The organism is Nostoc sp., from assembly GCF_036919575.1.
In the GTDB taxonomy this organism is placed as follows: domain Bacteria; phylum Cyanobacteriota; class Cyanobacteriia; order Cyanobacteriales; family Nostocaceae; genus Nostoc.
This window is the reverse complement of the sequence record NZ_JBALBY010000117.1, coordinates 54,600-111,320: the sequence shown is the minus strand read 5'-3', so window position 1 is coordinate 111,320 and position 56,721 is coordinate 54,600. Positions and strand designations below refer to the sequence as shown.

The window sequence follows — 56,721 nt, the reverse complement described above, 5'->3', positions numbered from 1 at the left end:
GTAATTAGTGGTTAGAAAGAAGGTATCAATGAGCAAAATCTTAACGGTTACATTTGATGGTTCTGTTTTGCGACCAGATATACCACTTGATTTAGAGCCAAACAAGCGCTACGTAATTACTATCGTTTCTGAGGATATTAACTCATCTGAAACTAAAGCGGCTGATGTGTGGGATGTATTAGAAGATTTAACGGGAACAGTTGATGCACCCGAAGATTGGGCAAGTCAACATGACCATTACCTGTATGGCCACCAAATAAATGCGATCGCGGTGATTGGCGGTTAGAAGGAACGTATCAATGAGCAAAATCTTAACAGTTACATTTGATGGTTCTGTTTTGCGATGCAAATTCCATATTCCTACTCTAAAAACTCCATCACTTCTTGTAGCACATCGGCTATATGTGGCTTTTCACAAGCAATTACGTTGTCAAAAAGATGTTTATGGTGCGGGAAGCTAGGCAAGTTAGGAAAGTGTGGTGTACTGTCATAACGAAAAATTAGACTATTTTTCTCGTCTTGAAAGTGATAGCGGTAATCTATAGGACTCCTATTTGATTTTTGAAAAAACTCAGTACACCCCGAAAAGGCTTCTTCCCCACTCCCCACTCCCCACTCCCTACTCCCTGCCTACGCAAATAAGTTCAATAATCAAAGCGGATTACTATATATACAGCAGAATTCAGGGGTCAGAATTCAGAAGTAAAATAGCTTTTACACACGGGTTTGAGACTTTGCTTGTGTACCTCACCAACTTGAAATGCGCTGTATATAATCTGATTATCTACAATCACAAAGGCTTCACTGACTGCCAGTAAATATTTGAGAGCGAAACGTATCTTAATGCGGAGATTAGCTCTCTGTGTCGTTAAAATTACTGTACTATATTCCTCAACGTATGTGTTAGAGCAGTTGAGTAAAAGTTGCTCAATTTCATCTAAATAGGCTTGGATAACTTTACGCGACATCTTTGAGTTTGCTCTTTATATCTTGGTGTAGAGCTAGATAATGTTGGTAGTTTCCTGCCCATTCAACAAACACTTCATCGTCAGAAGTTTCGCCTTGACTATATTTGGCAAAAAAATCTTCTGAATTCATTTGGTACTTTATTTCATAGGTATTTAACTGTTTGGTAAGGGCAATTAGCGCATCTAGTGGAGATGTATATTCGATGATTTGTTTACGCATTGATTTCTGCATTCAGTTTCATTAGTTTATACTAAACACTTTTATCACGTTAATTATCTATCAACAATAGCGATCGCCTCTACAATTTTGGGAATACTGAAATTAAGCCCTACTAAAAGAGTAATAAAAATGGCAGAAAATCGCATCAGTGCCAACTTAGCCCCAGCAGACAAAGAAGCAGTCATGCAGGCGATCGCTACAATTAGAGAAAAGTTACCATTTTTGATTGATTTGACCCCTGAAGAGCGGCGAAAAATGCTAAAAATGGGAGATAAAAGTCGAGCTTTTGTAAGCATTGCCTTAGAAGTAGCGACACAAAACCCTAACTTTTTGCCTCGTTCTTTTGATTTAGAAGAGATGCGCCGAGATTTAGGGATATTTGAGGACTTGTATCCAGTGCTTTTGTCTCTAACACAACTGCAAGAACTGGTAGATGATACCTGTATAGCTGCTGCTAGCGAAGCCTATACCGCAGCATTAGCAATTTATAGCTATGCCAAAGCTAGCGGTGATGTCACAGGTTTAGATGCAGTAATTGATGAGATGGGACGCAGGTTTAACCGCCGTTCTAAGAAAAAGCAACCCGAAGTCCCAGTTAGCTAAAGTCTAAAGTAGGGGATTACAGCAGTTATTAATTTGGGAAAATACACATTCTTTGTCGGGGCATAACATTGTTATGCCCTTTTCGCGTTTTGTATCCCAAGATTTTTGTAACCTGCGAAGGCAGGTTTTGTTTGTGTAGCCGCGATTTCTATAGCGCATCTCGTTTATCTAAAATATACTTTGACCTCTCTCCAAACCTCTCCCCTACAAGGGGAGAGGCTTTGAATCTTACTCCCCTTCCCTTGTAGGGAAGGGGCTGGGGGTTAGGTCTATATTAAACTCCACCGAGAAGCGCTAAGTCCCCAAGCTATTTTTGAACCTCAGAAGGTGAACATTGAGCCTCAGAAGGTGAACATTGAGCTTCAGAAGGTCAACGTCGAGCCTCAGAAGGTCAACGTCGAGCCTCAGAAGGTCAACGTCGAGCCTCAGAAGGTCAACGTCGAGCCTCAGAAGGTCAACATCCAGCCTCAGAAGGTCAACATCCAGCCTCAGAAGGTCAACATCCAGCTTCAGAAGGTCAACATCCAGCCTCAGAAGGTCAATATCGAGCTTAAATCAAGGTTATACCTTTTACTTTAATAATGATACAAACACGTTGGTAGGGGCACAGCAATGCTCATTGGTGTCAACTTAAGGTGAAACCCTTGCCAAGACGTGATATTCAATTCTTTGGCTTCTGATCACGATCCGCGTTACCCCACCCTAACCCTCCCCTTATAAAGGGGAGGGAACTGGATTTTTTCCCCCCTTTATAAGGGGGGATTAAGGGGGGTAAAACGCCTGTGCGATAAGCGTTTGGGCTTAAGTTGACACCAATGAGCTTTTTCTGTGCCCCTACGAGAAATCTATATGTATCAGGGTTTGTGTGAAATGGTATTACACGTAAAAATTACCCCTGCTCATTTGACGACGATCTCACTATTTTCGCCCTACTTACTCTTGACTTGAATAGATGCCATCATGCCTTTGTCTTCGTGTTCCAAGATATGGCAGTGGTAAACAAAAGTACCTGCAATACTTGCATCATTCTGAACGCCTCGGAAATCCATTCGCAGTTTCACACTGGGAAACGGGGTATTTGGCTTACCGTTCCACATAGGTACATTGATTGTGTCGCGCATCATCCCGATCTCACTTGCATCGGAACTCTTCAAGACGAGGAAGTGGACTTGGTGGATATGGAAGTTATGGATTACCGAACTTCGGTTTTCTACGATCCAATCCTCAGTTGTTCCCTCCTGAACCGTGATATCGGGAGTCTTGAAGTTTGGATCGTAAACTTTAGGTTTATTTGGCTCTACTGTAATGTAATACTGCTCTGGTTGTACACCAGCAGCTGTTTGAGAGAAGTAGAGCTTGCGCTGCTTTACAGACTGGTTCTGATTTACTCCAGAAAAGCGATCGCCCGATACCTTGCTTAAGTCAACCCTTAACTCAGGATTTGAGGCTGAAGCAGATGATGCCGCTTGCATTTGAATTCTAGCGATCGTTCGTTGTGGGTTATTATAATTTTGGTCCCCTGTGTTATATTTGAGCGTCAAAAACTTGGCATCCTTCACCGACGCTTGCGGACCCCTGATCGTGAACTCTGCTCTTCCGCCTGGGGGTAGCAGAATGTGGTTGACAGATTTAGTCTGGTTCAGCAACTGACTGTCAGCATTGATCGGAACACCATCCATCCCTACTAATTGAAGCGGTTGAGCAATGCTATTGTATTGGACTTGCAAATCAAAGATAGTATCCGCCGCCGTATTAGCCACACGCCAAAACTGTTGTTCATTAGGTTTCATTTGAATGACGGCTGGCGGATCGTAAATCCCCCCACCTTTATACCTAATTGGAACTGAGTTGATGGAAATATCCCTGACTGGTTGCTGAAAGTCAAAATATTTTAATAGCAGCGTATCACGTAACACAAACACCCGTTCTGGAAGTTGAGCAGCTTGCTTGTTATACTTCCCGATGCCTTCAAAAATAATCGCACCTGTTAATCCACTCAGCACTTGGGCTTGACTCTGCATGTGGACATGTGGGTGATACCAATATAGTCCCGGTGGCTCTCCCTGTGGAATACTGACATTGTACAGGAAAGTCTGTTTCGGCTCAACCACCGTCCGCACAACTTCGTCCTGATGGCACTTTGAAGATATACTCAAGCCATGAAAATGCAAGTTGGTTGAATTTGGGGGTGCCATCCCTCCAGGATATTGGCGCTGACAATTTTGGTCTTGTGTTCCTTTTGCTTGACCTGGTAATTGGTTAGTCAATCTCACTACTAAGTTTGCCTTACCTGGACTCAACCTAAGCGTTGGTGCTTGCAAGTTACCATTGGCAACATAGCAGTTTTGCTTAGGGGAAATGTTGACAACCGTAAAATTTGCCGGATTCGTGGCATTAGGATTGCGGATTTCTGGTGGGTTTTTGACAATGCTTCCCGCAGGCGGTTGAGCGCAAACAGAAGATGTGGATGGGGTTTGCGCCCTCACTTGCAATGCATATATCACAACAACAAGAGCAAAAAAAATACTGCCAGCAATCCTTAAGAGTTGCCGCAGTTGTCTTTGCTTGAATCTCCCTGGAAGTGCTGCAACCTTTAACGCTATTTGTCTAATAATTCTGCTCATGAATGATTTGGTTTTTTCCTCAAAGAAGTTAAGTAGCAACTTGCCATGTATGTTTTCCAGGTATGGAATCAACAGCTAAGTAAGTGGGCGAAAAAACTTCCAAGTACATAATGAAATGTAAATTCGGTAGATGCCTTACAAATTAGTTATTTCACCGTTTTTACAAAACCAAATACATATTGGTTTAATCGTACCTACCTACTTATTCCGATTGAAATAAGCTAAAAAAGATTTCCTATTGGTGCAGATTACAGACAAATTTAATCTATAGAAATATGGTTTATAGATGCAAGCTATTCACTATAACTTTATGGAAACTTCAAATGTGACTGGAAAATATAGACATAAAAAAAACATCTGTGACACTCATTAATTACCACTTCGTCTGGATACCAAAAAGACGCAAAAAGAAAGGTATTAACAGGAAACTTTGGATCACAAGCTGCATTGCGCCGCTCTCCTCGCTCAACTCAACTGCATTAAAATATCAAGCGATCGCCTTTACAACTGTGCGCTGATCATGAGATGTTGTAGGCGTAGATGTAGCCCAACCCAGGTCTTACCCTGAGCCTGCGCCGAAGGGCATCGCTAGTCAAATCTCTTGATAAGCTGAAATAAGAGTTTAGAAAAACTAATCCAGTTTTCCGGTAACAACGATGCCAAAACTGACACTGAGCGATGAACAAGTAATTGAATTAGTCAAGCAGCTACCTCCAGAGAGTAAACGAGTAGTATTATTAGCCCTAGCAAAGGAAAGTGAGCAAGAGCGTGATTCTCGTATAGAGTATGCTGAATCTCAATTACGGAGCTTGTGTGCTGAACGTGGTTTAGATTGGGATAGTATGTCAGAAGATCAACGTGAGTCATTTATAGATGACTTAGTGCATGAGGACAGACAGTGCTACTAGTAGTAGTGTTTGATACAAATGTTTTACTCTCTGCTATTGGCTGGAAAGGTAGTCCTTATCACTGTATTGATTTGGCACGCCAAGGCCGAGTAAATGGTTTAATCTGTCCAGAGATACTTGATGAACTGACCGAAAAATTAGAACAGAAGTTGAAATTTACGCCTATTCAAGTAATTGAGACAATAGCTGATTTGCTTAGTTTTCTACGACTAATCACAATTGCTAACACTTTAAATTTTCTCACTACTGACCCAAACGATAACATGGTACTAGAATGCGCCGTTGTTGGGAATGCAACTCACATTGTTACGGGCGACAAGCGGCATTTGTTACCTCTGGGCAGTTATCAAGGTATTGCAATTGTTAGTGCCAGAGATTTTCTGACTTTGGTTATACCTGAATAATCAAGTCAACTTAACACTGAGGTTGAAGACTCTGCATATCCCCTGCACTGCGTTGTTAGGCTGTGGGTAATTGATCGTAAGATTCCGGTTCAATATCTGGTACTTTCGCTAAAACTGCGTCGTATTTTTCTCGACTGCCTCGCTTTGCTAACTCCCCTAGATAAATTTCAGTTGTTAGTGCAGCGATTTTCTCCGCAACTGCTGTCGCCACAAACTGATCGATAGAAATGCCGTCTTGTTTGGCAAGTTCCTGCAAACTTTTGTACAAAGAGTCAGGAAGCTGAACGCTGAGGTTGCTCATGACAATGCTCCAATAGATTGCAAAAAGTCCGCAGGTGTCAATATTTTTATAAGAAGAATTCAGGAGTCAGAATTCAGAATTCAGAATTAAATTCTGTACGAGTGGATGATGAATATTGGTTAAAACCTCGCTCCTGGTGTATCCACGAGGGTCAGCAGACGAAAAGCGCTCCCTCGTTTGGAACGCAGACCAGCAACGATAACATTTGTATCAAGGACAACTTGTGGAACTGTCATAGAGATCCTATTAACTCAAAAAACTGGCTTTAATTAAAGCCAGTTTTTTGAAGCTATTGCAATTTATCGCAATAGCTTACAGCCGAATATTAATGGAACACACTTGAGAAGATATTATTAAACTTTCTCATTACAATGTCAAGATTTCACTACTTACCTCAGCAAAACTTGCCATTAGATATCGCCACTTCCCTTAAATTCTCAGGCTGTGCTGACAAACTCTTGTCACCAAAATGCTGATTCATCAGCGCCGGAATTTGTGAGGCTTGAATTCGGCTATGGCGGGTTTTATCTGGCATTACTAAGTTAGGCCCAGCTTTACAATTTTTCATACAACCAGTGCCCTTGATTGTAACTTGGTCTTCTAAACCGCGATCGCTTAAAGCTGCTTCCAACGCCTGACAAACTGCGTTACCACCGCGTTTCATGCAATCAGACTTTTGACACACCAAAATCGTGGCTTTAGTCTTCGCTGATTTTACCTTGACATTATCAATAGATGGGGGTTCTTGTATTGGGGCGACGGTTTCAACTCTTACCATCTCAGAACGCGCCGCCATTACACGTTCAGCTTTCAGTGTAACTTTGTCTTTTTTTATATCGTATTCTTTATAACCAACAACTTGCAGCCAAGTACCTGGTGGTAAACGCAAGTCAAAAGCAGCCCGTAAATGTTTAGCTAGTTTAATGTAAGATTCACCCTCATTAGTCCCTAGCAGTAAGCCTTTAAGCTTATAGCCATCTTTAATAACAAAACCTATAAACCTGCCTTCAAGACAAAATTCTGATACTTCTGTAGTTTGGGATGCACTCATTTTTTTGACCTCTTTTTAACTAGTACAAGCTATCAAGCGAGAGATTCTTAGCAGTAGCCACAGATTATAACTATTGCTAACGACTATACCAGCAGCGTTCAAGAGTCAAAATCTGGTCTTGACGGGTGACTGTAAATTGCCGTATCACACTCCAAAGTTGAACAGCCGCACTAGGATTGCCAATTTCAACTTTTAATTGCTGGTTAGCCGCACAACTACAGGGAATGTCTAACTCCTTTAGGCGTTGATAGACTTGCCAGCGATCGGCCCAATTCACCTCTACAAGGTGCTTTATTTCAATTTCTGAACTAGATGATTTCAAGAAAATTGCCCTCAAAGTGCAACAAACTTGCAGTAACTACCAAAATTTAACTCCCTGCTTTTTGAAAGTCTTAGGAGTTTAACCTCTTAACACCAGCATACATTAAGTGCAAATGATTGTCATTAATTTTGGAAAAAAGAAAATTTTTGCAGCGATCGCATGAGGGGGATGAGGGGGATGAGGGGGATGAGGGAGATGAGGGAGATGAGGGAGATGGATAACTCCAAACTCCAAACTCCAAACTCCAAACTCCAAACTCCAAACTCCAAACTCCTAACTCCTCACTCCCCACTCCCCACTCCCCACTCCCCACTCCCCACTCCCCACTCCCCACTCTTCACTCTTCACTCTCCTAAAAATTATGCACACTTAAGTTTTTATGTCAACAATAATGATAAATATATGCAAGTTAATCAGCGTCTCATCATTCAGCAAACAATAAACTTGAGACTTTTAGTCAGCAAAAATACAAAATCTTGCGATCGCAAATCGGCTTGCTCTTAATTATTAAAATGTTAATATGTAAATAATAAGCAGTTAAAATCTATAACTGCTAAAGAGCGAGGAGAACAATGTCAGAAACGCAAACTTTGTTACGGAATTTTGGTCATGTATATGACAATCCCGTGTTGCTGGATCACAGTGTCACTGCTCCAGTTACAGAAGGATTCAACGTCTTATTAGCTAGTTTCCAAGCACTGTACTTGCAGTACCAAAAGCATCATTTTGTCGTTGAAGGCTCAGAATTTTATTCTCTGCATGAGTTTTTCAACGAAAGCTACAACCAAGTACAAGACCACGTTCATGAAATTGGGGAACGCTTGGATGGACTAGGTGGTGTGCCAGTAGCGACCTTCAGCAAATTAGCAGAATTAACTGTTTTTGAGCAAGAATCTGAAGGCGTATATTCCTCTCGCAAAATGGTAGAAAACGACCTAGCCGCCGAACAAGCCATTATTGGCGTAATTCGCCGCCAAGCTGCTCAGGCAGAGAGTTTGGGCGATAGAGGCACACGCTATCTATACGAAAAGATTTTGTTGAAGACTGAGGAACGTGCTTATCATTTGTCTCACTTCCTCGCCAAAGACAGCTTAACATTAGCGTTTGTCCAAGCTGCTCAAAGCTAAAACTCTCATAATCTAGATTTGTCTACCTAGACTGAAAGAAAAAGTTGGCAGCACTAACTCTTAAAATATTATAAAAAAATGGCAGAGAATGGTATCCCTATTTCTCTGCCATTTTTAATCTAGGTAAACATATTTATATAATCTTTAATATTGAAAATAATTAGCAATTAGCTAGTTAACAAATATTTATAATTAAGAAATTTAGTTGTGCTGAATAATCAGATAGATATATGCCAAAATAAATCACCATCTGTTGCAAACTGTCATCAGCTTAAATAATAAAGATTCGCAAAATCTTTAGAAATTTGAGCATCACAATTAAATAAAATTAGAAATACCAAATAATCGTTGGGCATTGGGCATTGGGCATGGGGCATTGGTTATTCTCTTTGTCTCCCTCATCTCCCTCATCTCCCTCATCTCGCTCATCTCCCTCATCTCCCTCATCTCCCTCATCTCCCTCATCTCCCTCATCTCCCTCATCCCCTCATCTCCCTCATCTCCCTCATCTCGCTCATCTCCCTCATCTCCCTCATCTCCCTCATCCCCTCTCTGTCATCAAACTTAGAAAACTTAATAATAAAAAGGACGACAGGGGGTAAAGACCCTTAAAATAATCAGGATTTGTATTCTCGTACTCCAACGCAACTACTATGCCCCGCCGTGACGACCTTCGGAAGATTCTCCTGTTAGGCTCTGGTCCAATTGTGATCGGACAAGCCTGTGAGTTTGACTACTCTGGCACTCAAGCCTGCAAAGCGCTGCGAGAAGAAGGCTATGAGGTGGTTTTGGTCAACTCCAACCCTGCAACGATTATGACCGACCCGGAAACAGCCGATCGCACTTACATTGAGCCGTTGACACCGGAATTGGTCGAAAAAGTCATCGAGAAAGAACGCCCTGATGCTCTCCTACCAACGATGGGAGGACAAACCGCCCTCAACCTCGCCGTTGCTTTAGCCAAAAATGGGGTGTTGGAAAAGTACGGCGTTGAGTTAATCGGTGCTAAACTGCCAGCGATCGAAAAAGCTGAAGATCGAAAACTTTTCGGCCAAGCAATGGCCAGGATCGGTATAGCTGTGTGTCCTAGCGACACAGCCGAATCTTTGGAAGAAGCCAAAGCTGTTGCCCGTCAAATTGGTACTTATCCCCTAATTATTCGTCCAGCTTTCACAATGGGTGGAAGTGGCGGCGGTATTGCCTATAACCAAGAAGAATTTGAAGAAATGGCACAGGTTGGTATAGATGCCAGCCCGGTTTCGCAAATTCTCATTGACCAGTCTTTACTCGGCTGGAAAGAATACGAACTCGAAGTGATGCGTGATTTGGCAGATAACGTGGTGATTATCTGCTCCATCGAAAACCTTGACCCTATGGGCATTCACACCGGCGACTCGATTACCGTCGCTCCCGCGCAAACCCTCACTGATAAAGAATATCAAAGGCTGCGGGATATGGCAATTAAAATCATCCGCGAGATCGGTGTGGAAACTGGCGGTTCTAATATTCAATTTGCTGTCAATCCGGTTAATGGGGATGTAGTTGTAATTGAGATGAACCCCCGCGTTTCCCGCAGTTCGGCTTTATCTTCCAAAGCCACGGGTTTCCCGATCGCTAAAATTGCCGCAAAATTGGCTGTAGGCTACACCCTGGATGAAATTCAAAATGACATCACCAAGAAAACTCCGGCATCTTTTGAGCCAACAATTGACTATGTGGTGACAAAAATTCCCCGCTTCGCCTTTGAAAAGTTCCCCGGTTCCGACCCAGTGCTGACAACTCAAATGAAGTCTGTCGGGGAAGCAATGGCAATTGGGCGGACATTCAACGAATCCTTCCAAAAGGCGCTGCGATCGCTCGAAACAGGACGCGCTGGTTGGGGTTGCGACAAAGCTGAGAAATTACCCAGTGGTGAACAAATTCGCGCCCAATTGCGGACACCTAACCCCGATCGCATTTTCGCCGTGCGTCATGCCTTGCAGCAAGGAATGACTATTGAGGAAATCTACGAACTCACTGGTATTGACCGATGGTTTTTGGATAAATTACAACAACTGCTAGATGTCGAGAAATTCCTGAAGCGGACACCTTTACAGCAATTGACAAAAGAGCAACTTTATGAAGTGAAGCGGGACGGATATAGCGATCGCCAGATTGCCTATGCCACCAAAACCACCGAAGATGAAGTTCGCGCCTACCGCAAGTCACTAGGGATTATCCCAGTTTACAAAACCGTAGATACCTGCGCTGCTGAGTTTGAAGCATTTACCCCCTACTACTATTCTACCTACGAAGAAGAAACAGAGGTTTTGCCAACAACCAAGCCAAAAGTATTGATTTTGGGTGGTGGCCCCAACCGCATTGGCCAGGGAATTGAGTTTGATTATTGTTGTTGTCATGCCGCCTATGCCTTGAAGGGAGCGGGGTATGAGACAATTATGGTCAACTCTAACCCAGAGACAGTTTCGACAGATTACGATACCAGCGATCGCCTTTACTTTGAGCCTTTAACAAAAGAAGATGTCCTTAACATCATCGAAACTGAAAATCCCGTCGGGGTGATCATCCAGTTTGGCGGACAAACACCGCTAAAGTTGGCTATCCCGTTACAAGAATTTCTTAACAATGACACATCAGGACTGGTCACTAAAATTTGGGGTACATCACCAGATTCCATCGACATGGCAGAAAACCGGGAGCGGTTTGAAAAGATTCTCCAACAGTTAAATATTGCTCAACCACCTAATGGTATCGCTCGGAGTTACGAAGATGCGCTGATTGTCGCCAAACGCATTGGCTATCCGGTGGTGGTGCGTCCCAGCTATGTGTTAGGGGGACGGGCGATGGAAATCGTTTATTCCGATGCTGAGTTGGAACGCTACATGACCTTTGCGGTGTTAGTGGAACCAGAACATCCGATTTTGATTGATAAATTTTTGGAAAATGCGATCGAAGTGGATGTCGATGCGATCGCCGATCATACAGGAAGGGTAGTGATTGGTGGCATCATGGAACACATCGAACAAGCGGGGATTCACTCAGGAGATTCTGCTTGTTCTTTACCTTCTATTTCTTTATCACCAGCAGTTCTCAATCAAATTCGCACTTGGACGGTACAGCTAGCACAAGCGCTGTCAGTCGTGGGTTTGATGAATATTCAATTTGCCGTTGTGGGTGCAAGCAGCTATTCTCCCCAAGTTTACATTCTAGAAGCCAACCCCCGCGCCTCTCGCACAGTCCCATTTGTATCTAAAGCAACGGGTGTACAGTTAGCAAAACTAGCATCCTTAATTATGTCAGGCAAAACCTTAGAGGAGTTACACTTCACCGAAGAAGTTATCCCCACGCATATTGCCGTCAAAGAAGCTGTATTACCCTTTAATAAATTCCCAGGAACTGATACAATATTAGGCCCAGAAATGCGATCCACTGGTGAGGTGATGGGGATTGACAGCGACTTTGGCCGTGCCTTTGCCAAAGCAGAATTGGGTGCTGGAGAGCGTTTACCGCTAACAGGAACCGTATTTGTATCAATGAGCGATCGCGATAAACCTGCTGCGGGTGCTGTAGTGAAGGAATTTATCGATTTGGGCTTTAAAGTCATGGCTACACTTGGTACACGGCGAGTTCTTCTCGAACACGGGTTAGATATCGAGTTGGTGTTGAAACTCCATGAAGGTCGTCCCCACGTTCTAGATGCAATCAAAAACCAAAAAATCCAACTTATTATCAACACACCTTCAGGGGAAGAAGCCCAGACTGATGCTAGGTTAATCCGTCGCACAGCCTTAGCTTACAAAATTCCGATTATTACTACGATCGCAGGTGCAAAAGCTACAGTCGCCGCCATTCGTTCCTTACAAAATACGACTTTGGACGTAAAAGCCATCCAAGATTACTGCAAGACTGTGAGGGAGTAGGGAGTGGGGAGTGGGGAGTGGTGAGTGCTGAGTGCTGAGTGAGGTATCTCACTTCTTTACTCGGAACTCGGAACTATTTTACCCTATTCCCTACTCCCTACTCCCCATTCCCCATTCGCAAGAAAAATTAAGCAATTGTTATAAGAGAATGGCTACACTTCTGATTGAGATATTTTGACAAATATGAGGAAGCTTACTTTGAGCTAGATAATTTCTGAAATTGACTTCTAGTCAGCCTTAAGAAAAAGGGCGACGTTGCATAAACTGGAACAGCCAGGAAATTTAACGTCGCCATCTAGCCAAAACATTCTCATAAATGTTACAATTATTAATAAGGTTCCAATAGAAAAATGTTTAAGAAGCTACCTTTTATCTAACTGTAGATACTTGTGAAAACTAGGAAATAACTGTAATTTTTAGCAGTTAGTAGCCCAAATTTGATTATTATGAGCAGCCGACGAGTTGATCGGGCGCGTAAGTTGCAAACCAGAGCATGGGTTCCCAGTCAGACTGGGTAGCACCCTAATAAAGCATCTATCCGTTAATGACCCTACCGCCAAACCTATCATTACCAAAGAGTAGCGCCATGAAGACCGCTCAGACAGCCACAGACCTCGTGCGGACTTACCTGCGTGAGATTGGCCGTGTGCCACTCTTAACCCACGAGGAAGAGATTTTCTATGGTAAACAGGTGCAACGTTCCTGTGCTTTGCATCAATCAAGCGAAAGTCTTGCCACCCAGTTAGGTCGTCAACCGACTCTAGAAGAATGGGCCAAAGCGACAAAGCTAGAACCAGCAGAGTTGAACGAAGCGATCGCAGATGGTGAAATTGCCAAGCGCAAGATGGTAGAAGCCAATTTGCGCTTGGTGGTGTCCGTTGCCAAAAAGTACATAAAGCGCAACGTCGATTTACTGGACTTGATCCAAGAAGGTAGTATTGGTATGCAACGGGGCGTAGAAAAGTTTGACCCCACCAAAGGCTACAGGTTTTCTACCTATGCCTATTGGTGGATTCGCCAAGCGATCACTCGTGCAATAGCCGAAAAAGCTCGTACCATTCGGCTACCTATCCACATAACCGAAAAATTAAATAAGATTAAAAAGGCACAGCGCCAATTGTCTCAAAAGTTGGGACGCGCTCCGACAGCAGGTGAGCTAGCTGACGAATTAGAATTGACCCCCAAACAAGTACGAGAGTATCTAGAAAAGGCGCGTTTACCGCTTTCCTTGGATTTGCGGCTGGGTGATAATTACGACACCGAACTTGGAGAAATGCTGGAAGATCCAGGAGCATCTCCCGAAGAGTTTGTCATGCAATCTTCTCTATCTTATGACTTAGATCGCCTGATGGGGGATCTCACGTCACAACAGAGGGAAGTGATCACACTGCGCTTTGGCTTAACTGATGGGCAAGCCCTGACTCTGGCTAGAATTGGTGAAATACTGAACATCAGCCGGGAACGAGTCCGGCAAATTGAGCGGGAAGCCTTAACCAAACTTCGCAAGTCTAAAGCCAGCATGGATGAATATTTGGCAAGTTAGTCATTTGTCATTTGTCATTTGTCATTAGTCTTTTGTCATTAGTCTTTTGTAAATAACAAAGGACTAATGACCAATGGGTGAGAAAATACGCTGACTTTGGTACGGTTACACCTACTTCCACTCTTACGCTAGGTTGTTACATTAGTTGACAGGAAGACCAAATAGCTAGCTAAGTCAAATCCAAAACAGGTATTTAATATTCAAATCACAAGCACCCCAACCAATAGTGGTAGTTAAGGAACTAAAAAATGAATAACCCATCCAATCGTGTCTCAGAATTTTTTAATAGCGAATCAGAAACTAGCGATTTACTGTGGCAGTACGTTAAATCCTTGAGTCCAGAGACAGTTAGCCAGCTATCCAAACCCACGTCTGCCGAAGTCTTTCAGGTGATGGAACGTAATATTACCGGACTGTTGGGAAATCTACCTTCAGAACACTTTGGTGTTACTGTAACTACAAATCGGGAAAATCTGGGTCGGCTTCTCGCCTCTGCGATGATTAGTGGTTATTTCTTGCGTAACGCTGAACAGAGAATGAGTTTTGAAGTCGCCATACAAGGAACTGAAAGCAACAACAGCGAAGTTGACTAGAAATATAAAATTTAGGAAATTCTATATTGTTCGGCTGATATCTAGTCACAGTCACGGCAATATGAATCTAAAGTAAGCCTCTGCGAAATCTTTGCCCCTAATTCCCAATCATGCATCAGGTCAATCTTTTTAAAAAATCCAAAATACTGAGGAATTAAGGTTGAAATCCAAACGCATAGGCGCTTCGCTTTCCCTAAGTGTAGGAACGCGGAGTTTTTAGATTTGGTTATCTGTGAACTCATGTAATTTGGTAATTAGTTCAACTAGAGGCATATTTCTAAATGATTAATAGAGATTGGTGAATAAACTAACAGAGGTAGAGGACATTCACAATAGAGACAAATTCATAAATACAAACTCGGCAGAGTTCAAACTAGTCTGCCGAGTTTTGTTATTAGAAGTTAGTATCCCTCGTCATCCCCTATTAACCGCTCTAGAGTATCTACACATACGTTTTCTTCACTATCTAATGCCTTTGGATCAATTCTTTTCAATTCTTGCTTAACCTCAAAAATCATAATTTACACTTACTTTAGCTATTCAAAATCTACACCATGTTTTACGAAGTCTTGATATTTTCGTGTTCTCTAAGAATTATTAATACCAACCTTTGTACGGATATGAATAGTACATTAATGTACCATTCGCAAAAGTAGTTACTCATGTCCCTTATCTCCCCAATTAACAATGAATGAAACCAGTTCTTTCCCACCCCATAAAATCATTGGTGTTGCAGTAATTTGGAATGACCAAAAGCAAATTTTAATCGATCGCCGTCGGAAAGAAGGAGCGATGGGTGGTTTGTGGGAATTTCCTGGTGGTAAAATTGAGCCTGGTGAAACTATCAGCGAGTGTATTCAACGGGAGATTTCTGAAGAACTGGGAATAGTAATTGAAGTCGGAGAGCATCTGATTACTATTGACCACACTTATACAGACTTGCGCGTTACCCTGACAGTACATCACTGCCGCCATCTTACAGGTGTTCCCCAACCTTTAGAATCCGATGAAATTCGCTGGGTAACTTTAGAAGAACTGGAGCAGTTTACTTTTCCGAAAGCAAATATTCAAATTATTGCTGCCTTAAAAGGGAGTGGGGAGTGGGGAGTGGGGAGTGGGGGAGATGAGGGAGATGAGGGGGATGAGGGGGATGAGGGAGATGGACTTTTCTCCAATGACAAATGACCAATGACAAATGACAAATGACAAATGACCAATGAGAAATGCCCAATACCGTAACAATCTATTAATTGCATCAGGTTGAGTCCCGCAATTTCCTACAATAGGCGCAGGGACTTTGATTTAAGGTGTCAGCAAATAAATGCCTAAAACCGTTACCGATGTAATGAGCCGCGATCCTATTGTCGTCCGGGCGGAAACTCCACTGAAGGAAGCTATCCAAATTCTCGCAGAACGCCACATCAGCGGATTACCTGTTGTGGATGATGTCGGTAAATTGGTGGGCATTATCTCAGAAACCGATTTGATGTGGCAAGAAACTGGTGTTACTCCACCTGCGTACATTATGTTTCTTGATAGCGTTATCTATTTACAAAATCCTGCTACTTATGATCGTGACTTGCATAAAGCACTAGGGCAAACCGTTGGGGAGGTGATGAGTAAAAACCCGATCGCTATTTCCCCTGATAAAACTTTAGCGGAAGCAGCCACAATCATGCACGATCGCAGCGTTCACCGCTTGCCAGTACTTGACAGCACAGGTCAAGTAATTGGTATCCTGACTCGTGGTGATATTATTCGGGCAATGGCTGCTAGTCAAGATTAGTCATTAGTCATTAGTCATTTGTCATTGGTCATTTGTCATTTGTCAAGAGTTTTTAACACTTAACTGTTGACTTTTGTCTGTCTTTTTTATACCTTTGAAAATCAAGGATAACTAAATGAGTATTACTTCGGAGTCTGTTAAGCAATTGCTCAGTTCTGAGGATTTAGGCGATCGCTTACGTGCAGTCAATCAAATCCGCCAGCTGGAACCTGCGATCGGCTTTGAATTGATTCAAACTGCCATTGGCGATCGCAATTCCCGTGTCCGTTACTCGGCGGTGAGTCAAATGGATACACTGGGAACGCAGGATTTACGGTTATCCTTGGATATCTTGCGCGATCGCTTGCTTCATGACTCCGAAGTAGATGTACAAGCAGCAGCAGCAGACTGTTTGGGCGCTCTGAAGTTACGTGAAGCTTTTGAAGATTTGCAACAACTTTACTATACAACCAGTGAATGGCTAATCCAATTCAGTATCATTGCGACATTAGGAGAGTTGGGCGATCCACGAGCCTTTGAACTACTCAAAGAGGCACTCTCATCAGAAAACGAATTAGTCCAAACTGCTGCTATTAGTTCTTTGGGCGACTTGGGAGATTTACAAGCAGTTCCCCTGTTGGCTCCCTATGCTACCAATCCAGATTGGCAAATTCGTTACAGACTTGTACAAGCCTTGGCTCGTTTGGGTAATGCAGAAGCCAAATCTATATTAGAAACTCTGGCTAATGATGAAGTAGATGCGATCGCAAACGAAGCGAAACATTCTTTGCAATCAGTTTAAGTCTATCTAAGGTTAAGAAAATTCACCTTTAATATAGATTTGTCTAATACTAAAAAATTCGACCTGGTTGGTAAATTTTGCATTCCAGCCAGATCGAATAGATAACTTAAAGTTACTTTTAATTGTTAAAAGTAACTTTTTTATATTTAGGATAAGTCTATTGAAGTACACTTTTGCGTCGGCGAGACATAGCCATTACCACACCTACGCACTCTTAGGTGGGAGCATCGATGACCCTGAGAGGAGGGATGGTTTATTCTGACAAATCTTAGATACTTTAGAATTGGCAATTTCTGCTTATAAAAGACTATTTGATATTGAGCGGAGCTGGAGACGTTTCCGTTAGCTCCGTTTATTTGGCTTATTTTGATAAAATCATCTTCAATGAAATTATAAGAGTCATAGTGCCAAACATTCTCTTCAACAAAACATCTGGTAATCCAACAGCTAACTTAGCACCTAACAAACTTCCTACAAAGAAACCAATACAGATAAGAATTACCACCTTCAAATCTACATATCCTTGCTGATAATATGTCAAAGCACCCATCAAACCTATTGGTGGAACTAGCAATGCTAATGTTGTACCTTGAGCTATATGCTGCTCGAAACCGAACAAATAAATAAGAGCTGGAGTTAACAAAGTTCCACCACCAATACCAACTAGTCCACTAGAAGTTCCAGCAACCGAACCTAATAGCAACAAAAGTATAGCCTTGAGCAACATTGTATTTTTCTCCTCTCAGTAATTTCTCGAAAATAATGTCAGTGAAAGCGAAACTTGCGTGATGTATTTATTATCTCCATAAAATCACATAGATTCGGAGTAGGCAATATTTACTTAGTAATCTTTATAGCATCTTCAGCGCATTGATATCTTTCATGAAATTTTAATTCCTTATATATCTTAGCTTCGTATATCTTTGATTTCATAGGGTTTAAATTGTTGGCAATAGCTCTGACTTTAAGAAAGGTCATTTACGTATAAGCAGTACAGGGATTATTTTTAGTACTGAAAGTTACTCAAGCATATTTTAGATAAATTGAGTATATAGTGTATCTATAATTACTGAAAAGTTTCCTCTCGTAGAATAAATGGGAGGAACTTCTGTATTTGTTTACTATGGATAGTCTTTGTGATCAAATTGAATGTTTGTCATAAATAGCTAACTGCTAGCTATTACCGCCCTTCTCAAATGTGTCAGATTTTTCAAATGCTAAGAGCTAAATACTTGTGGCCAAGTTGTCACAACAAAAACTACAACTGCGGCGATCGCTAACAATCCTTGAATCAAATTTCCAACCAAAGACCCGACTACAATTCCGATACCTGCCTTAACCGCCAACCCGAATTCACGTCGGTAAAGGTACTCACCAATAATTGCCCCCAAAAGCGGCCCTAGTAAAATTCCTAACAGTGGCCCCCCAAAAGGCAACGTTGGCAATAATCCCAAAAATCCTACTACTAAACCGACAATTGCGCCAATTTGCCCCCACTTGCTAGCACCAGCTTGTCTTGCTCCCACATAGCTGGCTAAAAAATCCACTCCGACACTCAGCAGTAAAACTATAATTGTCACAATTAGGGGAATCTTGATCGCTGCAAAGGAACTACTAACGATTCCCCAGACGATAATTGCAATTAAAATTAAGCTGCTACCAGGAATAGCTGGAACTACAGCACCGATAACACCCACAAGCATTACAGCAAGTAATAGCCAATAAATAATTTGCATAAATAGAATTGTAAATTTCTAAATTTCCGAGTAGCGTAGCACAGATGTCATTAGTGTTAACTTAAGCCCAAACTCATTTAAAATCTCGTTTCCAGCCTCTTGCTGGAAATGCACCTCATTGCGCCTCTGCCGCTAGTCTTGAGGCGGAGCCTCTCCAAATGCATTCCCAGTCAGAGACTGGGAACGAGACTATCTCTAAAAGCTGGTTCTAGGCTGGTTTTCACCTGAAGTTTACACGCATGGACAGCTGTGCGCCCCTACTGTATATTCTATCTGGGTAAGATGGTGACAAATGCCTAGCCAGTTGCTCTGAGCAACTTGTCTTAGTTGAGATGGTAGCTGGATTTACGCCGTGTCGCCTAATGCTTCCTAAACTGCTATTTTAAAACCCATGACGAGAAAACTATTAACTGGACTGAGTTCAGAAGCCTACGAACACCCCTTCGATCGCAAAGCCTTGGCTTCTTTGCAAAATATGCCCGGTGTCTCCCTACTACTCAAAAAAGTTAATGAATACGGCATCGATCGCCTACTTAGGCTACAAAGCCTTGGTAGTGAAATTAGAATTTCGCCTCGTAATTTTCCTCAATTACATCAGACATTTGTAGAAACCTGCCAAATTCTTGATGTTGCTCCACTTCCTGAACTATATCTGTTTCAAGGCACTGGTCACATTAAAACCTACATTGTTGGGGTGGAAAAACCCCTTGTTGGCATCAATTTAGATGCAATGGAGTGGCTTAACGCAGATGAGTTGCTTTACGTTTTCGGACACGAAGTCGCTCGCATCAAGAGTCAACACATGGTATATCACCAAATGGCAATTGTGATGCCAACTTTGAAAAATTTGTTGAGCAGTACCACACTGGGGATTGGTGGTTTGGTAGCTGGTGGAATGGAACTAGGTTTGTATAATTGGCGAATGATGGCTAGGTTCACTGCTGATCGGGCTGCAATGCTTGCTTGTCAAGATATTGACGTAGCAACTACTACATTGATGAAACTCGCGGGTTTACCAGACGAGTACTTAACTACTGCTGTAATCGAAGATTTCCTCGTCCAAGCCCGTGAGTTTGCATCCAATAACTTAGATAGTGTGGATAAAGTCACCAAAATATTAAGCTATACAGAATCAGGACTTTCCTGGGTAGTTATGCGGGCTGGCGAATTATTAAAATGGGTTGATTCAGGAGAATATGATAATTTAATTCAACAGGAAAATTTAAAGACACCGGAAGAACCGTCAGAAAAAGAAGAAAATACACCGTCAGAAAAGGAAGGGTGGAATTTTTTGACTTCTTGGTGATTGAATTTTAGATTTTAGATTTTGGCGTGAGCGCTCAGTCGAACGCTTTTGGATTTTGGATTGCTGATTTTAGATTAAATTCTAAACTAGCGAATCAGCTAAGTACACGTCACTGTAAAAGGGGTTCGGAAATATAGGAATCATATTTGATTTCTGAAAAAATATCGGTAGTCTTGTAGTGGACCCTCTTGCCTAAAATGTTGCAAAAAAATTGTAGGTTGGGTGGAGGCTTTGCGTAACCCAACACCCTGATAATCAGTTGGGTTAGGCTGTACTCCACCCAACCTACGTCTACGTCTAATGCACTATTAAAGCCATGAGGGTCTACTACGTGCATTTCACTAATCTTATACTAGTCCTACCTATATTGAGACTTGATGTTGGGTTCCACTTCGTTCTACCCAACCTACGAATGATTAAATTCTATACCCTTTTTGTGGTGTTCTGTACTAAGTACTAAGAGTAACGGCTAATTTATCAGCAATTCCCGCAATCCAGTTTTCATCTTGTTTGGTGTAACTCCGAGGAGTATTCGCTCCCAAAATTAGCGCACCTTGGTTGCCAATAGGTTGACAAATTACACCTTGAGTATTTTCTGGTAAATAATCAAATTCCAGCCTACCTGGATATACTTTTAGTGCAACTAGATAAATCGGCTTTTGTTTTTCGAGTACCTGTTTTAAAATTACTCCTGGTACTACCTCAGATTTAGTACCCAGAATCCCCCGACGCAACAAAACTTTACCTTGATAAAAAACCACAAGCGATCGCGTTACTGTATTAGTCAACAATAAATGAGATGCCCAGGCTAACTCTGTTTTCACGGCTTCTGGTAAATCTGGTGCTAGTACAAAACCAACTTCACCAATTAGTTCTACAGTATCAGGCGATCGCGGCTGAACTTGCTGCCAAATTAAACCCGTCAAAATTAACACCGCACTCAAAATCACGCCTACCACATCACCACGCGATTGAGACTGGGTTAATTCCGGTGTTAATAAACGGTTAATCAGCAAAAGCACAGCGCCTAGCCCACCCACGACAATGGGTAGACGCCGCAAAACTCGATTGTCATTAGTCATTAGTCATTAGTCATTAGTCATTTGTCATTTGTCATTTGTCATTGGGCATTGGGCATTGGTTACTAATTCTCCTCCCTCATCTCCCTCATCTCCCTCATCTCCCTCATCTCCCTCATCTCCCTCATCTCCCTCATCTCCCTCATCTCCCTCATCTCCCTCATCTCCCTCATCTCCTCACTCCTCACTCCTCCCCTGCTTCAATAATCCGTTGGAAAAGATAACCAGTACCCCGCGCTGTCAGAATCAATTCTGGGTTGCTAGGATCATCTTCTAACTTTGCCCGCAAACGGGATATATGCACATCTACTACACGGGTATCAACATGGCGTTCTGGTGTGTAACCCCAAACTTCCTGCAAAATTTCCGAACGAGAAAAAGCTTCTCCAGAACGACTGACTACCAACTCTAATAAGCTAAACTCCATACCCGTCAATCGAATTCGCTCATCGCCTTTGTAGACTTGTCGCTTATTCGTATCGATTTTAATATTAGCGACATGGATCACCCCAGAACTAGGAATGCCAGAACCACTGGCTTTGTCTACCCGCCGTAGCACCGAGCGAATTCTAGCTTCTAGCTCTTTGGGGGAAAATGGTTTAACTACGTAGTCATCTGCACCCAATTCTAGCCCAGTGATGCGATCGGCTACATCACCCAAGGCTGTTAGCATAATAATGGGGACATCTGATTCTTTTCGTAATTCTTGACATACACCATAGCCGTCTAGCTTTGGCATCATTACATCCAAAACTACCAGGTCAGGATCAGTTTTGCGAAAAGTTTCTAAAGCTTCTTCCCCGTCGCCAGCCGTCACTACATCGTAGCCAATCATGGAAAGGCGCGTTTCCAAAATCCGGCGAATGCTGGCTTCGTCGTCTACCACCAAGATTTTTTCTTTATGGCTTTCCAAGTTTCTCAAGGCTCCTTCACTAAAAATTTACATGATTAATTTTTAATACCATAATATTAAGATATCATTCTATGAATTGATTTGGAAAAAGCTCTAAATACTACTATGATTGGATTTTAGTTTTTTTCAAGAATTAAGTAAATATTAAGATTATTTAATAAGATTTCAGAATGGCAAAGCCAAAAACCTTTTTCGTTTGTAACGAATGTGGAGCAGAATCGCCCCAGTGGTTTGGTAAGTGTCCAGCTTGCGGCACTTACAACTCTTTGGAAGAACAAATTTCTATCCAATCCTCAGTAGATGTACCCAGTCGGGGGGGAGTGAGTAGTTGGCAATCAACTCAAACTAATGGCAAATCTCACGCTAAACCAGCTAAAGCGCGAGCCTCCTTAACATTTGACCAAATTACCGATCGCCAAATTGCCCGATGGGAGTCTGGTTATGAAGAATTGGATCGGGTACTTGGGGGTGGCATTGTCCCCGGCTCTATGGTGCTAATTGGTGGTGATCCGGGTATTGGTAAATCTACTCTATTATTGCAAGTATCAAATCAATTAGCGCAAAAATATCGCATCCTTTACGTAACTGGTGAAGAATCGGGACAGCAGGTAAAATTACGAGCTTCTCGTTTGGGAGTATCAAAACCCCTCAGTGTGGTTAATGAGGAGGATGTTACAGTAGTAGTAGAGACTATACTTCCCATAGACCCTGACAGTATAGGCGCAGATTTATATGTACTGCCGGAAACAGATTTAGAAGAAATTTTACGGGAAATAGACTCTCTAAAACCAAATGTGGCGGTGATTGATAGTATCCAAACGGTGTTTTTTCCCGCTTTGACTTCTGCACCCGGTTCGGTGGCTCAGGTACGGGAATGTACCGCAGCACTGATGAAGGTAGCGAAGCACGAAGATGTCACCATGCTAATTGTGGGACACGTCACCAAAGAAGGAGCGATCGCTGGGCCGAAAGTTTTAGAACATTTAGTTGATACGGTGTTGTATTTTGAAGGCGATCGCTTTGCCTCTCATCGGTTATTACGGACAGTGAAAAACCGCTTTGGCGCAACTCACGAAATCGGCATCTTTGAAATGGTGGCGGAGGGACTAAGGGAAGTTGCCAACCCGTCAGAGCTATTTTTAGGCAACCGTGACGATCCCGCTCCCGGTACTGCCATTGTCGTGGCTTGCGAAGGAACTCGTCCGATAGTTGTCGAGTTGCAAGCTTTGGTGAGTCCCACCAGCTACCCTTCCCCTCGGCGGGCTGGAACTGGCGTAGACTACAACCGCTTAGTGCAAATTCTCGCCGTCTTAGAAAAACGGGTGGGAATTCCGATGTCGAAATTGGATTCCTACGTTGCTTCTGCGGGTGGGTTGAATGTGGAAGAACCGGCGGTAGATTTGGGAATTGCGATCGCGATCGTTGCCAGTTTCCGCGATCGCATAGTTGATCCCGGTACAGTATTAATTGGTGAAGTTGGGCTAGGTGGACAAGTGCGATCGGTTTCCCAAATGGAACTGCGGTTAAAAGAAGCTGCTAAGTTGGGATTTAAACGAGCGATCGTGCCAAAAGGGACAAAATTTCCCGACCTTAATATTGAAATATTACCAGTATCGAAGGTGATAGATGCAATTATCGCCGCCATCCCCCATCAGGAATTGACAGCCGACGATTTAGAACCCGATGAAGATGAGTAGATACGTTGCACGCAAAGCCTCTACATTTACCTGTTACTAAAGGAAAACCCACCATGACAGTTACCCAAGACTATCAAATCACTTGGGAAAAACTACCCGATGATTACAAACTGCCAGATGATCCAGTGGACAACATCAACCAGCCAGCCTTAGCCGCAGCACTTACACAAAGCTTAGAACTTGCCGGAAAACTTCCACCCAATGCCCTCACGCCAACTAATTACGGCATCTGCGCCACACTAAACGGCAAAATCGTCGTTAAAGCTCCAGACTGGGCGTATATTTCTAAAATTGGCGTTAATAGAGAAGCAGTAATACGCAGTTACACCCCTCAACTACAGGGTGACATTCCGGTAATTGTGATGGAATTTATTTCCGATACACAGGAGACAGAGTATTCTATCAAAGCGACATATCCCCCAGGAAAATGGTTTTTCTACGAGCGCATCTTAAAAGTACCAAACTACATCATCTTTGAACCAGATAGCGGCAGTGTCGAAATGTATCGCTTAGAAAGCACAGAGCAGTACATTTTGCAAGAGCCTGATGAAAATCAACGCCACTGGATAGCAGAAATGAATCTTTACCTTGGGGTGTGGCAAGGTACTCGTGAAAATCGCGCCGGAAACTGGTTGCGGTGGTGGGATGAACAAGGAAACCTTCTGCTTTGGGGTGGAGAATTAGTTGAACAAGAACGCCAACGTGCCGAACAAGAACGACAGCGTGCTGAACGACTAGCAGCACAATTGCGGGCGGCGGGGATTGAGCCAGAAGATTAGACTTTCTGTAAAGAATTTAGGTTTGCTAGATTAGCTAAAAATTTGCTAATAAAAAGTTAGATCCCCGACTTCTTAGAGAAGTCGGGGATCTTGACAGTGCAACGTCTCTATAATCCATTAAGGCTTTTTCTGTCGTGGATCTTCAGTGGGAGGATGAAAATCTCCTTTTACCCAAAGCTGCCGGGATTTTTGGATAAAACGATCAGAACGCCGTTCATCGTTCAAATCAAATCGGTTGCAAGTTGCTCGACCTGTAGGTGTGATCCCAATAATTCTTGTAGCGTCCACTGACCAAATAAAGTGTTCAGCCCACTTTTGCAGACGAGGATTAAATAAGGCAATTTCTTGCTTAGTTTCGGGGTCAATTCCAACTGTGAAGTTATAATGACGTTCGTTACACCGACGACAAGCTAAAGCCAAATTATCCACATTATCGGAACCACCTAAAGATTGTGGATAAATATGGTCAATTGTTAGGGGTGAAGTGCTTAATAATTCAGGATAATGGCAGTATTCACATTGAAAGTTAGCACGTTTACGAACAAACTCTTGGGTTTTATTAGTAATCGTCATGCCTCAGAAGCAATCATCGCATTGATATAGCTAAAAATCACATCTAATTCTCCAATTGCTTCGAGTTCAGCTGCTTCTTCGGTTGTAAGAATATCAGCTTTTTTCCTATCCAAGAGTTCTTGCATCCGCAAACCTAATTCTTCTGTAAATTTAAAAAGATTAAGATTATTAACTTTCTCAACTCGAATACCAGTCGTTAGCCAAAATGAGGGTTTAACTACTATGGTTGTCATAAGTTTATTACGATTGAATATACTGCTTATTATAGGCTCCATCAGAATTGCCTAAGGTTTACCTTGCTAAACGCTCTAGTAATGAAACAAATCAAAATTATTGTAGAAAAACATTCTGACGGTTATGTTGCCTATCCTCTTGGTATAAAAGGGGCTATTGTTGGTCAAGGTGACACTTATGAAGAAGCCTTAACCGATGTCAAGTCAGCTATTCGCTGCTACATTGAGATATTTGGCAAAGAAATGCTCGAAGATGACTCACCAGTAATTGAAGCTTTTCTGACAGAAGCAGAGGTGGCTATTTAATGCCGAAGTTTCCTGTCGCAAATTTTGGCTAGTGCTAGTCATGACAAGACTATCCAATTGTGGTCAGTGGCAACCGGTCGAATAATTCACACTCTCATTGGTCATTCTTACGGGCTTAGATCAGTCGCCTTCAGTAATGATGGGCAAATTTTAGCTAGTAGTAGTAATGACAGAACTATCAAACTCTGGTCAGTAGCAACTGGTCGAGAAATTCACACAATCAGTCATTGCATTATAGTTAAATCTCTTGCCTTCAGCAGTGATGGGCAAATTTTAGCTAGTAATATTGGGGAGACTATAAAACTGTGGTCAGTGGCAACAGGGAAAGAAGTTCACACTCTGACTGGTCATTTTGAAAGGGTTACATCTGTCGCATTCAGTGGTGATGGGCAAATTCTGGCTAGTGCTAGCAATGACAACACTATTAAACTGTGGGAAGTAACAATAGGTAAAGAAATTCGTACTCTCACTGGCCATTCCAATGGAGTAAATTCCGTTGTCTTTAGTAGAGATGGGAAAACTCTGGTTAGCGGTGGTCAAGACAAAACTATCAAACTGTGGGAAGTAGAAACAGGTAGAGAAATTTGCACTCTCAGTCATTTTAATTCAGTTGAGTCTGTCGCCTTTATTTTTAATGGAGGTTGGCTTGCTGCTGCCGACGATAGCGGGAATATCAAAATTTGGCACCGCAGCTAGTCTGGCAATAACAACGTCAAAATAGTATTAATGCTTGAGAAGGTATTTCGCTATTAACATAAACTGCCTAGAAATTTATTTCCGGTTTAATAACGCAAGTCCATTAAAATGTAGGATTTGTGGGAGTTAGGATTAAACAATATATGAACGTCAGGTTGCATCCCCATGCACAAGCACGATTAAATGAACGTGGGGCAACAGAAGAAGAAGTTATTGCCACGATCGAAAGTAGTGTTACCTTTACCGCTCAATTTGGTAGAACTGGATTTAGGTGTAACTTTCCCTTCAATGCTGAATGGAATGGAAAGTTTTATACTACTAAAAAAGTTGAGGCAATAGCTATTCAAGAGGAAGAATACTGGTTAGTTATTACAGTCATCGTCAAATACTTTTAAAGGGAAAATTTCAATGAAAATCACCTACGACCCAAGATACAACATAGCTTATATCTATCTCCAAGAAAAAACTGCACAAGTAGAAACAATTCAAGTCAGTGACGAAATGAATGTGGATATTGCCCCTGATGGCACAATTTATGGGATTGAGTTGCTCAATGCTAACCAGCAATTAGGCGCTGATGAACAGGGTAAGGTAATCGTAGTAAACGAAGCATTAGGAGAATCTGCGGAAATTAAGTTGTTACTCTGATAGCTCTGAAAAACTATTTACGTTATGCAATGCGTTATTTATCAACACAGTTCTACTCAACATGAAAGCATACGAATTCCCAGCGAATGTTACCACATAAGGCAAAATAGAATCGCCGAATGCTGTTTTACAACAGTTAGCAAACAACCAGCAGGTTAAAGTAATTATTCTCGTCAATGAACCTACAGAAGAAGAACAAGAGGAAGCAGCTTGGCATCGTCTTGCAGCCGATCAATTATTAAAAGGCTACAGCGAAGATGATGCTATCTACGACACAACTTAATAGCAATCTTATAACAATAAATATATATATCAGTGATACCTTGCTAATCATCAGCCTTGCTGCGACGCCGAATAGCCCGTCGTAGACATCGCTTGACTTTTAAGACAGTCGCTACACTAATTTTAGTATTCCCATCGTCGTGCTTCTAAATGCAACCTTTGGCAATGTTCATAGCTATTAAAACACTACAATAGAAACACATATCGATAAATTGTATCGCCCTCAGTATAATGACTGTAATTGCTAGACCTTCATCCTTAATCGGCAGTATCAGAATAGAAAAGCTGGATAAATTTCACCTGTTCAAATTTAATGATGAACTGCAAGCACGGATGGAAGAACTTTTAGAACGCAAAAAAGCTGATTTACTAACTCCAGAAGAAGCGATCGAACTTGAAGAAATTGGAGAACTAGATAGAATTTTCACCCATATCAACGCGATGCTGGTAGCTCAACACAATGATTGATGATGCTACTAAAGAAATTGTGCGAAAACGCGCAAATTATTTGTGCGAGTATTGCCATTCTCCAGAACGCATTTCCACAACCAGATTTACAGTAGATCATTTGATACCAAAATCTATTGGTGGTCCTGATGATCTTAATAATTTAGCCTTAGCTTGTCGTCGTTGTAATGAACGTCGCTACAACTTTGTCGCCGGATATGACTTAGAGACTAAAGCAGTAGTACCTCTATTTAATCCTCGTCAACAAATTTGGTCAGAGCATTTTCTTTGGTCAGCAAATGCTAGGACAATTATTGGAGTTACTCCCACTGGTAGAGCAACCTGCAACCGACTTGATATTAATGATGAACGCTATCCAGCAGATGACTCCATTCGCAGTGCGCGGGGTTTTTGGGTTCAAGCTGGCTTACATCCTCCTAATGAAGATCCAAGGGCAAAGTAATCAATAAAATAATAAAATAGCTGAAAAATATCAAAGCCAGTTTTTATTATGACTTCTTCTCCTCACTATATTCCCCAATCTGACCCGCCACTTCCTCCTTGGGAAACGCTACCAACGATGTATGATTTACCAAGTGACAACCCAGAGGAACCAGGCTTGCCAGACGATTTTCACTTTTTACAGCCCTTACTTTTATACTTAACTTTTCAGCCCATTAACTGGAATCCAGAACTAGTTTACAGTGCTGCTGACCTCAATCTCTACTATGATATCCAGCATCCTTTATGGTATAAACGCCCAGATTGGTTTGGTGTGGTAGGGGTAGGAAAATTATACAAAGGGCAGGACTTACGGTTAAGTTATGTAACTTGGCAAGAGCCAGCAAATCCCTTCGTGGTTATTGAGTTATTATCTCCAGGTACGGAAGACGAAGATTTAGGCACAAGAACAGAAAGTGCAGCAGATAAACCTCCTAGCAAATGGGAAGTTTATGAACGAATTTTGCGGATTCCCTACTATGTTGTTTTTAGTCGCTACACTAATGAACTTCGGGCATTTCAGTTAGTAGGCGGTCACTATGAACCGATGAATTTAACTAATGGATGCGTACTAATGCCAGAGATAAATTTAAGTTTAGGCTTATGGCAGGGGTCATTTCGAGATATTGAAAGATTATGGTTAAGATGGTTCACTTTAGAAGGAAAATTAATTCCCGCACCTACAGAGGAGGCTGCTACTGCAACTCAACGAGCTATCATTGCTGAACAAGAAGCTACGGAAGCTAAACAAGAAGCTGCTCAAGCTAAACGAAAAGCGGAACAATTAGCAGAACGTTTGCGTCAGTTAGGTGTGAATCCTGATGAACTAGATGAATTATTGTAGCTTGAGAAATTTTTGTCTTATACCTAGCATGATTTTCTGCTTTTGAGGAATCACCTGTACTGAAAACTTTGATAGCCGATGCTGAAGCAGCTATTTAATAACGATATTGGCTCCCAGAAAGATTAACTTTTGAGCGCGATGTCTACGACGATCTGCGCGATCGCATATTCAGCACTTCAAATACATATAATATTCCCTTGAGGAAGTCTATAGCAACGTCAGTTTTTCTGAAAAACTATGATGTCACGCTATATCGTTACTGTTCCCAAAGCTTAGTGCCAATTGGGTTGCTAGGGGTAAGATAAGGTTCAGCAGCAAATCCAAAAGGCGATATTCGCAGATATTACCGCAGACACTGGTTATGTTGCGGCTGCTAAAATACGTAAGTATGAGTAGTATGATCAAACTATCCAGGTAAAAGTCGTCTATTTGGTCACACAAGACAATCAAAAGATTGTAGAAAAGTGTATTTCCTTGTCTCCGTAGTGGTGCTAATCTCAATTTGAAGGATATTATCAGCCTTTATCTGCTAGAGTTTCTGACTTTCAGCAAACTAGATAATTTATCAAGAATAAAATCGCTAGGAGTGCGATGAGATGTCACAGTCCCCTATGACAAGACCAGAAATAGCTGCTGGAACTCTAATCGATAACCGCTATATTATCCAAAAACTTCTGGGACAGGGAGGATTGGGGCGAACTTACTTGGCGTTTGACACTCGTCGGTTTAATGAAGCTTGTGTTCTCAAGGAGTTTGCGCCCATTGGCACAGGGGAGAGTGGACTGGAACAATATCGCAACTTATTTAAAAGAGAGGCAAAAATTCTTCATCAATTGCAACATCCTCAAATTCCCAAGTTTTTGGCTTGCTTTGAAGGAGATGGTCGGTTATTTCTAGTACAAGAGTATGTTGACGGTAAAACATATTCTCGGCTGCTAGGAGAACTTCAAGGTCAAGGAAGAAATTTTTCTCAAGAGGAAGTTATCCAGTGGCTAAAGAATCTGCTGCCTGTTTTGGAATATGTCCACCAGCACAACATCATCCATCGAGATATTTCTCCTGACAACATTATGTTACCTGATGGCAAGGATCTGCCAGTGCTGATTGATTTCGGCGTAGGTAAGCAAATTGCTGACATGAACGAGGGGAGAAGTTCCAACCATCAGGTCACGTTTGTTGGCAAAATGTCTCTAGTCGGCAAAGTGGGATATGCTCCCCGCGAACAGATTAGCTTGGGTTTATGTTCCCCCTGTAGTGACCTTTATGCTTTGGGGGTAACAGCTATTGTACTACTTACAGGTAGAGATCCATCCTTACTAATAGATCAGTATTCTTTAGAATGGAACTGGCGTTATTATACCTATATTACTGATGATTTCGCTCAAGTACTCGATCACATGTTAGCAGATAGACCTAACAAGCGATACCAAACAGCTAAGGAAGTTCTTATAGATTTAGAGCGGATTGGAGAACCAGAAGTGGCAATGTCTCCCGCAATCATGGTTGATGATTTGCCTCCCACGGTATTTAACCCGGAATTTCAGGCTATCTCGGCCATATCCCAGGCATACAAACAACCTGGAGAAACAATTTTTAGTTCAGCTAGTTCATCTGCTAGTCCGCAAATTGGGCGAATTGAACAACAACAACCTTCTCTTAAACCAGCATTTATCAAACGTTGTCAGCAAGAGTTAGCCTACCATATCGGTCCAATGGCAAATCTGATTATAGAAGAAATATTAGCTCAAAATCCTTACATTTCACCTGACGAATTTGTTGAACTCATAACCAAGGAAATTCCTGACTTTCAAGCAGCTTTTGAATTTAAAAAAAGCTTATTCTCATAGATATTTAGACACCACGAATTTCGGGATAATTTTTCACAAATTCGGTGGGTTTAAGTCCCCGGCTACTAACAAGCCGCAAGTATGTTAGGCGGCGTCCCTCTTAGAGGTTGTTTGAAAAGTGGTATGTTGTGATACTAATCGAATTATTACCCCCCTTAATCCCCCCGATATATTGGGGGGAAACAAGAAAATCTGGTTCCCTCACGCCACATGCTTCAAGTCGGGCATTGCCCGCCCAACGCAGTGGCTCCCCAATATATCGGGGAGGGTTAGGGTGGGGTAAAAGAATATTTGATACATCAATCATGACTTTTCAAACATCCTCTTACAAAGTTGAGGCAGTCCGTTGCGGAGGTTCCCTCCGTTGTCGGAACTGCCGTCAGAGCGCCGGAAACCGACGCTCCGAACTTTGCACTAAATCCCCGTCACAAAACGCAATTACGAATTACGAATTACGAATTACGAATTATTTTAATCTCCTGAACCTCCCTGAGTGCGTTTGATTCTTTTCATTGCCATTTCTAAACTTAACTGCATCCGTTTAAATGCTTTAGCTAAATTACCGATTTCATCATTAGACATCTGCTCAAATTCAACTTCCATATGTCCGGTACTAACTTCTTCGGCTATGCGAGTCATGCGTTTGAGAGGCATAACAACTTGTCGATTCAAGAACAAGTTGACTAATAGGATAGTCGCTATAAATATAGTTGATACAATTAGGATAATTAGTAAGGAAGACTGATGGGCTTTATTGATGACATTATTTGCCGGTACTGATATGATTTGGGCACCGACAATTTCATTAAGCTTCCACCCAAATCCATTAGCTGCACCATAAAGAGTAATCATACTTTGAGGTGCAGCTTCAGGTGTGCTATGACACTTCAGACAGCTTTCTTCAGAAATTGGTAGCGGACGAGCAATATAAAAGATATCACCACCAGGAAGTGAGCGAAATCCACTTACTTCTTTGAGGTCTGATTTATTTCTGAACCTTTCGACAATTTCTGTTTCAAAAGCGTCAGCCTTATCCCGAAGAGTTGTGGGATTGAGAGTTGCTTCTTTATAAAAGAAATCACTGTAGTCTTTTGTTTTCCGTAAAATCTCAAATACCTCCCGCGCTGAGTATGCAGGCACACTTTGCGGTAAAAACTCAGTAGCCAATTTATCAGCTAGCTGTGGATTCACTTGAGTACTAGTATATTTACGAACAGAACTCATTGTTTCCATGAGCATGAGAGCAGTTGAACTAATATCTTGTTTAGCATTTTCCCTGAGCAAAGAAGAAAGAGCAAATCCACTCAAGCTCAAACCAAATGTCAGAATTACAAGTAGCAGAATTGTAAATTTTTGTTTCAGATTGAGATTCTTTAGCATAATTTCTGATTATTTACAAGTCAAATTATTATGACCAAATATGGCTAAAGTGATCGTTTACTTTAGCATAAGCAATCAATTAAAGATTTTAGTATAAAGGTGATAGTTTAGTTAAAACTATTAGGCTATACCCAACTTTATATTAGTAATTATTGAGGCTAATGAAAATGTTCTTTAAGTAATTAAGTTCCAAAAAGCTACAACAGCAAAACAAAATGGAATTTCCAAAAATTCCTGTGGGCTGTTTTGATCCCGTGCCAAAATAAATACCAGCAATTGTCAAATATTACTAATGGTGTGGAATGCAGGAAAGTCTTTATTCGGTGGACGCTACATTATCGAAAACCAACTAGGCGAAGGCGGAATTGGCATTACTTATCTTGCCAGAAATCAACGGAATCAACAGCGAGTGATTAAAACTCTCAAAGAAGAAATCCTGAATCACCCCGCTTGGATGCTCCACCGAAACAAGTTACGGCAAGACTTCCGTGATGAAGCAGTTCGGCTGGCTGTGTGTCACCATCCTCATATAGTACAGATAGAAACCATCTTCGATGAGGGAAATTTACCCTGCATGGTGATGGATTACATCGAAGGCGAAGACTTAGCACAGCGCTTGAGGCGGATAGGGGTGCTATCAGAAGCAGAAGCGCTGCTGTACATCCGGCAAATTGGCGATGCTTTGACGCTAATCCACTCTAAAGGACTGCTACATCGGGATCTGAAACCACGTAATATTATGATCCGCATTCATAAATCAGAAGCAGTGCTGATAGATTTTGGCATTGCTAGAGAATTTATTCCTAATATGATTCAAAGGCATACCGTGTATCGCACTCCTGGTTTTGCCCCACCTGAGCAGTATGAATCAGAAGCGCCACGCGGAGAATACATTGATATTTACGCCCTAGCTGCTACCTTGTATAATTTGCTTACCGCCGTTATCCCGACGAGTGCAGACGATCGCCGTCATAATATTAATTTAGAACCACCACAATATTTTAATCCTAATATCAGTAACAGGGTGAATCAGGCTATTATGTGCGGGATGGATTTGGAGTCAACCTATCGTCCCCAGTCTGTGCAGGAGTGGTTGGATTTATTGGGGTCTGATATTGGGGAGGATGTAACAGTAATATCATCTACTTTAGTAATAACGCCTAGACTTAAACCACCTCGACCAGTTGTATTAGATCAACAGAACTGGCAATGCATACAGACCCTCAAAGGTCATTCTAGTATGGTTCAGGCGATCGCCATTAGTCCAGACGGGCAATTTATTGCTAGTGGCAGTAATGACAAGACTATCAAACTTTGGCAACTGGGTACTGGCAAGCTAGTGCGTCAACTAGGTCGTTGGTTTTCTGGTCATTCCAATATGGTTCATTCCGTCGCCTTTAGCCCAATCTCCTCAAACCTTTCTTATCAAGGAGAGTCGGGCAAATCTGCGGGAGTTACAGACCTGAACCGGGGGATTTTGGCTAGCGGTAGTTGGGATAACACAATCAAATTGTGGGATGTAAACACAGGCAAAGAAATTCGTACTCTCACTGGTCATGGTAATTGGGTGAATTCCGTTGCTTTTAGTCCAGATGGCAAGTTTCTGGCTAGCGGTAGTGCTGACTGCACAATTAAACTGTGGCAGGTACACACTGGCATAGAAATCAAAACTCTCACAGGTCATTCCGACTCAGTTTCGTCAGTCGCCTACTCTCCGAAAACCTCTGCAACGAATAGCAAGGATAGACAGCTGGTGGCTAGTGGCAGTAATGATTACACCATCAAACTGTGGCAAGTATACACAGGTAGAAACATTTGCACACTTACAGGTCATTCCTTCTTCGTCAACTGTATCGCCTTCAGCCAAGATGGGGAAATTATCGCCAGTGGCAGTGCTGACAACACGATTAAACTGTGGCACGTAAATACAGGCAGAGAAATTCGTTCTCTCATTGGTCATTCTGATTCAGTTTGGTCAGTCGCCTTTAGCCGAGATGGGCAATTTCTCGCTAGTGGCAGTTGGGACAACACTATCAAACTCTGGCACATACACAGTGGCAGAGAAATCAGCACACTTACAGGACATTCCAACTATGTTAGATGCGTTACCTTCAGTCCCGATGGCCAAACCCTAGTTAGCGGTGGTGATGACGATACTATCAAGATTTGGCGACGGGGATAATAACAATTCAAAATTCAAAATTCAAAATTCAAAATTAAAGACATTTCAGACGGGGATTTAAACCCCGACTGTAAGATTGCTGAATTCTGAATTCTGGATTCTTCTTCAAAATATTTTTGCTGAGTGTGGTTCGATACTTTTAAATCTACAGATAGAATTGCGATCGCCCCAAATTTGCGACAATAATGACGGCAACCGTGATTATTGAACCAGAATTAATATTTATGGGCTTTGGTATTGGTGATTTATTTTGGATTTTCCTCGCTCTGACTTCTTTGCAACCCCTTTGGCAAAAACGTCAAATAGAATATCGGCGCTTGCGTGCTTTACAAGAATTCCAGCAGGAACGCAAAAGTCGGGTGATTTTACTGATTCACCGCCAAGAGTCCCTTAGCTTCCTGGGAATTCCCATATCTCGCTACATTACTATTGAAGACTCAGAACAAATATTGCGAGCAATTCGCCTCACACCCCAAGATGTGCCAATTGATTTAATTTTGCACACTCCTGGTGGTTTGGTTTTGGCTACGGAACAAATCGCTAGAGCATTAATTCGCCACCAAGCAAAAGTCACAGTCTTTGTACCTCACTATGCCATGAGTGGCGGTACAATGCTGGCGATCGCCTCTGATGAAATTATTATGGATGCTAACGCTGTCTTGGGGCCAGTTGATCCCCAATTGGGTAATTACCCCGCAGCCAGTATCCTGAAAGTAGTTGAAGATAAACCCATCAGTGAGATTGATGACCAAACTTTAATTATGGCCGACATCTCACGCAAAGCAATTCAGCAGGTACAGCGATTTGTGCGGACTCTGCTAAAAGACAGTATACCCAAACAAAAAGTTCTGCCAGAAAATATCGAACCGATTATCGAAGCCCTGACAACTGGGCGCGTCACCCACGACTATCCCATCACTATTGAGGAAGCAACAGAAATGGGGCTGCCCGTAACTGTCGGACTGCCCCATTCTATTTATGATCTCATGGATCTTTACCCACAGCCACAAGGAGGGCGACCCAGCGTGCAGTACATTCCTATGCCTTACAATGACCTCCGCCCAATTCTACCTACACCCAAGGGCAGACCCTTAGAAGAACCAAATCAGATGATTTGAGGCTTTGAGGTAGGAATTTTTGTGGCGACTAGGGTGTAGTTGTCGGTGTAGCTGTTGGCGTAGCTGTTGGTGTAGCTGTCGGTGTAGCTGTCGGCGTAGCTGTTGGCGTAGCTGTCGGCGTAGCTGTCGGTGTAGACATCGGTTTAGGCGTCGGTTTAGCTGTTGGTTTAGCTGTCGGTTTAGCCGTCGGTTTAGCCGTCGGTTTAGCCGTCGGTGTAGCCGTTGGTGTAGATGATGGTGTAGCTGTCGGCTGACTGAAGACTGTCTTTGCTTCTTCATTCAGCTTTTGCCGGAGTGCTAAATTAGCAATTCCAGTTTCTTGCAACTGATATTTCTTCTGATACTCCTTCACCACTGCTTCAGTTTGTGAACCATAAAAATGATCACGCGGCAGGGGAGGATTTGGCTTCACCACTGCATTCAAATTTCTGTGCAGAATTTGAACGATGTTAGCAGCAAAATTTTGGGTTTTTGGCCCTGCTATCCCATCAACTGGTTTTAGCTTATAACCCGTCTGAAATTCACGAATTGCCTTTTTAGTTTCTTCATCCGTCAAAGCACTATTTGTTACCTTGACGTTATAGCCTAACCCCCGCAATACAGCACGGAATTGCTCGGGCGTATAGCTACGTTGAGAGGCTGCGAAACCTGTGTCTGCAATTACCACACTAGCAGTTATCAGGCAAGTAACAGCAAAGGTCGCGCTTGATTTTCCAAATCCACACCACATACTTAAAACTCCTTTGGATGAAATCAGCAGGATTATAAAGGTTAACAGCTGCATTTTAAGTTTGTTTAATAACTTTTTTCGCGATTATTTAATGATTTTTGAATAATTTGTAATTTATTTTTGTAAAATTTAAGTGAAACTACGAAACCTGCTTTATGTCATCTATCCAAAGAAGTATCTTATATTAGCAGAGATAGTTATCATTTGAATCAAATACACCCTTGAACACTAAATTACAGTATAGATGCACAGATATGCGCCTGTGTCAACTTAGGATTTGTGTAAAAATAACTTGAACAATTTTTGTGTGAAAGCTAGATTTAGCAAGCTATTCCAAATAAATTTTGTACAACTTATTTTTACATGATGCCTTAGAGCCAGTCCGAATTTTATGAGGCTGTTGGTCAATTCACTCTCTTGTTAAATCGCCCATCCCTAAAACATTGTTTTTGCGTTGGTTTCCCGCCCGACAATAAATTGCGGGCTAATAGCTAAAGTGCCTTGAAACGCACTGAAATTAAAGAAATTAAGATAGAGGCTGATGGGTTATAAGCTGTTACGTATACAACTTGCATTATCAGGGCGCTCATGTTGCCCACCCCACAACCATGTTGAAAAAATATTAGTGCAAATTAAAGGCGCAACAGCTTACCCCCGACCAATTCGCCAACATGCCCTTTTAACGTTAGGTTGACAGGCATGACAGATATGCGCCTGGGGTCTACTCAACTGCAAATTGCTGTAATTTCTGGAAAAGAGCCGAAAATTAATAAATGAAAGAGCTTATATTCCAAATATTCCAAGAATGTATAATATATGACAAAAGATGAAAGACGTAAAATCTTCTAAGCAGCGTAATCTTTGGTTTGAAAGATTTATGGCAATTACTGCCACAGTAAATTTAGGTTTAGTTTTGTTTGATTTAAGTTACGTACCTTGGCGAGATTTTTACTTGCGAAAACTTCCCCAAATTATTAAGATTTATGACCCAATAAAAGGTATTGAAGCTCATCGAGACACAAAAAGTTATCTAGAAACAGTAGACGCATTAGAAGAACAAGTTAAGCAAACAGGGTTACAGTCGTCTCAGGTAAATAACAGGCTAATACAAATAAGTCGTCTTAGTAGCGAGATGATTGACAGCAATCCGTTTGCGGGAGTGAATAAGAGTGGTACTCTGGAAAAAATCAAAAAGCGGATGCGCGATCGCATCGGTAAGGAATCTGCAAAACAGTCCTTTGGCACTTTTTGGAGTCAACCTTACTTATCACAACATGGCTGGATTCAAGAAATTAATTTTTTCAACCAGAGCATCCGCCCTTTGATTGCCTCTAACTACTACCGCAAAATCGGGGAAAGTGGCGAATTTGTTGATGATTTCTGGATTATTGACTTACCCTTTATGATTTTATTTGGCGTAGAATTGCTGGGGCGTACCTTCTTAATCAGACGCCAACATCCTGGTTTTAGCTGGTTGGAAGCAGTATTGTGGCGTTGGTACGATTTCTTTTTACTACTACCATTTTGGCGGGGGTTGCGAATCATACCTATATTAATTCGCCTCGATCAAGCGCGGTTATTGAATCTGCATCCAGTGCGAAAGCAACTTAATCAAGGGATTGTCGCCAATTTTGCCGAAGAACTTACAGAAATTGTCGTGGTGCGGGTGATTAATCAGGTTCAGGGTTCAATTAAGCGGGGTGAGTTAACGAGCTGGCTCTCACAACAGGAAAATTTACGTCCCTACATAGATATTAATAATGTGAATGAAGTGGAAGCGATCGCAGGTCTTTTGATAAAAACAATTGTCTACGAAGTGCTACCCGATATCCAACCTGCGATCGTTGCCATTTTGCGCCACAATATCGAAACCGTCTTTGATCAAATCCCCGTCTACCGCAACCTCCAAAACCTCCCCGGCTTGGGACAAGCCCAAACCCAGTTAAGTGAACAATTGGCGACTCAAATCACAACTAATCTTTACAAAACTTTAGTCAGCGCTGTTAAAGATCCAGTAGGAGCAAAACTCACCAGTCAACTTATACAAAGCTTCAGCGACGCCTTGGGAGCGGAAATAAAGGAAAAACACGTACTTTCAGAAATTCAGAGTTTACTTTTTGACTTCTTAGAGGAAATCAAACTCAACTACGTGCAGCGTTTATCCCAAGAAGACATAGACCAAATTATCGAGCAAACCAGGCAGCTACGAACACAAGTATCAGTTCCAGTAGTAGTTGATAAAAGCACTACTCTGCCAGAAATACGCCAAGGGTAAAAAGAGCAGGGGAGTAAGAATTTTAGATTTGAGATTTTAGACTTCGACTTCTCTACGAGACGCTACGCGAACGCTCAGTCGAACGATTTTAGATTGGAATTAAATCCAAAATCCAAAATCCAAAATCCCTTCGGCTTGGTGCAGTCACTCATGGGGGAAACCCCCAAGACCGTGCTGCTTCACCAAAATCCAAAATTGAATTGCCCAATGCACGACTATCCAAGAAATGCGCTAAACTCGATTTAGGGCGAACCATCATTGGTTCGTCACAAGACTTCTTGGAAGATATACCTATCGCAGGAAGTGGGTCGATGCCCACTTTTTTTATTGAATTCTCTCATGGCTCATCCTTTAATTCCACAAATTATTGATTTGGCGACACCAGTGGCAGAAGAACTGGGATTGGAAGTGGTTGGCGTGGTTTTTCACACTAACCAAAGTCCACCAGTGTTGCGAGTAGACATTCGCAATCCTCAGCAAGACACTGGGTTGAATGATTGTGAGAGGATGAGCCGTGCTTTAGAAGCCTCCTTAGATACTGCCCAAATCGTTCCAGATGCCTATGTCTTGGAAGTGTCTAGTCCTGGTATTTCGCGGCAACTGTTAACAGACAGGGAGTTTATTTCCTTTAAAGGATTTCCTGTCATCATCACCACCTCGCCACCCTACGACGGACAACAAGAGTGGACTGGCCAGTTGATTCGCCGGGACCAGACAGCACTTTACTTAAACCAAAAAGGTCGTGTAGTCGAAATTCCCCGCTCCCTAATTACTAAGGTGCAGTTAGACGAGCGCCAATAAACAAAGGGCTAGGGCTTAGGAGTTGGAGACTAGAGTGCGATTCGCTCAAGGCTAGAAGTTAGGGGCTAGAGGTTACGGACTAGGGCTAGAGATTAGGGGCTAGTGTAAAACTATTCTCTAATCCCTAGCTCTATCTAATGCGTAGTTTTCACTCCCCACTCCCCACTCCCCACTCCCCACTCCCCACTCCCCACTCCCTAATTTTTAAAGGAGATTGCTTATGTCAATGGTTACTTTACCTGGATTAAAAGAATTAATTGAAAGTATAAGTCGCGATCGCAATTTACCCCGGCTTGCAGTTCAATCAGCGATTAGAGAAGCACTACTCAAAGGCTATGAACGTTATCGCCGCGCCCAAAATTTAGAGCGCAAACAGTTTGACGAAGATTATTTTGAAAATTTTGAAGTAGAACTCGATATTGAAGGAGAAGGATTTCGCGTTCTTTCCACCAAAACCATTGTCGAAGAAGTCAATAACACAGACCATCAGATTTCCCTAGACGAAGTTCAACAAGTCGCTCCCGAAGCGCAGTTAGGGGACTCTGTAGTGCTAGATGTGACACCCGATCAAGGAGAATTTGGTCGGATGGCGGCGATGCAAACCAAGCAGGTACTAGCACAAAAATTACGGGATCAACAGCGCCAGATGGTGCAAGAAGAGTTCCAAGATTTAGAAGGAACTGTCCTGCAAGCAAGAGTCCTGCGGTTTGAGCGGCAATCGGTGGTTCTAGCAGTCACCAGTAATTTTGGTCAACCAGAAGTAGAAGCCGAATTACCAAAGCGGGAACAACTGCCCAACGATAATTATCGGGCAAATGCCACCTTCAAGGTATATCTCAAAAAAGTTTCCCAAGGTCAGCAACGAGGGCCACAGTTGCTTGTGTCTCGTGCTGATGCTGGTTTAGTGGTTTATCTGTTTGCCAACGAAGTCCCAGAAATCGAAGATGAAGTGGTACGGATTGTTGCCGTAGCGAGGGAGGCAAATCCCCCTTCCCGTTATGTCGGCCCCCGGACTAAAATAGCAGTAGATACTCTTGATCGCGATGTAGACCCAGTAGGCGCTTGTATCGGAGCCAGGGGATCGCGAATTCAAGTGGTAGTCAACGAATTACGCGGTGAAAAAATAGATGTAATTCGCTGGTCGCCAGACCCAGCAACGTACATCGCCAATGCCTTAAGTCCAGCACGGGTGGATGAAGTGCGCCTGATGGACCCAGAAACCCGGCAAACTCACGTACTCGTAGCTGAAGATCAATTGAGTTTGGCCATTGGCAAAGAAGGACAAAATGTGCGTTTGGCAGCCCGCCTGACTGGTTGGAAAATTGACATCAAAGATAAAGCTAAGTATGACTATGCAGGAGAGGATGCCAAATTTACAGCTGTCAGAGCAAAATATCAAACAGAAGAAGATGATCTTGACTTTGAGGAAGAATTAGACGATGAAAATCAGGACGAATTAGAAGAGGAGGATAGTTTTGACAATAACGATGATGAATAATTGATTAATTTTGTAAAGTTTTGATACTGTTGATTGTAGTCTCAGTCTCAAGGATTATTTTCTCAAAAGCGACTTGGTATAAGTAAAAAATAGTAATAATAAACTTCTTTTTACACCCAGAATGCTGGAGTGAGATCACATAGAATCGATGAAACCAAATTATCGGCGCTGTATTAGTTGCCGGAAAGTAGGCTCAAAAGATGAGTTTTGGCGGATTGTCCGCGTCTTTCCATCGGGAAAGGTACAATTAGATCAGGGCATGGGGCGTTCTGCCTATATTTGTCCAGAAACGAGTTGCTTACAAGCGGCTCAAAAAAAAAATCGACTAGGGCGATCGCTACATGCATCAGTGCCAGAAACACTGTACCAAAGCTTGTCGCAACGTCTACCCCGCAGCAATACCCAAAATAAAATTTAGTTGGAACAACTTTGTGGCGTAATCACCAGAGGAATTGTGCGAAAGCCGAAGTCGTGCTTTCATCACACCCTCTGTTGATCGTTAAGGTTAGTGCCAAAATAGTAAATGGGTGTAAAAAGCATTTCGGCTCTTCAATTAATGAGGGGCGAGGCAACATTCCCAGAACAAGATGTAATCTATTGTGTTGTGGAAGACTCAGAATCAACAAAACAAGAAACTACAAAATGGCAACCTGGTAGCGCTCAGGCGCAGTTCGGCGTCAAGGCTTCCCGTAGAAATCTTTTATTTAAGGAATTTTTATGGATGCCCCTCAACCATCATTCCTGGTGGGGATGCCATTATTAAACCGAAACATCTCTCTTTCCTGATTGGAGGCACCGGCAAAAACTGAACGGCAACCTAAAAACAGTAATCCAAGGATGGAGATGTCGCAAGCCAGGCAACCATCCGCTAAAACTGTAACTTAAAGGGGAAGAGTGGATGAACAACGGCAAAGTTAGAATCTATGAATTATCAAAGGAATTGAATTTGGATAACAAAGAGCTATTAGCAATTTGCGAGCAGCTCAGCATCTCGGTCAAAAGCCATAGCAGCACGATTTCAGAATCCGAGGCAGAAAGCATCCGGGCGGCAGCAGAAAAACTGCCAGCTACGACTGTGTCTGCCAAAAAGGAACTAGGTACAACCAGCCATAAGCCAAATTCACCACCGAACGGCGGACGTAACCGACCTGCTGCACCCCACAAACAGCAAATTTTGGAAATACGCAAACCCAAAATATTGAGAAATACTACCTCCAACGCCCCTGAGGCGTCACTTGCTAACAATACCCAAGCTGCCTTGTCTGAAGCTAATCCTCCCTCTCCTCCACGGCCTTTTGCGACACCAGTCTCACCCATGAAGCCGGCGGCACCAACTCGACCTGTACCCCGGAATCAATCTGAGACTCAAGAGCAACCTCCTGTCATCGACTTGGAACAAACGCCAAATCAAGATCAGGTATCGGAAAAAATACCAGGGCAAAAACCGGAAAAAATAGTTCCACCCAGACCGAAGTCGGAAAAACCGATCAAACCGCAATTAGTTGCTCCTCCAGCCAGACCGGCGGCGGAAGAAGCCCAGGTGGTAGATGAGCCGGTATCTCAGGCAGATAAACCGATCCTCAAACGCGACCAACGGCTACGACCCGTGGAAGGCGATCGCGATCAAATTAAGCCCAAAGTTGCTAAACTGCCAACTGACCAGTCCCCACAGGCTGCACCACAAAGAACAAGTCGTCCCACCCCTTCACCCAGCAGACCAGAGCAGAGGGCCAATAGACCATCTGCACCATCACAACTAGGAGAGGGGCAACGACCCAGGCCAGCACGTCCAGGTGAATCAGCAGCCGCAATGCCGATAGCGACTCCACCCAGACAGATGTCAGGAATAGCGGGCAAATCTGAAGGATTAGGTGATGATCTAGTCGCACCCGATCTCCTTGATTTGAAACGCCCAAGTCCGCCTCGCCCAACCAAAGGTGGCAAAAAGTGGGTAGAAGAGGAAATCATTGACGAAGTTAAAGAGAAGGCTAAAGCTGGCGTCAAAGGCAAGCGGATCAAGCCGATACTTGATGATGAGTTTGAAGAAGATTTGCTGGATGATGACGATCTCGACTCACCAGCCACCGTCCAAGTCAGCCTTTCCATCGCCCGTCCTCCGAAACCCAAAGCGACTCGACCTGTACAGATGCCAGGCGCAATCCTTGCTAGCGCCCCAACTGCAAGAGGGAGAAAGTCTGGTTCCAAGTCTGGTTCCAAGTCTGGTTCTGGCCGCGATCATCACCAAAACCGTCGCCAAGAAGCCGAGGCCAAGCGTGACCGTCCCGAAAAAGTGACGATCACAGGTCCGTTGACTGTGCAAGAACTGTCTGACGTTTTAGCCGTTCCCGATACAGAGATTGTGAAAATCCTGTTCCTCAAAGGCATGGCGGTGAGTATCACCCAAAATCTGGATATTCCCACAATTACCCTGGTAGGAAAAGAACTAGAAATAGAAGTAGAAACCGCCGAGCGAGAAGCAGAAGCTCGGAAAATTACGGAAATGGTCGGCGCAGAAGACCGAGAATATCTCCACCGCCGTCCGCCAGTCGTGACAATTATGGGTCACGTAGACCACGGTAAAACAACCCTGCTCGACTCAATCCGCAAAACAAAAGTGGCTGCTGGCGAAGCTGGCGGTATTACTCAACACATCGGTGCATACCATGTGGATATCGTACATGAGGGCAAACCGCAGCAGATAGTCTTCCTAGATACTCCCGGTCACGAAGCCTTTACAGCTATGCGGGCACGAGGAGCGCGGGTAACAGACATTGCCGTGTTGGTAGTAGCTGCTGATGATGGTGTCCGTCCCCAAACGATTGAAGCCATTAGCCACGCCCAAGCTGCGGGAGTGCCAATTGTGGTTGCAATCAACAAAATTGACAAAGAAGGGGCACAACCAGAACGGGTGAAACAAGAACTGACTCAGTATGGTCTGACCGCTGAAGACTGGGGCGGGGAGACTATTATGGTTCCGGTGAGCGCTATCAGAGGTGAAAATCTAGATACGCTCTTAGAGATGATTCTGCTAGTAGCAGAAGTTGGAGAACTATCTGCTAACCCAGATCGTTCCGCCAAAGGAACTGTAATTGAAGCACATCTGGATAAAGCCAAGGGAGCAGTTGCTACCCTGCTAATTCAGAATGGCACCCTGCATGTGGGAGATATCTTAGTAGCTGGCTCGGCTTTCGGTAAAGTCCGGGCGATGGTGGACGACAGAAGCAAGAGAGTAGAAATTGCTTCTCCTTCCTTTGCTGTCGAGGTGTTGGGTTTAAGTGATGTGCCAGCAGCCGGCGACGAGTTCGAGGTCTTCTATAACGAAAAAGAAGCCAGGGCACTCGCTAGCGATCGCGCCGATAGACAACGCCTATCCCGCCTGTTACAAGGACGTGTTACCCTTACAACCCTGTCGGCTCAAGCACAAGAAGGCGAGTTGAAAGAACTCAACTTGATCTTGAAAGGAGACGTACAAGGTTCTGTAGAAGCCATTGTGGGAGCGCTCAAGCAAATCCCGCAAAACGAAGTCCAAATTCGGATGCTGTTGGCGACTGCTGGGGAAATTACCGAGACAGATATCGACTTAGCAGCTGCCAGTAACGCTGTAATTATTGGCTTCAACACCACCTTCGCCAGTGGCGCTAGACAAGCCGCCGATGAAGCGGGTGTAGATGTCCGAGAATACAACGTGATCTACAAACTCCTGGAAGACATTCAAGATGCCTTGGAAGGTCTTTTGGAACCAGAGTTGGTGGAAGAACCCTTGGGTCAAACCGAAGTACGTGCCGTCTTCCCAGTCGGTCGCGGTGCTGTTGCCGGTTGCTACGTTCAATCAGGCAAGCTAGTTCGCAACTGCAAAGTCAGGGTGCGACGTGGCGGTAAGGTGATCTTTGAAGGCGTTCTTGACTCCTTAAAACGGATGAAAGAAGATACCCGTGAGGTCAACGCCGGTTATGAATGCGGTGTCGGCATAGATAAATTCAATGATTGGGTTGAAGGTGACATCATCGAATCCTATCAGATGGTTACGAAACGCCGCACTCTCACCTTAACGAGATAGTGTTGAGGGTAAAATGGTTAGAAGTTAGGAGTGATAAATTAGGAGTTAGGAGTTAAAGGCTGCTAACTCCTAACTCCTAACCCTTAACTCACAACTTTTTATAACATGCATTCATTTCGCTCTGAACCTATTTTGTGGATTCACGTCGCTGGATTGGCGACGTTGCCTGTTTTTTTAGTCCTCTGCTTATTGTTCCTCTCTGTAGGCGAGCCATTTTTGCCAGTCTGGATGGAGCTATTCTTAGTTGCCGCCATTGGTGTTCTGCCCCTGCTATGGATGCAGTTGCGCCGCCCTTTTTATATATTTGCTCTTTTAGGAATAGCCCTGAAGCCAGAAAATCTGACTGAACGGCAGCGAAAAATTCTCTGTTTAATTAATACAAAGTTAAATCGTATCCTAGCCCTAGTGGCAGCAGTATTATCGGTTTGGGTGCTGTGGCATCTCTACCAAATTGCCCCATTAGTAGCAAATTCCGCTAAATTTCTCCCACAATGGCGCAGTGTTGCATTAGTGCTTGCGGGGTTAGCCTTTTTGGGCAGCAATCTTTTTTTACAAATACCTGTGAGTGTAATGCGAGTTTTGGTGACTAATGAGACAGAATTCGCTGGCATAGAGCCATTATCTTTAGAAAAGATTAAGCAAGATTTCACAATTTTAGGGGTGCGGGTTAATCAAATCGTGCCCCGATTGTTGGAATCCCTGTTTAAGATTAATACAGATTCATAGCAGCCCCTAAAGTATATTATTTAACTTTAAAAGGCTACAAATAAGGAGCAGGGGAGTAAGAATTTTAGATTTTAGATTTTAGATTTTGGATTAAATTTCAATCTAAAATCCAAAATCCAAAATCCAAAATTGAATTGCCCCATGCCCAGTTACCGTTGAACTTAAAACAAAGGAATGAGGAACTATGGCTCAAATTCCAACTTCTAGCGATCGCCAATTTTCTGCTGATACTGAAATTTGGTATAGTCTCAAATATGCGATTTCCACGAGTTCCGGTTTTCAGCGCTGGCAACTAGAACGCGATGCTCAATTACAGGGAATTCGCTTGGAACAGCAGGTACAACGGTATTTAAGGGAAACTTTAGAAACTTTAGCTTACTAACTAAATACAAAATACAGCAGAATTCAGAATCCAGGAGTCAGAATTCAGAAGTAAAACAGGCTTTATACCTGGGTTTGAGACTAATCGTTGTGTACTTCACTTTCCTTGAAATCTGCTGTATTTGATTTTTGAAAAAACTCCGTACACTCAAAAAGTCTTCTTTCCTACTCCCTACTCCCCACTCCCAGCCTACGCAAATAATTTCAGGAATCAAACCGGATTCCTATACATGAGCTGATTATCATCTGCAAAGTGCAAATATATCTTACTCTCAACTTTTGCAGCATCTATAATTAATGTTGCCCTCTGAATAGTTCGTTACCATGTCGGAAGAAGATATCCGAGCCGCCAGGCTGGAGAAAGTAGAACAACTCAAGCAGCTAGGAACTAATCCCTATGCCTATCGTTGGGAATCTACCCATCATGCAGCACAGTTGCAAGAAAAGTTTGCCGATTTACCCAGTGGCGAAGAAGTTGATTTAGAAGTTGCGATCGCTGGACGTATTATGGCGCGTCGCGTTTTCGGGAAATTGGCTTTCTTCACTTTGCAAGATGAAACCGGCACAATTCAGCTTTATCTAGATAAAAATCGCATCCAAGAAGGTATGGCAGATATTGATGCTGATGCCTTCAATCACCTGAAGCAACTTACAGATGCAGGTGACATTCTGGGAGCCAAAGGTACTATTAAACGGACTGAAAAGGGCGAGTTATCTGTCTACGTTAAACAATATACTATCCTGACTAAATCCCTGTTGCCCCTACCCGACAAGTGGCATGGATTAACGGATGTTGCCAAGCGCTACCGTCAGCGCTACGTTGACTTGATTGTAAACCCGGAAGTGCGGCAAACTTTCCGCCGTCGCGCCCAAATTACTGCTGGTATTCGTCGCTATTTGGAAGAACGGGATTTTCTGGAAATTGAAACGCCTGTTTTGCAAAGTGAAACTGGGGGTGCAGATGCACGTCCATTTATCACTTACCACAACACCTTAGAAATGGAATTGTATCTGCGAATTGCCACAGAACTCCATCTCAAACGGTTGATTGTGGGTGGTTTTGAAAAGGTGTTTGAATTGGGGCGAGTTTTCCGCAATGAGGGAATTTCGACTCGCCACAATCCCGAATTTACGACAATTGAAGTTTACCAAGCCTACGCCGACTACAACGATATGATGGCGCTGACAGAAGGGATTATTACCACTGTCGCTCAAGAGGTACTCGGCACATTGCAAATCACCTACCAAGGGGAACCGATCGATTTGACACCACCTTGGCGGCGGGTGACAATGCACGATTTAGTTAAAGAATTTACGGGGTTGGATTTTAATTCGTTCCCAAGTTTGGAAGAAGCAAAAACAGCAAGTAAAAATGCTGGTATTCCTGGTGTAGATGAAGCCAAATCAATTGGTAAGTTACTAAATTTAGCTTTTGAAGAGAAGGTAGAGGCTAATTTAATTCAACCTACCTTTGTAATTGATTACCCTGTAGAAATTTCGCCCTTAGCAAAACCTCACCGTTCTCAACCTGGTTTGGTGGAAAGATTTGAGTTATTTATCGTCGGGCGAGAAACTGGGAACAGCTTCTCAGAACTTACCGATCCCATCGAGCAAAGAGAACGCTTAGAAGCCCAAGCTGAAAGAAAAGCTGCTGGCGACTTAGAAGCCCAAGGTGTAGATGAAGACTTTTTGACAGCTTTAGAATACGGTATGCCGCCTACAGGTGGTTTAGGAATTGGAATTGATCGGTTAGTAATGTTATTAACAGATTGTGCCAGTATTCGGGATGCGATCGCCTTCCCGCTACTCAAGCCTGAAGGCAGCGTTATTAAGCAATTTAGCTATGATCCAAAAACTCAAACACTGACTATTGAATTTGATAGTGGAAGTGTTTACGAGTATTTCAAAGTACCTCCTAGTGTCAAGGAAGACTTAGACAATGCACCGTCTAAAGGTCAGCATTTTAACAAGTTTATTAAAGGTAAATTTAAGTATGAACAATTGAGTTGAGATCGTAACTTGCGTGGGTAATTAAGCATAATACCCGGAGTCCCAAAGAGCCATAGCTGCGCTTTAGCTCCCCTCCCCGCCGGCGGGGTGGGGTTCTTTTATTATAAGTAATCACCCGAACTTGTTTTAATTTACGATCAGGACTTCCAGTAGAAATATTTATCGGCTGATTCAGAATTGGCATTACGGATGGTCGCAGATTAATAAATCCCCATTCATCTGAAAAAATTGGCTATGTAGGATTATAATCTTGCTGATTCGATATATCTTTTGAGGGGCGATCGCTACTCCAAGCCCACCAGACAGAACCACAGTGGCAATAGTAGAACTCCTGCCATTTGCGACGATGGTCTTCTGTAAGTACAGGCGATCGCCGATTTAGCCAAACTTTTTCAGCTTCCAAGCTACTTGAGCGGCAACTAGGACAGCAAAACTCGTAAGCGTGTGTTGCTTCATTCGTCCATTCAGGCGGGATCGGAACAAAAGCGTCCATGTAGTTAAAAGTGTAGTCTCAATGGTGATCGAGAACTTTGAGGTTTTGAACTTGGGCGCAAACGGATACAATAAAATCCCGCCACATTATCAAATCACAAATCAAAGATTAACACGAATGATAACTAAAATAGTTACCATGCACATTATGGCTAATAAGTGAACTACTCCTAGTAGCATAAAGCTGAACTAGGAGCTTCTGTAATCACGGGGGAGTGCCTAAACTTAGACTTTCGCCCAAGATTAGGACTTACATCCCCTCCTACAGCAGAGACGGCTGAACCTTCCGCCTTTATGATTCTGATACCCTCTGCTCTAATATTTATCGCTGCGTTTCCATCCCTGTCATGATGAGTATTGCAATGAGGACAAGTCCACTCACGAACATCCAATGACAACTCACTGATTTGATAAAAACAATTAGAGCAGAGTTTTGAACTGGGGAACCATCTATCAATTTCAATCAACTTACTACCATTGCGTTCTAGCTTGTAAGCTAAGAAATTAGTAAATGTTCCCCACCCAACATCAGATATTGATTTTGCCAATTTATGATTGCGTACCATGCCTTTGACATGAAGATTCTCTATTATGACAGCTTGGCTATCGCTGACCAACTTATAACTAAGTTTATGCAGAAAATCCTGCCGCGAATTACTAACTCGCTCGTACACCTTGGCAACAACTTTTCTATACCTATTCCTTGATTTACTTCCCTTTTGTTTACGTGCTAATTTTTTCTGCTTGCGTTTGAGGTTTTTTTCATGTTTGGCAAGGTGTTTAGGATTATCGTAAAAAGATACTTTTTCGCCATCCGTGACGACAGCGAAGTGTTTTAGTCCTAAATCAATACCGTAAATTTTACCCTCCGAAAAACGCGGGTTTTCACTTGTGTTGAGCGGAGTCGAAACACCTTCTACCTCAGTGAGTATAGACGCAAGATATTTACCTGATGACGTTTTGCTTACAGTAACAGTCTTTATTATTCCTTCAATCGATCTATGTATTTTGGCTTTCACTATCCCAATGTTGCCAGGGAGTTTGACATCACCATCTACAATCTTGACGTTTTGAGGATACTGGATAGACTGTTTTCCAAACTTAGATTTGAACTTAGGGAATCCAGCACGTTTTGCAAAAAAGTTTTTGTACGCAGTAGTTAGATTGAGTGTTGTAGCCTGTAAAATTTGACTGTAACAATCACCTAACCAAATAGTTTCTTCTGCTTTCTTGAGTGCGGGTAAAAATGCGTTGAGTGCAACACGGCTAAGTCCCTTACCCGTCTCCTTATAAGTCTCGATCGACTTATTCAGAGCATAGTTCCACCACCATCTAGCACACCCAAAAGCCTGTGCTAATTGAATTTGCTGCTCAAGTGACGGATATAAACGAACTTGCACAACCCTGAGCGTAGTCGTTCGCGCTTGCGTCTCTGATAGAGTTGGGTGTAACACTCAACATCACCTCGTTAGTATCTATACTTTACCACAATGTATATATGTGGTAAAGTACTAAAATAAAATAATTGGTGAGGCAGTCTGCAAAAGAGGGGGTTTCCACGCCACTTGCTTCACTTGGGGAGACCCCAAGTGAAGCAAGTGGCTCCCCATGAAGAACTGCCGTTCGCCCAAGCCGCGCACCGGAGGCATCACCTCGAAGAGGGGATTCGTCATACATAAGCGTATTTGTTTTTGCTTCCCGCTTAAAAATAATACTGGATGTAATCCTCACCCCCCGCTCATAATCCCCACCTTATGAGTACATTGAAGGTGGGGACTTCCGCGACACGTTAAATTTATGGAGCCAAATGTTGAAATTCGCCGTTTGTTAGATGTGATGCCTGCTTCTGGTCGGATGACGACAAAACTTGTTAGTAAGCCACAGCAGGCAAAAGTGATTGATGCCTCCTTTCCGCAACCCTGGAATCAGGCACGACCAATATATATTAATTTTGATTTGTGGCATCGCTTGACAAAACCGCAACGAGATTTGCTGTTGTTGCAGATGGTTAGCTGGTTGACGGGGGTGAAGTGGTTTAAACCCGACATTTATCAAGGTGTAGTGCTGGCTGGGCTGTTAGGCGGATCATTGGAAGCAGTACAGTCAGATGTGGTAGGTGTAGCCGTAGCTGGGGGATTAAGTGCGATCGCTGCTTTTCGCATCTGGCGCACTAATAAATCTCAAGAGTCAGAGTTAAATGCCGATACAGCAGCAATTAAAATAGCACAACGGCGGGGTTATTCGGAATCAGAAGCAGCACAACACCTGTTATCTGCAATTGAAGCGGTAGCTAAAATTGAAGGGCGTTCCAGTTTAAATTTTACTGAGTTGATTCGTTGTCAAAACTTACGAGCGATCGCGGGTTTATCACCAGTCGGTATGCCAGAAAGTTATGATAAGTAGAGTAAATGTCTCTGCTGCCCATTTGTAGCAACATTTAAAGTGAAAGGTCTTTATATGGGTTTTTGACCGCGATGCCTTCTCTACGAGACGCTACGCGAACGGCGGGCTACGCCTACGGTAAAACTTAACTTAAATTCTGTCAGTTACTAATGGAGTTGATGGGAATGGGTAACTTTATTATTTTTGCCTTGATAGTGGTTTACGGAGGCGGCGTTTGGAAGTTTTGGAATGGGTTTGGCCGGACTAATTTTAATCCAACTTTGACCAATCGCATTGGTTTATCTTTGCTATGGCCAGCTTTGTTTATTACAAATCAATCCTATCGTCGAAACTTTAGAAAGGCGTTGAAGGGCTAGAGTTTACTATTAAGTCTAAGTTCATCCGATCCTGACCGTAGCATATAGCCTTTCCTAATCATATAAGGTAAGTCATACTCCCCTCCTCGCTTGCTCTTAGGGGTTGGGGGTGGGGTTCTTCTACCTCACAAGGGCCGAGAACCGCTATATCTCAATATAAATCTAACGCCCCAACCTCCCTTCCCGACTAGGGAAGAGAGGTTGGGTTTGTTCCTTTTAGCAAGGAGAGAAATTAGGGAGGGATAAGTTCGTTAACCGTTGGAAGTATTTCAGGTGATGAATTTACTTGGTTAATACATGGATTACTCCACCTACAGCTGCACCATCAACAGCATTGCCAAGGGTATCTCTACTATCGCCGGTAATTACGCCAGTCAATGCGCTAGCCCCTGCACCGACTCCGACATCTTGACCAAGGTTTCGGTGACGAGGATGGTTTCTCAAACCATTTGCACCATTGACTGCTGCACCAGTGACACCACCCTTAACAGCATTGCCTAATACACTACCATTTCCCCTAATAGCTCCTGTTACCACATTGGTAACAGCTCCAATACCTGCATCTCTTAGTACTTGGTCATCAGCAGCAGCCGGTTTCGCGGGAACTAAGGTGACACCAGCTAAACTTGCAGCCATGAGGCTGGGTAGAAGTGTGCGTTTTAGGATGTTATTCATTGTGTTACCTTCTCAAAACATCAAACAATTGGCTAAAAACCAAAGTTACTGCGATCGGATAAAATCTGATTTCATCTGAACAACAACAACTATTTATTGTTTGAGAACATATACATCATCGCATTTGCAAAGTCATAACTGCATCTACTGAAAGCATGAATATAGATTCAGTCCAGAGAAAGTCTTGGTAATTTATTAGGTAATGCTACGGGATTACGTATTGACAAAATAAACTAAAGATGGTATAGGGAGGTGAAAGTTGCATTTTTTCATTACTACCACGCGATTTATCACTAGAAATCGCGTAGTGTTTACCCTATCTATCTAAAGGTAGTTGCCAATATTCTAAAATGAGCAAACTGTCATTTGTGCTTTCTACAGTTGTCTGAGATGTGGAGTGCTAGGGTGCGATCGTATTTGTATCTGTCGAGTTGTAAGATTATACATAAAATAATACAGTCACCTTTTATTTAAATTCAAAAAGTCATTTACCAAAAATAAACTATACTTTCATGCATTGCCTACGTTGAAAAATCATATCAACATGGCATTTTATTCAGGAAACTTATGCAATTTGCTGATGATTATCTCTCACATCATACTAAAGAATTGGCGAAATTTTCTCTCAGTAGATGTTGAATTAGGTGACAGAGTTTTTGTAGTTGGTCCTAATGCTTGTGGTAAATCTAACTTTCTTGATGTATTCCGCTTTTTGCGGGACATTGCCAAACCAGGAGGCGGTTTACAGACAGCTGTCAGAGATCGGGGAGGTGTATCCAAGATTCGCTGTCTTTCAGCGCGGCAAAATCCAAAGGTTGAAATTGAGGTACATCTTTCAGAGTACTCTAGTCATGAACCTATATGGAAATATGCTATTGGAATCACACAACAGACTAGAGGTTACCGTCAACCTATTTTGGCTTACGAGCGCGTATGGAAGGGAAATGTTAAGTTAATTGACCGACCAGATAAAAATGATGAAAAAGACGAGTTAAGACGGACACAGACGCACCTAGAACAAATCAGTGCCAATGCAGATTTCAGAGAAATTACTAAATTTTTTGAATCTGTTCTATATTTACACCTAGTACCTCAGTTACTCCGTTATCCAGATGCCTTTTCTGGACCAGGCGTTTCCGAAGATCCTTTTGGGCGAAGTTTTCTTGAGCGAATTACCAAAACTCCTGAAAAGACTCGTAAATCACGCTTGACAAAGATTGAAAATGCTTTACGTTCAGCTGTTCCCCAACTGAAACGTCTAACTGATACAAAAGATGAGATGGGTGTTCCACATTTAGAGGCGGTATATGAGCATTGGCGTCCTAAAGCAGGTAAACAAAGAGAGGATCAATTTTCAGATGGGACATTACGGTTAATAGGTTTGCTTTGGTCATTATTGGAAACCGACTCACTACTACTTCTTGAAGAACCAGAGTTATCATTGAACGCAGCTATAGTTAAGAAATTGCCCTCTTTAATGTATAGAATTCAACGTCAGAAGAAAAGACAAATAATTCTCACTACACATAGCGCTGATTTACTAGAAGATGAGGGAATTGGGCTTGAAGAGATCCTGCTTTTAACACCAAGTCCAGAAGGAACTAATGTGATTCAGGCATCTTCGCTTGATAATGTGCGGGATCTGCTAGACGGAGGCTTAAACGTAGCTGAAGCTGTCTTGCCATTAACTAAACCATCTGAAATTAATCAATTGGAGCTTCAGTTATAGTGGACTTTATCCCTATTAACCTGGCTGTTGAAGATTCGCTAAGTGAGGCAGTGTTACGGGCAATTTTACTTCAATCTAAACTTCCTTATAAGGTAGGCACATGTTATTGTAAGGGCGGCTTTGGCTACCTTAAAAATAAAATCAAGGGCTTCAATAATGCTGCTAAAGGAACGCCTTACATAGTCTTAACAGACCTTGACAAAATGGAGTGTCCATTGAAAGTAATTCAAGAATGGCTACCATCCCCAAAACACTCTAATCTTTTATTTCGTATCGCTGTCAGGGAAGTGGAAGCATGGCTTTTAGCTGATCGTGAAGCCTTTGCCAACTTTCTGGGAGTTCAGCAAACATTAATTCCTCAAGACGTTGAGAAAATTAGTGATCCTAAACAAACACTGATTAATATTGCTAAAAAAGCCAAAAAACGTGAATTGCGTGAAGCTATTGTCCCACAACCTAACAGTACTGCAAAGGTAGGCCGAGACTATAATGGACAGTTGGTTTACTTTGTTGAAAAGTTCTGGCAAGTGGACGTGGCTAAGTACTATTCTCCAAGTCTGGAACGGGCTGTAAATGCCATAGCTGCATTTGAGCCTACATGGTAAAATAAAATTATAAATAAAAGGCCAGTGCAATTACTCTCACAATCACTCATCAATAACGGATATTTTTCAGGGCGATCGCTTTTCTCTTAGCACTCCACACTCAATATTTTGTGCTTGCCCAATTTTCTAAATTAATTCCCTGCACTCTCAGCAAATCAGAATCATTAGAAACTAGAACTAAACCGCGTGCGATCGCTGTAGCTGCTATCAATATATCTTGCTCTTGGATAGTAAACCCCCTCCGTTGTAAGTCTATATATATTTCACACGCCAGTTCAATAATCTCTAAATCATCTATTAATAAAATTTTATATATTCGACAAAATTTATTAAACTCAGCTAACTGTCTAGTTGCATTGATAGCTAAAAGACCTCGTTTGACTTCATAGTAAGTTATGCAACTAATAAACACATCTTGTTTCAGACGACGGGCTTCCCGAAATTTCTGATCTACAATTGCATTTCTCTTCAAAATGTAACTAACAATATTTGTATCTAATAAATAAGTCACTTTGTCTATTTTCGCTTTACTGCTTCATCGTACATTTTGATTTGCTCTGGTGTTAAATCGTTTAACGTACCTGAAATTGCCTCTAAAATTAAAATACTATCAATTCTGTCTGTCAAATCATCATCTTTAATTTCCCTCATTTCTTCTCGTGAGAATTGCCCAAATAGTTCAACTAACATTTCAATCATCTCCTGTTTTTTTAACTTTACAAGGTATAGACTATTACCTTTAAATAAATTTTCGACTACTGGCGAGATACGGTTTATAAGCTCATGATTGTAGCTAGATTCTTGCATAACTTCGTGCATAAAGACCTCCAAATTTGGGATTAAATATATTATATTTCTGATATTAACACCCAATTTTCTAAATTAATTCCCTGCACTCTCAGCAAATCAGAATCATTAGAAACCAGAATTAAACCCTGTGCGATCGCTGTAGCTGCTATCAATATATCTTGTTCTTGTATCGTCAAACCTCTACGTTTTAAATCCACATGAATATCGCAGGCTCTCTCAATAATTTCTATATCATCCAGGAATAAAATTTCATAATCTTTGCAAAACCGATGAAAATTTGCAAGCTGTCTAGTAGCATTTATAGCTAAAAGTCCTCGCTTAATTTCATAGTAAGTGATGCAACTGATAAATATTTATTCCCCGCGAAGATTTACCTCCTGTAATTTATTATTAACAGTTGCAATTTTCTTTAAAATATAACTAACAATATTTGAATCTAGTAGATAAGTCACTCTTTATCTACCTTCCACTGCTGCATCGAAAATTGCTATTTGCTCAGGTGTTAAATCATTTAAAGTGCCTGAAACTGCTTCTAAAGTCAATATTTTCCTAATTCTACGTGTCAGTTCATGCTCCGTAATAGCTTTTATTTCTTTCGGTGAAAACTGCCCAAACATATCTACTAACATTTCTATCATTTCTTGTTTGTCTAATTTCAATTGATATACATTATTATCTCGAAACAATTTTTCTACGATTGGTAATATTCGAGCGACTAACGCATCTTTTTGGTTTGAAACTTCCTGCATAACTTCCTCCCAATTCTTTACTTATTTATTTTCAATTATAGTGAATCTCCCAAACCCTCAAATCTTCCTTAGCACCCCTCTGCGTTAAAAAAAAGGTGGACAAGATGCCCACCCCACAAAATTTTGAGAATATTCTGTTGCTATTAACCCAACAATTGTTTAGCCTTAGCTAACACATTATCAACGCTAAAACCAAACTTCTCTAAACAAACATTGCCTGGAGCCGAAGCACCAAAGCGATCGATGCTCACAGTATCGCCTTCAGTACCTATGTACTTGTGCCAACCGAAACTGCTACCAGCTTCTACAGACAAACGCTTGGTGACAGCTTTCGGCAAAACGGACTCTCTATAAGCCGCATCCTGTGCTTCAAACAGTTCCCATGAAGGTAGCGAGACAACACGGACTTTCTTGCCTTCAGCCGTGAGTTTTTCGGCTGCGCTGACGGCGAGGCTCAATTCTGAACCAGTGCCAATCAAGATAATCTCAGGCGTACCTTGGCTATCCACCACGGTGTATCCACCCTTTGCCACACCCTCAACCGATGTACCTGGCAAGTTGGGGACGTTTTGACGAGTGAACGCCAACAGAGACGGAGCGTTTTGCTTCGCCTTTTCGATCGCTATTTTATAAGCGCCAGAGGTTTCGTTACCGTCTGCGGGACGAAACACGGTTAAATTAGGAATGGCTCGCAGGGAAGCCAGAG

64 protein-coding genes and 2 pseudogenes (2 of these 66 running past the window's edge) are annotated in these 56,721 nt (G+C 42.4%); 42 read left to right on the top strand and 24 right to left on the bottom strand.

Annotated features, from left to right (window positions below; all coding sequences use genetic code 11):
• Positions 1–15, top strand: partial view of a Rid family detoxifying hydrolase gene (locus tag V7K27_RS31260; RefSeq protein WP_334952467.1) — the end only. It extends 1,293 nt beyond the left edge of the window; the window shows 15 of its 1,308 coding nt (coding positions 1,294–1,308); its start codon lies off the left edge, out of view; it ends in the stop codon at positions 13–15.
• 13 nt (positions 16–28) lie between these two features.
• Entirely contained in the window at positions 29–286 is a 258-nt protein-coding gene (locus V7K27_RS31255; RefSeq protein WP_334952465.1) for a hypothetical protein, read from the top strand.
• A gap of 74 nt (positions 287–360) precedes the next feature.
• Here the strand turns inward: V7K27_RS31255 and tumE are convergent, their stop codons facing one another.
• The 3 genes from tumE to tumA all read right to left on the bottom strand — a co-directional run bounded on the left by tumE (position 361) and on the right by tumA (position 1,188).
• On the bottom strand, positions 361–609 hold the full coding sequence (gene tumE / locus V7K27_RS31250) for a toxin TumE (RefSeq protein WP_334952464.1): 249 nt from the start codon (positions 607–609) through the stop codon (positions 361–363).
• Positions 610–689: 80 nt separating this feature from the next.
• Positions 690–968: a hypothetical protein gene (locus V7K27_RS31245; protein WP_334952462.1), complete on the bottom strand. Its 279-nt coding sequence runs from the start codon at positions 966–968 to the stop codon at positions 690–692.
• Entirely contained in the window at positions 958–1,188 is a 231-nt protein-coding gene (gene tumA / locus V7K27_RS31240) for an antitoxin TumA (RefSeq protein ID WP_334952570.1), read from the bottom strand. Before tumA ends, V7K27_RS31245 begins: the two co-directional genes overlap by 11 nt.
• Before the next feature lie 129 nt (positions 1,189–1,317).
• Between tumA and V7K27_RS31235 the strand changes: the two genes are divergently transcribed.
• Complete coding sequence (locus tag V7K27_RS31235) at positions 1,318–1,791, top strand: hypothetical protein (RefSeq protein WP_334952461.1); 474 nt, start codon at positions 1,318–1,320, stop codon at positions 1,789–1,791.
• Between the two features lie 327 nt (positions 1,792–2,118).
• Complete coding sequence (locus V7K27_RS31230; protein ID WP_334952460.1) at positions 2,119–2,370, top strand: hypothetical protein; 252 nt, start codon at positions 2,119–2,121, stop codon at positions 2,368–2,370.
• Positions 2,371–2,720: 350 nt separating this feature from the next.
• Here the strand turns inward: V7K27_RS31230 and V7K27_RS31225 are convergent, their stop codons facing one another.
• The gene (locus tag V7K27_RS31225) at positions 2,721–4,415 is read right to left on the bottom strand and encodes a multicopper oxidase family protein (protein WP_334952459.1); all 1,695 of its coding nucleotides are present in this window, start codon (positions 4,413–4,415) and stop codon (positions 2,721–2,723) included.
• Positions 4,416–4,740: 325 nt separating this feature from the next.
• On the opposite strand from V7K27_RS31225, the pseudogene V7K27_RS36620 reads away from it, so the two are divergent.
• The 3 genes and pseudogenes from V7K27_RS36620 to V7K27_RS31215 all read left to right on the top strand — a co-directional run.
• A pseudogene (locus V7K27_RS36620) lies at positions 4,741–4,825 on the top strand (IS200/IS605 family transposase); the annotation flags it as partial.
• A gap of 246 nt (positions 4,826–5,071) precedes the next feature.
• Complete coding sequence (locus V7K27_RS31220) at positions 5,072–5,323, top strand: hypothetical protein (protein WP_334952458.1); 252 nt, start codon at positions 5,072–5,074, stop codon at positions 5,321–5,323.
• On the top strand, positions 5,314–5,727 hold the full coding sequence (locus tag V7K27_RS31215; RefSeq protein WP_334952456.1) for a putative toxin-antitoxin system toxin component, PIN family: 414 nt from the start codon (positions 5,314–5,316) through the stop codon (positions 5,725–5,727). The genes V7K27_RS31220 and V7K27_RS31215 overlap by 10 nt, the downstream gene beginning before the upstream one ends.
• Positions 5,728–5,782: 55 nt before the next feature.
• On the opposite strand, the gene V7K27_RS31210 is transcribed toward V7K27_RS31215, so the two are convergent.
• From V7K27_RS31210 to V7K27_RS31195, 4 genes are all read right to left on the bottom strand, one after another.
• Complete coding sequence (locus V7K27_RS31210; protein ID WP_334952454.1) at positions 5,783–6,028, bottom strand: toxin-antitoxin system HicB family antitoxin; 246 nt, start codon at positions 6,026–6,028, stop codon at positions 5,783–5,785.
• Between the two features lie 394 nt (positions 6,029–6,422).
• Positions 6,423–7,079 (bottom strand): (2Fe-2S) ferredoxin domain-containing protein, encoded by a 657-nt coding sequence (locus V7K27_RS31205; RefSeq protein WP_334952453.1) that lies wholly within the window; start codon positions 7,077–7,079, stop codon positions 6,423–6,425.
• A 76-nt stretch (positions 7,080–7,155) separates the two neighbouring features.
• Positions 7,156–7,401: an Asr1405/Asl0597 family protein gene (locus V7K27_RS31200; RefSeq protein ID WP_334952451.1), complete on the bottom strand. Its 246-nt coding sequence runs from the start codon at positions 7,399–7,401 to the stop codon at positions 7,156–7,158.
• A 70-nt stretch (positions 7,402–7,471) separates the two neighbouring features.
• A complete protein-coding gene (locus V7K27_RS31195) occupies positions 7,472–7,735 on the bottom strand; it encodes a hypothetical protein (RefSeq protein WP_334952450.1) in 264 nt (87 codons plus the stop codon).
• Between the two features lie 238 nt (positions 7,736–7,973).
• Here V7K27_RS31195 and V7K27_RS31190 point away from each other — a divergent pair, with 238 nt between their 5' ends.
• The 8 genes from V7K27_RS31190 (at position 7,974) to nblB (ending at position 17,151) form a co-directional block, all read left to right on the top strand.
• A complete protein-coding gene (locus V7K27_RS31190; protein WP_334952448.1) occupies positions 7,974–8,528 on the top strand; it encodes a Dps family protein in 555 nt (184 codons plus the stop codon).
• A gap of 368 nt (positions 8,529–8,896) precedes the next feature.
• Positions 8,897–9,130 carry a hypothetical protein gene (locus tag V7K27_RS31185; protein ID WP_334952447.1) on the top strand — a complete coding sequence of 78 codons (234 nt, stop codon included), beginning with the start codon at positions 8,897–8,899 and terminating at the stop codon, positions 9,128–9,130.
• Positions 9,131–9,181: 51 nt separating this feature from the next.
• The gene (carB, locus tag V7K27_RS31180) at positions 9,182–12,448 is read left to right on the top strand and encodes a carbamoyl-phosphate synthase large subunit (protein ID WP_334952445.1); all 3,267 of its coding nucleotides are present in this window, start codon (positions 9,182–9,184) and stop codon (positions 12,446–12,448) included.
• A 586-nt stretch (positions 12,449–13,034) separates the two neighbouring features.
• A complete protein-coding gene (locus tag V7K27_RS31175) occupies positions 13,035–13,991 on the top strand; it encodes an RNA polymerase sigma factor, RpoD/SigA family (RefSeq protein ID WP_334952444.1) in 957 nt (318 codons plus the stop codon).
• A gap of 248 nt (positions 13,992–14,239) precedes the next feature.
• On the top strand, positions 14,240–14,584 hold the full coding sequence (locus V7K27_RS31170; protein ID WP_334952443.1) for a DUF760 domain-containing protein: 345 nt from the start codon (positions 14,240–14,242) through the stop codon (positions 14,582–14,584).
• Between the two features lie 687 nt (positions 14,585–15,271).
• The gene (gene mutT / locus V7K27_RS31165; RefSeq protein WP_334952441.1) at positions 15,272–15,769 is read left to right on the top strand and encodes an 8-oxo-dGTP diphosphatase MutT; all 498 of its coding nucleotides are present in this window, start codon (positions 15,272–15,274) and stop codon (positions 15,767–15,769) included.
• A 136-nt stretch (positions 15,770–15,905) separates the two neighbouring features.
• Positions 15,906–16,370 (top strand): CBS domain-containing protein, encoded by a 465-nt coding sequence (locus V7K27_RS31160; protein WP_334952440.1) that lies wholly within the window; start codon positions 15,906–15,908, stop codon positions 16,368–16,370.
• A gap of 115 nt (positions 16,371–16,485) precedes the next feature.
• Positions 16,486–17,151, top strand: a complete 666-nt coding sequence (nblB, locus tag V7K27_RS31155) for a phycobilisome degradation protein NblB (RefSeq protein WP_334952439.1) — start codon at positions 16,486–16,488, stop codon at positions 17,149–17,151.
• Between the two features lie 361 nt (positions 17,152–17,512).
• On the opposite strand, the gene V7K27_RS31150 is transcribed toward nblB, so the two are convergent.
• On the bottom strand, positions 17,513–17,878 hold the full coding sequence (locus V7K27_RS31150) for a sulfite exporter TauE/SafE family protein (RefSeq protein ID WP_334952438.1): 366 nt from the start codon (positions 17,876–17,878) through the stop codon (positions 17,513–17,515).
• A gap of 490 nt (positions 17,879–18,368) precedes the next feature.
• Positions 18,369–18,887 carry a DUF456 domain-containing protein gene (locus V7K27_RS31145; RefSeq protein ID WP_334952437.1) on the bottom strand — a complete coding sequence of 173 codons (519 nt, stop codon included), beginning with the start codon at positions 18,885–18,887 and terminating at the stop codon, positions 18,369–18,371.
• A gap of 391 nt (positions 18,888–19,278) precedes the next feature.
• Between V7K27_RS31145 and V7K27_RS31140 the strand changes: the two genes are divergently transcribed.
• A complete protein-coding gene (locus tag V7K27_RS31140) occupies positions 19,279–20,193 on the top strand; it encodes a M48 family metallopeptidase (RefSeq protein ID WP_334952436.1) in 915 nt (304 codons plus the stop codon).
• 449 nt (positions 20,194–20,642) lie between these two features.
• Here the strand turns inward: V7K27_RS31140 and V7K27_RS31135 are convergent, their stop codons facing one another.
• Positions 20,643–21,275, bottom strand: a complete 633-nt coding sequence (locus tag V7K27_RS31135; RefSeq protein WP_334952435.1) for a cofactor assembly of complex C subunit B — start codon at positions 21,273–21,275, stop codon at positions 20,643–20,645.
• A 28-nt stretch (positions 21,276–21,303) separates the two neighbouring features.
• Between V7K27_RS31135 and V7K27_RS31130 the strand changes: the two genes are divergently transcribed.
• Complete coding sequence (locus V7K27_RS31130) at positions 21,304–21,549, top strand: hypothetical protein (RefSeq protein ID WP_334952434.1); 246 nt, start codon at positions 21,304–21,306, stop codon at positions 21,547–21,549.
• Here the strand turns inward: V7K27_RS31130 and rpaB are convergent.
• Positions 21,457–22,185 carry a response regulator transcription factor RpaB gene (gene rpaB / locus V7K27_RS31125; RefSeq protein WP_334952568.1) on the bottom strand — a complete coding sequence of 243 codons (729 nt, stop codon included), beginning with the start codon at positions 22,183–22,185 and terminating at the stop codon, positions 21,457–21,459. The genes V7K27_RS31130 and rpaB overlap by 93 nt on opposite strands.
• Before the next feature lie 170 nt (positions 22,186–22,355).
• Between rpaB and radA the strand changes: the two genes are divergently transcribed.
• On the top strand, positions 22,356–23,882 hold the full coding sequence (radA, locus tag V7K27_RS31120) for a DNA repair protein RadA (protein WP_334952433.1): 1,527 nt from the start codon (positions 22,356–22,358) through the stop codon (positions 23,880–23,882).
• A 53-nt stretch (positions 23,883–23,935) separates the two neighbouring features.
• On the top strand, positions 23,936–24,661 hold the full coding sequence (locus tag V7K27_RS31115) for a Uma2 family endonuclease (RefSeq protein ID WP_334952432.1): 726 nt from the start codon (positions 23,936–23,938) through the stop codon (positions 24,659–24,661).
• Between the two features lie 117 nt (positions 24,662–24,778).
• Here the strand turns inward: V7K27_RS31115 and V7K27_RS31110 are convergent, their stop codons facing one another.
• The gene (locus V7K27_RS31110) at positions 24,779–25,234 is read right to left on the bottom strand and encodes an HNH endonuclease (protein ID WP_334952431.1); all 456 of its coding nucleotides are present in this window, start codon (positions 25,232–25,234) and stop codon (positions 24,779–24,781) included.
• Entirely contained in the window at positions 25,231–25,467 is a 237-nt protein-coding gene (locus V7K27_RS31105; protein ID WP_334952430.1) for a hypothetical protein, read from the bottom strand. The genes V7K27_RS31110 and V7K27_RS31105 overlap by 4 nt, the downstream gene beginning before the upstream one ends.
• A gap of 81 nt (positions 25,468–25,548) precedes the next feature.
• On the opposite strand from V7K27_RS31105, the gene V7K27_RS31100 reads away from it, so the two are divergent.
• From V7K27_RS31100 to V7K27_RS31065, 8 genes are all read left to right on the top strand, one after another.
• Positions 25,549–25,773, top strand: a complete 225-nt coding sequence (locus tag V7K27_RS31100) for a type II toxin-antitoxin system HicB family antitoxin (RefSeq protein WP_334952429.1) — start codon at positions 25,549–25,551, stop codon at positions 25,771–25,773.
• Positions 25,774–25,797: 24 nt separating this feature from the next.
• A complete protein-coding gene (locus V7K27_RS31095; RefSeq protein WP_334952427.1) occupies positions 25,798–26,469 on the top strand; it encodes a WD40 repeat domain-containing protein in 672 nt (223 codons plus the stop codon).
• Positions 26,470–26,612: 143 nt separating this feature from the next.
• On the top strand, positions 26,613–26,864 hold the full coding sequence (locus V7K27_RS31090; RefSeq protein WP_334952425.1) for a hypothetical protein: 252 nt from the start codon (positions 26,613–26,615) through the stop codon (positions 26,862–26,864).
• 13 nt (positions 26,865–26,877) lie between these two features.
• Entirely contained in the window at positions 26,878–27,117 is a 240-nt protein-coding gene (locus V7K27_RS31085; protein ID WP_334952423.1) for a DUF2283 domain-containing protein, read from the top strand.
• Positions 27,118–27,630: 513 nt separating this feature from the next.
• On the top strand, positions 27,631–27,867 hold the full coding sequence (locus tag V7K27_RS31080) for a hypothetical protein (protein WP_442947661.1): 237 nt from the start codon (positions 27,631–27,633) through the stop codon (positions 27,865–27,867).
• Entirely contained in the window at positions 27,860–28,309 is a 450-nt protein-coding gene (locus tag V7K27_RS31075) for an HNH endonuclease (RefSeq protein ID WP_334952422.1), read from the top strand. The genes V7K27_RS31080 and V7K27_RS31075 overlap by 8 nt, the downstream gene beginning before the upstream one ends.
• 48 nt (positions 28,310–28,357) lie before the next feature.
• A complete protein-coding gene (locus V7K27_RS31070; protein ID WP_334952420.1) occupies positions 28,358–29,191 on the top strand; it encodes a Uma2 family endonuclease in 834 nt (277 codons plus the stop codon).
• A gap of 596 nt (positions 29,192–29,787) precedes the next feature.
• Positions 29,788–31,038: a serine/threonine-protein kinase gene (locus V7K27_RS31065; RefSeq protein ID WP_334952419.1), complete on the top strand. Its 1,251-nt coding sequence runs from the start codon at positions 29,788–29,790 to the stop codon at positions 31,036–31,038.
• A 471-nt stretch (positions 31,039–31,509) separates the two neighbouring features.
• Here the strand turns inward: V7K27_RS31065 and V7K27_RS31060 are convergent, their stop codons facing one another.
• Positions 31,510–32,418, bottom strand: coding sequence for a c-type heme family protein (locus tag V7K27_RS31060; RefSeq protein WP_334952418.1), 909 nt, complete (start codon positions 32,416–32,418; stop codon positions 31,510–31,512).
• Between the two features lie 292 nt (positions 32,419–32,710).
• On the opposite strand from V7K27_RS31060, the gene V7K27_RS31055 reads away from it, so the two are divergent.
• Positions 32,711–34,600 carry a serine/threonine-protein kinase gene (locus V7K27_RS31055; protein ID WP_334952417.1) on the top strand — a complete coding sequence of 630 codons (1,890 nt, stop codon included), beginning with the start codon at positions 32,711–32,713 and terminating at the stop codon, positions 34,598–34,600.
• A 224-nt stretch (positions 34,601–34,824) separates the two neighbouring features.
• Positions 34,825–35,718 carry an SDH family Clp fold serine proteinase gene (locus tag V7K27_RS31050; RefSeq protein ID WP_334952566.1) on the top strand — a complete coding sequence of 298 codons (894 nt, stop codon included), beginning with the start codon at positions 34,825–34,827 and terminating at the stop codon, positions 35,716–35,718.
• A gap of 28 nt (positions 35,719–35,746) precedes the next feature.
• On the opposite strand, the gene V7K27_RS31045 is transcribed toward V7K27_RS31050, so the two are convergent.
• Positions 35,747–36,448, bottom strand: a complete 702-nt coding sequence (locus V7K27_RS31045; protein WP_334952416.1) for a peptidoglycan-binding protein — start codon at positions 36,446–36,448, stop codon at positions 35,747–35,749.
• Positions 36,449–37,274: 826 nt separating this feature from the next.
• On the opposite strand from V7K27_RS31045, the gene V7K27_RS31040 reads away from it, so the two are divergent.
• From V7K27_RS31040 to lysS, 9 genes are all read left to right on the top strand, one after another.
• On the top strand, positions 37,275–38,723 hold the full coding sequence (locus V7K27_RS31040; protein ID WP_334952414.1) for a hypothetical protein: 1,449 nt from the start codon (positions 37,275–37,277) through the stop codon (positions 38,721–38,723).
• Positions 38,724–39,062: 339 nt separating this feature from the next.
• Positions 39,063–39,524 (top strand): ribosome maturation factor RimP, encoded by a 462-nt coding sequence (rimP, locus tag V7K27_RS31035; protein WP_334952413.1) that lies wholly within the window; start codon positions 39,063–39,065, stop codon positions 39,522–39,524.
• Between the two features lie 220 nt (positions 39,525–39,744).
• The gene (gene nusA / locus V7K27_RS31030; RefSeq protein ID WP_334952412.1) at positions 39,745–41,022 is read left to right on the top strand and encodes a transcription termination factor NusA; all 1,278 of its coding nucleotides are present in this window, start codon (positions 39,745–39,747) and stop codon (positions 41,020–41,022) included.
• Between the two features lie 148 nt (positions 41,023–41,170).
• On the top strand, positions 41,171–41,440 hold the full coding sequence (locus V7K27_RS31025; RefSeq protein ID WP_334952411.1) for a YlxR family protein: 270 nt from the start codon (positions 41,171–41,173) through the stop codon (positions 41,438–41,440).
• Between the two features lie 105 nt (positions 41,441–41,545).
• Positions 41,546–41,785, top strand: coding sequence for a hypothetical protein (locus tag V7K27_RS31020; protein WP_334952410.1), 240 nt, complete (start codon positions 41,546–41,548; stop codon positions 41,783–41,785).
• Between the two features lie 135 nt (positions 41,786–41,920).
• On the top strand, positions 41,921–45,079 hold the full coding sequence (gene infB / locus V7K27_RS31015; protein WP_334952408.1) for a translation initiation factor IF-2: 3,159 nt from the start codon (positions 41,921–41,923) through the stop codon (positions 45,077–45,079).
• 105 nt (positions 45,080–45,184) lie between these two features.
• Positions 45,185–45,805: a low-complexity tail membrane protein gene (locus V7K27_RS31010; protein WP_334952407.1), complete on the top strand. Its 621-nt coding sequence runs from the start codon at positions 45,185–45,187 to the stop codon at positions 45,803–45,805.
• Positions 45,806–45,989: 184 nt separating this feature from the next.
• Entirely contained in the window at positions 45,990–46,187 is a 198-nt protein-coding gene (locus V7K27_RS31005) for a hypothetical protein (protein ID WP_334952406.1), read from the top strand.
• Positions 46,188–46,510: 323 nt separating this feature from the next.
• Entirely contained in the window at positions 46,511–48,196 is a 1,686-nt protein-coding gene (gene lysS, locus V7K27_RS31000; RefSeq protein ID WP_334952405.1) for a lysine--tRNA ligase, read from the top strand.
• Positions 48,197–48,428: 232 nt separating this feature from the next.
• Here the strand turns inward: lysS and V7K27_RS30995 are convergent, their stop codons facing one another.
• The gene (locus tag V7K27_RS30995) at positions 48,429–48,689 is read right to left on the bottom strand and encodes a hypothetical protein (RefSeq protein WP_300417514.1); all 261 of its coding nucleotides are present in this window, start codon (positions 48,687–48,689) and stop codon (positions 48,429–48,431) included.
• Positions 48,690–48,858: 169 nt separating this feature from the next.
• On the bottom strand, positions 48,859–50,142 hold the full coding sequence (locus V7K27_RS30990) for an RNA-guided endonuclease InsQ/TnpB family protein (RefSeq protein WP_334952404.1): 1,284 nt from the start codon (positions 50,140–50,142) through the stop codon (positions 48,859–48,861).
• 343 nt (positions 50,143–50,485) lie between these two features.
• Here V7K27_RS30990 and V7K27_RS30985 point away from each other — a divergent pair, with 343 nt between their 5' ends.
• Together V7K27_RS30985 and V7K27_RS30980 are read left to right on the top strand one after the other, a co-directional pair.
• Complete coding sequence (locus tag V7K27_RS30985; protein ID WP_334952403.1) at positions 50,486–51,091, top strand: DUF3318 domain-containing protein; 606 nt, start codon at positions 50,486–50,488, stop codon at positions 51,089–51,091.
• A 164-nt stretch (positions 51,092–51,255) separates the two neighbouring features.
• Complete coding sequence (locus V7K27_RS30980; RefSeq protein ID WP_118167650.1) at positions 51,256–51,447, top strand: hypothetical protein; 192 nt, start codon at positions 51,256–51,258, stop codon at positions 51,445–51,447.
• Positions 51,448–51,729: 282 nt separating this feature from the next.
• Here V7K27_RS30980 and V7K27_RS30975 read toward each other — a convergent pair whose 3' ends face one another.
• On the bottom strand, positions 51,730–52,122 hold the full coding sequence (locus tag V7K27_RS30975; protein ID WP_334952402.1) for a hypothetical protein: 393 nt from the start codon (positions 52,120–52,122) through the stop codon (positions 51,730–51,732).
• Positions 52,123–52,666: 544 nt separating this feature from the next.
• On the opposite strand from V7K27_RS30975, the gene V7K27_RS30970 reads away from it, so the two are divergent.
• Positions 52,667–53,851 (top strand): AAA family ATPase, encoded by a 1,185-nt coding sequence (locus tag V7K27_RS30970; protein ID WP_334952401.1) that lies wholly within the window; start codon positions 52,667–52,669, stop codon positions 53,849–53,851.
• On the top strand, positions 53,851–54,456 hold the full coding sequence (locus V7K27_RS30965; protein WP_334952399.1) for a DUF4276 family protein: 606 nt from the start codon (positions 53,851–53,853) through the stop codon (positions 54,454–54,456). The genes V7K27_RS30970 and V7K27_RS30965 overlap by 1 nt, the downstream gene beginning before the upstream one ends.
• A gap of 100 nt (positions 54,457–54,556) precedes the next feature.
• On the opposite strand, the gene V7K27_RS30960 is transcribed toward V7K27_RS30965, so the two are convergent.
• From V7K27_RS30960 to tkt, 5 genes and pseudogenes are all read right to left on the bottom strand, one after another.
• Positions 54,557–54,967 carry a type II toxin-antitoxin system VapC family toxin gene (locus V7K27_RS30960; protein ID WP_334952397.1) on the bottom strand — a complete coding sequence of 137 codons (411 nt, stop codon included), beginning with the start codon at positions 54,965–54,967 and terminating at the stop codon, positions 54,557–54,559.
• 5 nt (positions 54,968–54,972) lie between these two features.
• Complete coding sequence (locus tag V7K27_RS30955; RefSeq protein WP_334952564.1) at positions 54,973–55,263, bottom strand: hypothetical protein; 291 nt, start codon at positions 55,261–55,263, stop codon at positions 54,973–54,975.
• Positions 55,264–55,304: 41 nt separating this feature from the next.
• A pseudogene (locus tag V7K27_RS30950) lies at positions 55,305–55,718 on the bottom strand (type II toxin-antitoxin system VapC family toxin).
• A 3-nt stretch (positions 55,719–55,721) separates the two neighbouring features.
• On the bottom strand, positions 55,722–56,015 hold the full coding sequence (locus V7K27_RS30945; RefSeq protein WP_334952395.1) for a hypothetical protein: 294 nt from the start codon (positions 56,013–56,015) through the stop codon (positions 55,722–55,724).
• Between the two features lie 143 nt (positions 56,016–56,158).
• Positions 56,159–56,721, bottom strand: partial view of a transketolase gene (tkt, locus tag V7K27_RS30940; RefSeq protein ID WP_334952394.1) — the final stretch only. The gene runs 1,465 nt beyond the window's last position; the window shows 563 of its 2,028 coding nt (coding positions 1,466–2,028); its start codon lies beyond the right edge, outside the window; its stop codon occupies positions 56,159–56,161.

Coding starts and splice junctions, on each gene's coding strand:
- V7K27_RS31050 (WP_334952566.1), top strand. CDS start 34,825: ATGGGCTTTGGTATTGGTGATTTATTTTGGATTTTCCTCGCTCTGACT.
- mutT (WP_334952441.1), top strand. CDS start 15,272: ATGAATGAAACCAGTTCTTTCCCACCCCATAAAATCATTGGTGTTGCA.
- V7K27_RS31100 (WP_334952429.1), top strand. CDS start 25,549: ATGAAACAAATCAAAATTATTGTAGAAAAACATTCTGACGGTTATGTT.
- V7K27_RS31190 (WP_334952448.1), top strand. CDS start 7,974: ATGTCAGAAACGCAAACTTTGTTACGGAATTTTGGTCATGTATATGAC.
- V7K27_RS30980 (WP_118167650.1), top strand. CDS start 51,256: ATGGGTAACTTTATTATTTTTGCCTTGATAGTGGTTTACGGAGGCGGC.
- V7K27_RS31220 (WP_334952458.1), top strand. CDS start 5,072: ATGCCAAAACTGACACTGAGCGATGAACAAGTAATTGAATTAGTCAAG.
- V7K27_RS31085 (WP_334952423.1), top strand. CDS start 26,878: ATGAAAATCACCTACGACCCAAGATACAACATAGCTTATATCTATCTC.
- V7K27_RS31175 (WP_334952444.1), top strand. CDS start 13,035: ATGAAGACCGCTCAGACAGCCACAGACCTCGTGCGGACTTACCTGCGT.
- V7K27_RS30970 (WP_334952401.1), top strand. CDS start 52,667: ATGGCATTTTATTCAGGAAACTTATGCAATTTGCTGATGATTATCTCT.
- V7K27_RS31135 (WP_334952435.1), bottom strand. CDS start 21,275: ATGACTAATGACAATCGAGTTTTGCGGCGTCTACCCATTGTCGTGGGT.
- V7K27_RS30945 (WP_334952395.1), bottom strand. CDS start 56,015: ATGCAGGAAGTTTCAAACCAAAAAGATGCGTTAGTCGCTCGAATATTA.
- V7K27_RS31105 (WP_334952430.1), bottom strand. CDS start 25,467: ATGACAACCATAGTAGTTAAACCCTCATTTTGGCTAACGACTGGTATT.
- V7K27_RS31045 (WP_334952416.1), bottom strand. CDS start 36,448: ATGTGGTGTGGATTTGGAAAATCAAGCGCGACCTTTGCTGTTACTTGC.
- rimP (WP_334952413.1), top strand. CDS start 39,063: ATGGCTCATCCTTTAATTCCACAAATTATTGATTTGGCGACACCAGTG.
- V7K27_RS31235 (WP_334952461.1), top strand. CDS start 1,318: ATGGCAGAAAATCGCATCAGTGCCAACTTAGCCCCAGCAGACAAAGAA.
- infB (WP_334952408.1), top strand. CDS start 41,921: ATGAACAACGGCAAAGTTAGAATCTATGAATTATCAAAGGAATTGAAT.
- tumA (WP_334952570.1), bottom strand. CDS start 1,188: ATGCGTAAACAAATCATCGAATATACATCTCCACTAGATGCGCTAATT.
- V7K27_RS31170 (WP_334952443.1), top strand. CDS start 14,240: ATGAATAACCCATCCAATCGTGTCTCAGAATTTTTTAATAGCGAATCA.
- V7K27_RS31185 (WP_334952447.1), top strand. CDS start 8,897: ATGGGGCATTGGTTATTCTCTTTGTCTCCCTCATCTCCCTCATCTCCC.
- V7K27_RS30955 (WP_334952564.1), bottom strand. CDS start 55,263: ATGCAAGAATCTAGCTACAATCATGAGCTTATAAACCGTATCTCGCCA.
- V7K27_RS31005 (WP_334952406.1), top strand. CDS start 45,990: ATGGCTCAAATTCCAACTTCTAGCGATCGCCAATTTTCTGCTGATACT.
- nblB (WP_334952439.1), top strand. CDS start 16,486: ATGAGTATTACTTCGGAGTCTGTTAAGCAATTGCTCAGTTCTGAGGAT.
- V7K27_RS31075 (WP_334952422.1), top strand. CDS start 27,860: ATGATTGATGATGCTACTAAAGAAATTGTGCGAAAACGCGCAAATTAT.
- V7K27_RS30975 (WP_334952402.1), bottom strand. CDS start 52,122: ATGAATAACATCCTAAAACGCACACTTCTACCCAGCCTCATGGCTGCA.
- V7K27_RS31110 (WP_334952431.1), bottom strand. CDS start 25,234: ATGACGATTACTAATAAAACCCAAGAGTTTGTTCGTAAACGTGCTAAC.
- V7K27_RS31210 (WP_334952454.1), bottom strand. CDS start 6,028: ATGAGCAACCTCAGCGTTCAGCTTCCTGACTCTTTGTACAAAAGTTTG.
- V7K27_RS31140 (WP_334952436.1), top strand. CDS start 19,279: ATGACGAGAAAACTATTAACTGGACTGAGTTCAGAAGCCTACGAACAC.
- V7K27_RS31145 (WP_334952437.1), bottom strand. CDS start 18,887: ATGCAAATTATTTATTGGCTATTACTTGCTGTAATGCTTGTGGGTGTT.
- radA (WP_334952433.1), top strand. CDS start 22,356: ATGGCAAAGCCAAAAACCTTTTTCGTTTGTAACGAATGTGGAGCAGAA.
- V7K27_RS31055 (WP_334952417.1), top strand. CDS start 32,711: ATGGTGTGGAATGCAGGAAAGTCTTTATTCGGTGGACGCTACATTATC.
- V7K27_RS31150 (WP_334952438.1), bottom strand. CDS start 17,878: ATGTTGCTCAAGGCTATACTTTTGTTGCTATTAGGTTCGGTTGCTGGA.
- V7K27_RS31080 (WP_442947661.1), top strand. CDS start 27,631: ATGACTGTAATTGCTAGACCTTCATCCTTAATCGGCAGTATCAGAATA.
- V7K27_RS31205 (WP_334952453.1), bottom strand. CDS start 7,079: ATGAGTGCATCCCAAACTACAGAAGTATCAGAATTTTGTCTTGAAGGC.
- V7K27_RS31160 (WP_334952440.1), top strand. CDS start 15,906: ATGCCTAAAACCGTTACCGATGTAATGAGCCGCGATCCTATTGTCGTC.
- nusA (WP_334952412.1), top strand. CDS start 39,745: ATGTCAATGGTTACTTTACCTGGATTAAAAGAATTAATTGAAAGTATA.
- V7K27_RS31225 (WP_334952459.1), bottom strand. CDS start 4,415: ATGAGCAGAATTATTAGACAAATAGCGTTAAAGGTTGCAGCACTTCCA.
- V7K27_RS31255 (WP_334952465.1), top strand. CDS start 29: ATGAGCAAAATCTTAACGGTTACATTTGATGGTTCTGTTTTGCGACCA.
- V7K27_RS31020 (WP_334952410.1), top strand. CDS start 41,546: ATGGGTGTAAAAAGCATTTCGGCTCTTCAATTAATGAGGGGCGAGGCA.
- V7K27_RS31040 (WP_334952414.1), top strand. CDS start 37,275: ATGAAAGACGTAAAATCTTCTAAGCAGCGTAATCTTTGGTTTGAAAGA.
- V7K27_RS31115 (WP_334952432.1), top strand. CDS start 23,936: ATGACAGTTACCCAAGACTATCAAATCACTTGGGAAAAACTACCCGAT.
- V7K27_RS31010 (WP_334952407.1), top strand. CDS start 45,185: ATGCATTCATTTCGCTCTGAACCTATTTTGTGGATTCACGTCGCTGGA.
- V7K27_RS31065 (WP_334952419.1), top strand. CDS start 29,788: ATGTCACAGTCCCCTATGACAAGACCAGAAATAGCTGCTGGAACTCTA.
- V7K27_RS31090 (WP_334952425.1), top strand. CDS start 26,613: ATGAACGTCAGGTTGCATCCCCATGCACAAGCACGATTAAATGAACGT.
- V7K27_RS31060 (WP_334952418.1), bottom strand. CDS start 32,418: ATGCTAAAGAATCTCAATCTGAAACAAAAATTTACAATTCTGCTACTT.
- V7K27_RS31245 (WP_334952462.1), bottom strand. CDS start 968: ATGTCGCGTAAAGTTATCCAAGCCTATTTAGATGAAATTGAGCAACTT.
- lysS (WP_334952405.1), top strand. CDS start 46,511: ATGTCGGAAGAAGATATCCGAGCCGCCAGGCTGGAGAAAGTAGAACAA.
- V7K27_RS31070 (WP_334952420.1), top strand. CDS start 28,358: ATGACTTCTTCTCCTCACTATATTCCCCAATCTGACCCGCCACTTCCT.
- V7K27_RS30985 (WP_334952403.1), top strand. CDS start 50,486: ATGGAGCCAAATGTTGAAATTCGCCGTTTGTTAGATGTGATGCCTGCT.
- carB (WP_334952445.1), top strand. CDS start 9,182: ATGCCCCGCCGTGACGACCTTCGGAAGATTCTCCTGTTAGGCTCTGGT.
- V7K27_RS30995 (WP_300417514.1), bottom strand. CDS start 48,689: ATGGACGCTTTTGTTCCGATCCCGCCTGAATGGACGAATGAAGCAACA.
- V7K27_RS31025 (WP_334952411.1), top strand. CDS start 41,171: ATGAAACCAAATTATCGGCGCTGTATTAGTTGCCGGAAAGTAGGCTCA.